We start from the raw sequence: 57,671 nt of genomic DNA, 5'->3' as shown, positions 1-57,671 counted from the left end.
ACCATGTAGGTTTCGTCGGTCATGTGGCAATTCACACACTGCGCGCCCTCAGAGTTTTCCGGGTGCTTGTGATGCTCCGCAACGTTGTAATTCGATGCTTTAAGGGTAGGAAATCGCTCGGGCGGAGCCGGATTGTGGCATTGCAGACACAAACCGTTGCCCTCAATTTTCAGGTTTGTGGTGTGTGGGTCGTGGCAATCCAGGCAGGTAACGCCCGCTTTCGCCATTTTGCTCTGCGTAAACGAGCCGTAAACATACACCTCGCCCTGAATTTGGCCATCAGCATGGTACATGTCTGGCATCAGCACCGCTGGCAAGGCTTTGTCCAAATAGCCCTCGTGTGCGTGCTGCCCGTCCTGAATGCTCTGGCGGCGGCTGTGGCAATAGGCACAGGTTTCGACAACCTTGCCGGGGGCCATCCCGCCAAAATCAACCAACAGGCCCATGCCTTCAGCAGGGCCGGCCTTTTCTACCTGATCTTGCCTCTGTTCTCTTGCCCAATCCACATGCTTTTCACCCGGGCCGTGGCAGCCCTGACAACCAACATTCTGCTCCTGCCAGGTTGTGGCAAAGCTGTCCGCTTTGGCATCGTAATTCATGGTGAGGTACGTGGAATGGCAGTCGGCGCACATGGCATTCCAGTTCTGGTTGCGGCCGGTCCAGTGCAGAGAATCACCTGGTTCGAAACTCATTCCCGGATACAGCGAAAACCAACGCTGCCCGCCTTCCTCAACGGGGCGACTGTCCCAAGCTATTGTCAGCGCTTGAAGCCTGCCTCGGGAGAGCTCAACCAGATATTGTTGCAAGGGATAAAAGCCAAAGGTGTAGGCAATGCGGAACTCTGCTTCTGTACCCTCCTCTCCTTCAATCTTTACCCAGTAGTCTTTACCCCGGCGAAAAAACTCTGCCTGGGAGGCTCCATCATTAAAGGCAGTATTTTCAAAGTCGCCCAAAACAGCGCCTTCACCCGCTGGCTTCATAGCCCAGGCATGATCAGAATGTGACCAGGCTTTGGCTTGCCCCTGATGGCACTCTGCACAAACACCTTCCTGCGCATAACCCATAGACTGCTTCGGCGCACCGGGCGAAGCGGCTGTCACGGCAAAAGCCGAGCTTGAAAGCATCATCCCGAAGGCAACTAGTGCAATAAATCCTTTTAAATTCAATCTGAGTTTCCTTTCACGCCATTCGGGGCTTATGGGGATTTGCGTCTGCAATATTAGAATAGTCAGTTCAGCAGATCCGTGCGATGGTTTTATATGATGGACTTCTCCCGGGTTTCCTCAGCCGACCTTTGACGCCATCCTGCTTAGCCAACACAACCATTTAACCCAGGTGTAACACTGGTTGCCCCCAACAAACCATCCAAGCCGGTTTCCTGATAGAATTGCCCTCTTTAAGTGGTCCCTCCGATTGAACCCTTCAGCCTGGAAGCCGACCTTCGAGTTGCGGCCAGAAACGGGCAGCGTTGAGTAAATAATGATCCATAACATCCCTTCAGAAAACACCTCAGGAACTCCTGAAAACCTCGGGCCAGAGCCATCCCGCCGCTTTTGTGTTGCGCCAATGATGGATTGGACCACGCCGCACTACCGGTACCTCGCTCGCCTGCTAAGCCAGCACACTCTGCTTTACACCGAGATGGTCACCACAGGCGCGTTGATTCATGGGGATACTGAACGGTTTTTGCGCCACGACCCTGCGGAATACCCTCTGGCACTCCAACTTGGCGGCAGCGATGCGGGGGAGCTGGCGCATTGTGCGCGGCTTGCTGAGCAGTTTGGCTTCAGCGAAGTAAATCTGAACGTTGGCTGCCCCAGCGACCGGGTTCAGAACAATATGATTGGCGCCTGCCTGATGGGGCATCCAGATAAGGTGGCAGAGGCCGTTCGGGCGATGATTGAAGCTACCCGCCTTCCGGTTACGGTAAAGCATCGCATTGGTATTAATGGCCGGGAATCCTGGGAAGACCTTTGTGAGTTTGTGGAGAAAGTGGCGGCCGCCGGCTGTCGCACGTTTATTGTTCATGCACGCATCGCGATTCTTGAAGGGCTCAGCCCAAAGGAAAACCGGGACGTGCCGCCGCTGAAATACGATTGGGCTTACCGGCTGAAGCAAAAGTACCCGCACCTTGAGATCATCATCAACGGCGGCATAAAAACCTTTGAAGAATGTAATGAACACCTGAAACATACCGATGGCGTAATGCTCGGCCGGGAGGCTTACCACAACCCCTGGATTCTGGCGGGCGTGGACTCGGAGTTCTTTGGCACCAAGCCCCCTGCTACGACGCGCCACGATGTACTTAGAGCTATGTACCCGTTTATTCAGAGCGAACTGGAGCGCGGCGTATTCCTTGGCCATATGTCCCGGCATTTTCTGGGGCTGTTCCATGGCATGCCTGGCGGCCGCCAGTTCCGTCGCTATATCAGCGAAAACGCTCACAAACCGGGTGCAGGCCTGGAGGTAATTCAGACGGCGCTGGGTAAGGTTCCTGAATCGTAACCGCAACCTTACCTTTTGCTGTCTTGTTCCTGTCTGTACAGCCCGTTATTGTAGAAGCATTACCCGCATCCGGGATTTGGATGTGCTGATAACAAAATCAATCGGGACGACGTTACGAATGACCAACAAGCTTGACCAACTGAAAACCATGACCACGGTAGTGGCAGATACTGGCGATATCGACGCAATCGCCCAATGGCGCCCCGAGGATGCCACCACAAACCCCTCGTTGTTGCTGAAGGCAGCAGCGTCTGATGCTTATCGGCCGATGCTTGAGCGAGCCGTAGCCATGGCCCGCAAACAGGGTGGCTCCGATGCTGAGCAGCTAACTCTGGCTACGGATATGCTCGCCGTTCTGGCAGGTCAGGAAATCCTCAGTTTGATACCGGGCGTGGTATCTACAGAAGTGGATGCACGCTTGTCATTTGATACCGAGGCTACGCTCAAGCGGGCCCGTCGCCTGATCGAGCTTTATGATCAGCAAGGCGTAGATACAAGCCGGGTTCTAATCAAGATAGCAGCCACCTGGGAAGGCATCCGCGCCGCGGAGATACTTGAGCAGGAAGGTATTCGCTGCAACCTTACTTTGCTGTTCTCATTTGTTCAGGCGGCTGCCTGTGCACAGGCCGGAGCCTTCCTGATTTCACCGTTTGTGGGCCGCATCCTGGACTGGCACCTTGCCAACAGTGGCCGTGATCACTTCCCCGCTGCCGAAGACCCCGGCGTACTCTCTGTCGCACGGATCTATAATTACTACAAAGCAAATGGTTACAGCACCGTGGTTATGGGCGCCAGTTTCCGCAATATCGGTGAGATCGAAATGCTCGCTGGCTGCGACCGGCTCACCATCAGCCCCGCGTTACTCCAGGAGCTAAAAGATGACAATGGCAGCCTGGAGCGCAAGCTTTCAGCCGCCGGCGCCTCTTCCACCGATGGTTTCGGGGTTCTGGATGAAAAGCGCTTCCGTTGGGAGTCTAACGAAGATGCCATGGCCACTGAAAAACTGGCCGACGGCATTCGTCGCTTTACCATTGACCAGATTGAATTGGAAAACCGGGTTCGCCAGCTGGCCTCTAAAGCAGCCTGAACCCAATGCCGTTTCAACGCAATCCAACATACCCAAATACCCGGGTCAGACTATGATCGAAAGCCTTAAAAAGCTGTTTAGTGCACCGGAAACGGAGCATCGTAAACCCGATGAGCATCAGCTCGCGATTGCTGCAACTGCGTTAATGGTTCAGCTATCACAGGTCGATAACGAACAGGATGAGCGAGAACTCCAGGCGATTATCGATTGCGCCATAAAAGCGCATGATCTAACCCGGAAAGAAGCGGAAGATATTCTGCAATCCGCCCTGAGTCAGGCAGAGGATGCCACGTCCCTCTATGAGTTTACCGGGCAGATTAACGAGGCGCTGGATCAGGATGCCAAACAGTCACTGCTGGAGAACATCTGGCATGTTGCTCTTGCTGATGATCGCATCGACAAATACGAAGAACACCTTATTCGCCGTATTGCTGATTTGCTGCATCTTAACCACCGGGAATTCATGCAGGCGCGGCATAGGGCTGAGAGCGTACGTTCTTAGCTTGTAGACCACTCAGGAGACAGCATGCTAGCCATACTTCACCCCAACACGCCTCTGGATAGCGACGCCTATCGGCAGACAATGCACTACCTGGAACATCTGCCCGGCGTGACCGTACGGGTACACGAGATTCAGGGCGTTAGCCAACGACTGACCGAAATATACTTATTGGGCGACACCAAGCCGCTCGATAAAGAAGATATCGAAGCCCTGCCGGCTGTTGAACGCGTCATCCGCATTTCCGATGACTACCGGATTCTTGGGCGCCACCGGGACGACAACCGGCAAACAGGCTTTAGCTATAACGGTGTCGATTTCAACCAGTCCAACCTCAATATTTTTGCAGGGCTCTGTGCTGTCGATATACCAGAGCATGTTGAAATGATGCTGAAGGCCCTGGAGGAAAATGGCCAGGTGTGCACCCGTATGGGCGCCTACAAGCCCCGCACCAACCCCTATTCGTTCCAGGGGCACGGCAAGGGCTGCCTGCCTTGGGTATTTGAAAAAGCCGGTAAACACGGCATTAAAGTGGTGGCCATGGAAATCACCCATGAAAGCCACATAGAAGAGATTGATACCTGCCTCGAAAAACTTGGGCGGCCTACGGGCGTCATGCTTCAGGTCGGCACCCGGAACACACAGAACTTTGAATTGCTAAAAGCCATTGGCCGGCAGCGCACCTATCCGGTTCTGCTCAAGCGTGGGTTCGGCATCACCCTGAATGAATCATTGAATGCGGCGGAATATCTGGCCAGCGAAGGCAACGCAAACGTTATATTCTGTTTGCGCGGCATGAAAACCGAAGCTGGCCAGCCGCACCGCAACATGGTGGATTTTGCCCACGTACCTGCGGTTAAAAGGCTGACGCGTATGCCGGTTTGCGTCGACCCGTCCCATTCTGTGGGCACCCGGGAAAAATCCCCGGACGGCATCCTCGACGTAATGCACGCGACGGCACAAGGCGTGATTGCAGGGGCCAATATGGTGCTGGTGGACTTCCACCCGAAACCAGAGAAAGCCCTGGTAGACGGGCCTCAGGCCTTGCTTATGAACGAACTGCCAGCCTACCTTGAAGATATACATCTGTGCCACGACACCTGGAAAAAGCGCCAGGCCATTTACCAACGTTTAAAAGGTGAAGTACCGGAATGATCGTCTACGGACACAGGGGGGCTAAAGGTGAAGCCCCCGAGAACACGCTGCCCGGTTTCAGGCACGCCTACAGGCAGGGTGTAAGGCATTTTGAGCTGGATTTGGTGCTATCAAAAGATGGTAAACCTGTGCTGGTGCACGACTTAACCGTCGATCGTACAACCGATCAGAAAGGCGAGGTAGCTCGTTATACCGCTGCTGAACTTGCCTCAATGGACGCACGCAAAAACACAAGCCCATGGCCATCCCCAGCGGGAATTCCATCGTTGGAAGATTTGCTCGATCAGTTCCAGGACCTCGAGCATTTACAGCTTGAAGTGAAGTCAGACAGTCGCGCCAGGTTGAATATCCTTTGCAATCGACTAACAGAAATCATTCAACATCGGGATCTTTACCAAACGGCTGCGATTACCTCGGCAGACACCTGGTTTTTGAAGGAAATTCGCAGAAGGAACAAACGCATTCGCACCGGGCTGGTGGCAGAGCGGCGATTCCCCAGGCCCATTGGACTGGCTGCGAGGTTGGGCTGCAAGTACTTATGCATCAACTGGAAGCTGTGCTCACCGCAACTTGTGGAAAATGCGCGCCGTAAAGGGATGCACGTATCCTGCTGGACCGTGAACAGCATCCAGGACATGCTCCGGCTTGAAGCTATGGGCATAGACAGCGTTATTACAGACTACCCTACAAGCACGCGCATGTTCTTTGATAACCGCGCACGCGCTTCTCTGTCCCTGCCTGAACGCAATGAAAGCAAGCCGGCAGATAATATGGTTTTACCCGCCGGCTGACTTTGAACCTGAACCGGTCAGAAGATCCGGTTCAGACCATTCAACGCCGCTACCCGATAGGCTTCCGCCATGGTCGGGTAGTTAAACGTTGTGTTGATAAAATAGTTAAGTGAGTTTGCCTCACCCTCCTGATTCATGATGGCTTGACCGATGTGGACGATTTCAGCTGCCTGGTCACCAAAGCAGTGAATGCCCAGAATCTGCCGGGTTTCGCGGTGGAAGAGGATTTTCAGCATGCCCACGGCTTCACCGGTAATCTGAGCCCGAGCAAGATCCTTGAAGAATGCCTGACCAACTTCATAAGGCACCTTGGCTTCCGTTAACTCGCGCTCGGTCTTACCCACAGAGCTGATCTCAGGAATCGTATAAATGCCCGTTGGCACATCGGTCACATACCGGAAGTAATCGTCATTAACGATGTCTGACGATGCAGAACGCCCTTGGTCATAAGCTGCGCTTGCAAGGCTTGGCCATCCGATCACATCGCCTGCAGCATAGATGTTATCTACCTCGGTACGGTAGTGTTCATCTACTGGTAGCTGGCCGCGACTATTCGGCGTCAATCCCACATTCTCAAGCCCCAGACTATCAGTGTTACCACTTCGGCCGTTACACCAGAGGAAGGCATCTGCGCGGATCTTCTTACCTGATTTCAGTGAAAGAACCACACCGTGGTCGTCACCATCAACAGAGTCGTATTCCTCGTTATGGCGCACCAGAACACCGTTATTACGCAGGTGATAGCTCAGTGCATCTGAGATTTCGTCATCGAGGAACGATAGCAAACGGCTACCCGGGTTGATCAGATCCACCTTCACACCCAAGCCCGCAAAGATAGATGCGTATTCGGAGCCGATAACACCGGCGCCATAAATAATCAGCGTGCGCGGTGTATGGGAAAGATTGAGTATGGTGTCTGAGTTGTAGATCCGGTGATGGCGGAAGTCCAGATCAGGCGGCAAATACGGGCGTGAGCCAGTAGCAATAACAACCTGCTTGAAATGCAGGGTTTCAACTGACTTGTTACCACGAACTTCCAGCCGGTTATTGTCCAGAAACGACGCGCGCCCATTGATCAGATCGACCCGATTCCGGGAATAAAACTGGGTTCTGAGCTTTACCTGTTTGCCAATAACCTTCTGTGCACTTTGCAGTACCCGCGGGAATGAGAACCAGCGAGGCTCTCCAATGTCCCGGAACATCTGATTGGTGTTGAAGGTAATGATCTGCTTGACCGAGTGACGCAAAGCCTTGGAAGGAATCGTACCCCAGTGGGTGCAGTTGCCTCCCACGGTAGGCTTGTCTTCAACGATAGCAACACGCTTGCCATGCTTCGTCGCGTTCATTGCCGCACCTTCACCTGAAGGTCCGGCACCGATAACGACGACGTCGTAATGATGTTCTGCCATGCGCGCAGTGACTCCTTATCTACGTCGTGAAAAGTAGTTGTAGTTATTCGTTTCTGTCAGCAGTTACTGCTTCCGGCCAGCCTTGGAGGCATCGTAAGCCAGATCGTCGGCTGTTACGGCTTCGGTCGCCACACGCTGGTTTTCTTCCTCGCACTTCTGGGTGTTGCCACCACAAATGTCGCAGGAAGAACTGATGCCAAGCGCGCCAATACCGCCGCAAGTACCGCTAATTGGTTTACGCCCGAAAATGACACCAACGGACATTCCGGCAACCAGCAAAACCACTATCAAAAAAACCAAAAGAAAGGTACCCATGTTGCCCTCCCCTTACTGAGTAACGTAGGAAGAAAATGCCGGGGTCTGATGCGACTCGAACCCGTTTTCCGTCCGGATAATAAAATAGGCAGGAATATTCTCCCGTGTTGCGAGCGCACTTGCCCGCTCATACCCCATCACTGTAAAACCAGTGGCCAGTGCATCCGCTGTCATGCTGTCTTCAGCAATCACCGTGACAGAAGCCAGGTTATGCGAAATCGGCTGTCCAGTTTCAGGATCTATTGTATGGGATAAACGACGCCCTTCCGATTCGTAATAGTTACGATAGTCACCGGACGTGGCCATCGCCTTCGAAGGCAAAGTAACAATACGGTTTACGGTTTGCCCTTCACCCGAGACAGGTTGCTCGATGGCAAGCCGCCACACACTGCCGTCAGGCTTTTTACCCTGAGTGCGCACTTCCCCGCCGATCTCTACGAGATACGCCTTTATACCCTCACTATCAAGGTACCGAGCCACTACGTCTACCCCGTAGCCTTTGGCGATGGCTGACAGGTCGATATACTGCGGTGACGACGTCTTTAAAGCAGGCGGATCCGCCTGCAACGAGAGGTTTTCAAAACCCGTTGATGCCAGCGCGTAGGCTAACTCCTCGTCAGAGGGAACCTTTACAGGCCGGGCATCGGGTCCGAAGCCCCAGAGATTCACCACTGGCCCGATAGTGATATCGAAGGCCCCTTCAGTCAGGCGTGAAATCTCTGCCGACCGAGACAGCACTTCAAACAGTGGACGGGATACCGGGGTCCAATCCGATTGATCCTCAAGGCCGTTAAGCTTTGACAGCTCGGAATCGTCCCTCCAGGTCGACATGGAGGCATCCACTCCGTCGAGGGCCTCATCGATGCCTTCTGCCAATGCTTCAAGCCGCTGGTGATCTTCCGGCAAAACAACACTGATGTGGTAGCTGGTACCGAACACGGGCCCTGAGATTTCCCAGATTTCTTCATCCGGCTGAAACGAGCAACCCGCCAGGGCCACCAATACCAGCATCGTAAAGATGCTGGCAACGGCCGCCCGGGCGGGTTGAAAGATACTGGATGTCATGTGAAAGCTTTAACCTCCAAAGTCATCCAGCATAATGTTCTCTTCTTCAACACCCATATCTTTCAGCAGCTTGATTACAGATGCGTTCATCATTGGGGGTCCACACATATAGAACTCGCAATCTTCCGGAGCCGGATGGTCCTTCAGATAGTTCTCGTAGAGTACGTTATGGATAAAGCCCGTTGGGCCTTCCCAGTTGTCCTCCGGCTGTGCGTCAGAAAGAGCAACGTGCCACTCGAAGTTGTCATTCTCCTTGGCAAGCATGTCGAAGTCTTCTACGTAGAACATCTCGCGAACACTGCGAGCGCCGTACCAGAAGCTGATCTTGCGCTTGGAGTTCAAACGCTTTAACTGATCAAAAATATGGGAACGCATGGGGGCCATACCAGCACCACCACCCACGAACACCATTTCGGCTTCCGTCTTCTTGGCGAAGAACTCACCAAACGGCCCCATTACAGTGACCTTATCACCCGGCTTCAGGTTGAACACATAGCTGGACATGATGCCAGGCACGTGATCAGTCCCGGGAGGCGGAGTGGCAATACGGATATTGAACTTGAGGACACCCTTCTCTTCCGGGTAGTTCGCCATGGAATAGGCTCGAACAGTCTCTTCCTTGTTGATGGCCTTGTAGCGCCAGATATCATGCTTGTCCCAGTCACCGTGGAACTCCTTCTCGATATCAAACTCCTTGAAGTCGATTTCGTAAGGGGCGCATTCCAGCTGTACGTAACCACCGGCACGGAAGTCAACTTCCTCGCCTTCAGGCAATTTGAGTACCAGTTCCTTAATGAAGGTGGCAACGTTGTGGTTGGATACAACCTCACACTCCCACTTCTTGACGCCAAAGAACTCTTCCGGTACTTCAATCTTCATATCCTGTTTAACCGGAACCTGGCACGACAAACGCCAGCCTTCTTTCTCTTCCCGGTTGGTGAAGTGGGTCTTTTCCGTGGCCAGCATGGCGCCGCCACCTTCAAGAACCTTACACTTACACTGTGCACAGGTACCGCCGCCACCACAGGCAGACGACAGGAAAATCCCACTGCCCGCCAAGGTGCCCAGTAGTTTGTCACCGGCTTCCGTTTTCACGGTGTGTTCCGGGTCGTCATTGATTTCGATGGTCACTTCACCGGTGCTTACCAGTTTGGATCTTGCCGCGAGGATGATCGCGACAAGCGCCAGAACGATAACGGTGAACATGACCACGCCGAGTATTATTTCTGTATACATGGTCTCGCCTTTTCGTTAAACCGAATCACCGGGTGAATTACAGGGAAATCCCTGAGAAGGACATAAAGCCAAGAGACATCAAACCAACAGTAATGAAGGTGATGCCCAGACCACGGAGCCCGTCTGGAACGTCGCTGTACTTCAGCTTTTCACGGATACCTGCCAGAGCAACGATGGCCAAAGCCCAGCCCACGCCAGCACCAAAGCCATAGACCACACTCTCACCGAAGGTGTAATCACGCTCAACCATGAACAGTGCCGCACCCATGATGGCGCAGTTAACTGTAATCAACGGAAGAAACACGCCCAGTGCGGAGTAAAGTGCCGGAATGTATTTATCCAGTATCATTTCCATGATCTGAACAATGGCCGCGATAACACCGATGTAGGTGATCAACCCGAGAAAGCTCAGATCCACATCAGGCAAACCAGCCCAGGACAACGCGCCCTCACGAAGGATGTTGTTGTAGATCAGGTTGTTGACCGGCACTGTCAGCGTGAGAACCACCACAACGGCAATGCCAAGGCCTGTAGCTGCTTCAATCTTCTTGGAAATGGCAAGGAATGTGCACATACCCAGGAAGAACGCGAGCGCCATGTTCTCAATGAAAATTGCTTTGAGAAGCAGACTGATATAGTGCTCCATCAGAAGGCCTCCTTATGGGTGTGGCGGGACATTTTGAAGTCCTCTTCTTCTACTTGCTCAGGCATCCAGGCACGCAGTCCCCAGATAGCCAGGCCAATAATGAAGAAGGCGCTTGGTGGCAACAGAAGCAAGCCGTTGGTGATGTACCAGCCGCCTTCGTTAACCGGCGTCAGAAGGGTTACACCAAAGAGCGACCCTGCACCCAGCAATTCACGGAAAAACGCCACAAACAGCAGCATGATCGAATAGCCCATGCCGTTGCCGACACCGTCGAGGAAACTCAACCAGGGGCCATTTTTCATGGCGAAACCTTCGGCACGACCCATAACGATACAGTTGGTAATGATCAGACCAACGAATACCGACAGCTGCTTACTGATTTCGTAGGCATAGGCCTTCAGTATCTGATCAACCACGATAACCAGAGACGCAATAATGGTCATCTGTACGATGATCCGGATGCTGCCCGGTATCTGTGTACGTACCAGCGACACAGCCAGGTTGGAAAATGCAGTAACAGCAATAACCGACAGGCACATAACGATGGTTACGTTCATGCTGGTGGTTACGGCAAGTGCGGAACAGATACCAAGGATCTGCAGCCCGATGGGGTTGTTACTGAATATGGGTTCGAAAAGAACCTGTTTGGCGGTCATTTCAGACATGATCAGGCCTCCCCTTCACGAAGTTTCTTGAGGAACGGTGCGTAACCCCGGTCACCCATCCAGTAGTTGACCAAGTGCTCAACGCCGCGACTGGTCAGTGTTGCACCGGAAAGCGCATCCACCTTGTGCTCTTTATCGGCTGCGTTGGCGCTTACGCCACCCTTCATCAGGCGGATCTGAGGCTCGGTTTTATCCTCACCGTAAAGCTCTTTGCCAACCCACTGGGATTTCCAGCGGGGGTTATCCACTTCACCGCCCAAACCAGGTGTTTCTGCATGGGCGTAGAAGCCAAGGCCTTCGATAGTGTTCAGATCGCCTTCAAGCGACACAAACCCGTACAGTGTAGACCAGAGGCCATAGCCGTGAATCGGCAATACCACTCGCTTCATTTCCCCGTTTTCGCTCAAGGTGTATACCTTGGCAATGTTAGGGCGACGCTTGATACCAGCCTTGTCTTCAGACGACGGAATCTTGGTTGACATCTCCGGGTCTGAAGCGGCTTTGTACATGTCGTATTTCATTGGATCATTTACATCCACGAAAGACGGCTCTACATAGTCACCGGTATCCAGATCAACCAGGCGCACATCAAACTGGGAAAAAACGCTTTCGATTTCGTCAGCGCTTGCGCCATTCGACAGCATACCTGCGGCCGCCAGAATGTTGGTTTTGATGTCCAGATTCTGGTTCTTGATCTGGGCCGGGCGGAGCACTACCGCAGCGGTGGATACCACTACGGAGAACACGATACTTAATACCAGAGCGACAAACAGCGTTCTGGAGACAGTTTCTTTAGGCTTAGCCACGAGCGAGCCTCCGTTTAACGTTTGCCTGAACCACGTAGTGATCCATCAGCGGCGCGAAAAGGTTGGCGAACAGTATCGCCAGCATGATGCCTTCCGGGAACGCCGGGTTAACAACCCGAATCAGAATGGTCATCACACCTACCAGAATACCGAAGCACCAGCGGCCGGTGTTGGTCATGGCGGCTGATACAGGGTCGGTTGCCATAAACATCATGCCGAAGGCAAAGCCACCCATTACAAGGTGCCAGTGGGCCGGAACCGAGAACATGGGGTTGGTTTCGGAGCCGATAACGTTCATGAGAACAGCCGTGCCGATCATGCCAATCAGTACACCACCAACGATACGGTAGCTTGCGATACGCATGGCAACCAGCGCCAAACCGCCAATCATCACGGCGACGGTCGAGGTTTCACCCATTGACCCCTGAATATTGCCAATGAAGGCATTCATCCAACCAATGTTTGCTTCCAGAGCTTCCAGACCACCACTTGCAGCCCAGCTCAGCGCAGTCGCGCCACTGAAACCGTCAACAGCCGTCCACACGGTGTCGCCAGAGATCTGTGCCGGATAGGCAAAGTACAGGAAGGCACGGCCAGTCAGTGCCGGGTTCAGGAAGTTTTTACCTGTACCGCCAAACACTTCCTTACCGATCACTACACCGAAGGTAATACCCAAAGCCACCTGCCAAAGAGGAATGGATGGTGGGCAAATCAGTGCAAACAGGATGGAGGTTACAAAGAAGCCTTCGTTTACTTCGTGACGACGCACGGTAGCAAACAGCACTTCCCAGAAACCACCAACAATAAAGGTCACCGCGTAAACCGGAATGAAGTAGGCCATCCCATATACGAAGTTATCCCAAATGCCGGCACCCGCTCCGGTTACCGCAAGAGCCTGAATAAAGGCAGTGCGCATTCCGCCGTCAGCGATCAACGCCTCAGGATTGGCCGCCAGGAAATTGTTGGCCTGAAAGCCAATATTCCACATGCCGAAGAACATCGCGGGGAAGGCGCACAACCAAACGGTGATCATCATGCGTTTCAGGTCTACACCATCGCGCACGTGGGAGGTTGTGCCCGTTACCGAACTGGGCGTATAGAAAATAGTATCGGCTGCTTCGTACAGGGCATACCAGCGCTCGTACTTGCCACCCTGTTCAAAGTGATGCTCGATTCCATCGAGAAACTGTCTGATAGACATTGTGTTAGCCCTCGATTTCGATTCGGGTCAGATTCTCGCGGAGAATCGGACCGTATTCATATTTACCCGGGCACACAAAGGTGCACAGCGCCAGATCTTCTTCTTCCAACTCCAGAGCGCCGAGCTTCTGAGCCATTTCGGTATCTCCTACAATCAGCGCACGCAGCAGCTGAGTTGGCAGGACATCCAGGGGCATCACCCTCTCGTAGGAACCCACTGGAACCATGGCACGCTCACTACCGTTGGTAGTGGTTGTGAAGTCAAACTTCTTGCCACCCATAAACTTGGACAGATAGATATTAAGAACCGAAAACTTGTTTGCACCAGGAGTTAGCCAGCCCAGGAAAAGCCGCTTGCGGCCTTCTTCGAGCAGCGACACCTGGTTCGCGAAACGACCAAGATAAGCAACAGGGCCATCTCCACGACGCCCGCCGAACACAGAGCCGGAAATCGCACGCACTTCACAATCGGTGGGTATTTCACCATCGAGAAGCTCCGCAAGGCTCGCGCCAATGCGGGTACGAACCAAGCGCGGCTTCAGGGCCTTGGGGCCGCCGAGTGCAACAACGCGGTTAACATTCAGCTCACCGGTGGTGAACAAGATGCCGATATCAATCACATCCTGGTAGTTAACTGCCCAGACTGTCTTGGTGGCAGAAACCGGATCAAGGTGATGAATATGGGTACCAACGTTGCCGGCAGGGTGAACGCCATCAAATTGCTGGACATCAATTTGGTCTGATTTGGGAACCGACACATTGGAACCGGGCCGGCCAGTTACGAACACCTTGCCCGAAGTCAACCGACCCAGAATGGTCAGGCCGTTTTCGAAGGCCGCTGCATTTTCTGCGATCACCACGGTGGGATCCGCAGCCAATGGGTTGGTATCCATAACGGAAACAAAAATAGAATGGGGAGCAGTGTCGATCGCCGGCACTTTGCTGTATGGGCGCGTCTTCAGGGCAGCCCACAAACCGGACTCAACCAGGTTATCGACTACTTGCTGGCGCTCAAGGCCTGCAAGATCCGCAGCTTTGTAGCTGGCAAAGGTCTCAGCTTCATCGCCATCAATCTCGATAACAATTGACTGGAATACCCGTCGCTCACCGCGATTGAGTTCCTTCACCACGCCAGCTGCAGGTGATGTATAACGAACGCCTTCGGTCTTCTTGTCCGTGAACAGCAGCGTACCGCGCTTGACACGATCTCCTTCTTTAACAGCCATCGTCGGCTTCATGCCGATGTAGTCGAAACCAATTAACGCCACATGGCGAACTGGCTTACCGTCTGTGATGGTCTGTTCGGGAGCGCCGCTGATGGGAAGATCCAGGCCTTTTTTGATCTTAATCATTAGCCTCATCCAATCATCAGAAACTATTTTGTGGATTCGTATTGCCTGACACCAGCGGCCCAGAAAAAGTTGAGAAACAGGGAGCCAGACATACCCAAATTCGCGCCAATTATAGAGTTTAAGGCAAGCTATTTCCACCTGAAACGAGAACGGGTTTGTACAGGATTGTAAACCCACAGCAACCCGCCATCGCTAACAAAAAAACCCGGCGACTTTCGACGCCGGGCTTATGGAACTATCAACGCCAACTCAGGCGCATTCCGTCACTCGCGTGAGCGCTTCGGAAAGATGGGGTAGTCAATACCCGCCATCTGGTTAACCACACGAATCACCTGAGCACTGTAGCCAAATTCGTTGTCGTACCAAACGTACAGAATCAAGCGCTTACCCCCAGCTATCGTGGCTTGAGCATCAACTATGCCAGCATGTCGAGAGCCAACAAAGTCGGTTGAGACTACTTCCGGAGAGTTCACGAAATCGATCTGCTTCTGCAACTCTGAGTGCAAAGCCATCTCGCGCAGATAATCGTTCACAGTTTCCACATCGACCTCTTTCTTGAGATTGAGGTTCAAAATTGCCATGGAAACGTTCGGCGTAGGAACACGAATAGCATTACCTGTGAGCTTGCCTTTCAGCTCGGGAAGGGCTTTGGAAACTGCTTTTGCAGCGCCTGTCTCGGTAATTACCATGTTCAACGCAGCACTGCGACCACGACGACTGCCTTTGTGGTAGTTATCGATCAGGTTCTGGTCGTTGGTGTAAGAGTGGACAGTCTCAACGTGACCATCTTCAATGCCGTATTCGTCGTAAATTGCTTTCAGCACTGGCGTGATTGCGTTGGTGGTACAGGAGGCTGCCGACAGAATTTTGTCTTCGTCAGTGATCCAGTCGTTGTTGATGCCGTAAACGATATTCTTGATATCGCCTTTGCCCGGTGCGGTCAGAATAACGCGGCTAACGCCCTTGGACTTGAGGTGCAAGCCAAGTCCGTCTTCATCGCGCCAAATACCAGTGTTGTCCACCACGATGGCGTTATCGATGCCATACTGAGTGTAATCCACCTGATCGGGGCCATTTGAGTAGATCACCTTGATGAAGTTGCCGTTAGCAATCAGCGCAGACTGCTCTTCATCAACGCGAATGGTGCCATTGAAAGGACCATGTACAGAGTCACGACGCAGCAGGCTGGCACGCTTCTCAAGATCGTTCTCAGCGCCACCCTGGCGAACCACTATGGCACGCAAGCGAAGGTTGTTACCGCCGCCCGCTTTCTCAATCAGAATGCGAGCGAGCAAGCGTCCGATACGGCCAAAGCCATAAAGCACGACATCTTTGGTGCCGTTGCTGGCGTCTTCTTCAGACTGCACAGAATACTGGCCAGCGACTGATCCGATTTCATTTTTTACGAACTCGGTAAGATCACCGCCCTGCTCTTTGAACTTTACTGCCAGCTTGCCGATGTCAACGTGCGCACGCCCAAGCTCCATCTGATCCATAATCTGCAGGATTGGCAAAGTATCGTTTACAGACAGTTCGTTGTTCTCTACCTGACGCACATATCTGTGGGCGCGGATAATGTCGATTACCGACTGATTGATAATGGCACGGCCATATACCGAAGTAACAACGTTATTCTTACGGTAAAGGCGGCCGATCAGCGGAATCATGGCCTCCGCTTTGGATTCTCTGTCCATCCAGTTGGATAGGCACTGATTTGTCTGTTCGTGACTCACGGTAGGGACCCCTGTTTCGCACGTGGTAATAATTCAGGTCGGGCATTATCCAACTTAAACCAGCTAACGGCAAATACGAACTGGCACGGACCTCTTAGACTTACCGCCATGACACTGACATCCAGCGGCGTTAGAATAGCCGCCTCACCGGCTCCCCAACCCCCTTCAGCAGGAGAACACGACTGCCCATGAATCAAGGTGCCCCCACTTCCGCTTCGCCGCAAACATTGATTGCGCCGCCATTTCCTGAAAAGTCGGCCGATCACCGCATCTGGGGACAGTTGCATGGCAGCAGCAGTGCTCTGGCTATCTGTGAAAGCGCCAGAGCACACAAAGGGCTTACCTTGGTGATCACCCGCAGCACAGCCGAAGCCAATCGGTTGGAGCAGTCCATGCGTTTTTTTCTGGGCTTGCCGCCGGAAGAAGACGGAGCCACGATTACCGAGGACGGCCTGGAGTTACTGTCTCTGCCAGACTGGGAAACCCTTCCCTACGATCTGTTTTCACCGCATCAGGACATAACCTCACGGCGCATTCGCACCCTGCACCGCCTGCCGAGCACTCAGCATGGGCTTATCGTGGTGCCTGCCCGCACCCTGATGCACCGCCTGCCGCCGGTCAGCTACCTGCAGGGCAACACTCTGTTACTGGAAACCGGGCAATCGCTGGATCTGGACAACTGGCGTCTTCAGCTGGCTACTGCCGGCTACCGGCATACCGAAAACGTATACGAACATGGTGAGTATGCGGTGCGCGGCTCGATTCTCGATATATTTCCCATGGGGTCCAACCTGCCCTATCGGATCGACCTGTTCGACAACGAAGTTGAAACCCTCCGCACGTTTGATCCGGAAACCCAGCGCTCGATCGACCGGATTGAAAGCATCGAACTTTTGCCCGCCTATGAATTCCCGTGGCACAAGGAAGCCCGCTCAGCCTTTCGCGGACGCTGGTTTGAACAGTTTCCAAATGCAGACAAAGACTCCCCTATTTATCAAGACGTGAGCCACGGCATTACACCGCCGGGGATCGAATACTATTTGCCGCTGTTTTTCGACCAAACCGCCACACTGTTTGATTACCTGCCTGCCACCACACAGGTGTTCACCTCTGAAGGCCTGAACGAGGCGGTCAACCACTTTGATACAGAAACCCGAAATCGCTACGAAGATCGCCGCCATGACAGGCATCGCCCGATCCTGCCGCCTACCAATCTGTTCTTGCTGACCGATGAACTGTTTGGCCACCTCAAGGCCTTCCCGAGGGTCACCATGACCCCGGAAACAGCAGAGGGCGGCGGCGCGGTAAATTGCCTCAGCGAAGCGCTACCGGATATCGCCATGAGTGCGCGGGCCGCCGACCCTGCTGGCCGCTTGAAGCGCTTCATCACTAGCTTTGACGGGCGAGTGTTGATTTGCGCGGAATCGTCTGGTCGACGCGAAGCCTTGATCGACAACCTGAGCGAGCACCAGCTTCGGCTGCAAGCATTTGAAAACTGGCAGGACTTCCTGGCCGACACGAAATGCACTCTGGGCATCACCGTCGCTCCGATGGAGCAAGGATTGGTGCTGCCTGAGCACCATCTTGCACTGATCACCGAAACCGCCCTGTTCGGCGAACGTGTGTTACAGCGTCGCCGCCGGGATAAACCGACAGAAACGAATGATGACGGCTACCGCGATCTGTCTGAATTACGCACCGGCTCGCCTGTTGTTCACATCGATCACGGCGTGGGCCGTTACCTTGGGCTGGAAACCATTACAGTAGAAGGGGAAGCCAGCGAGTTTTTGATGCTCGAATACGCTGGGGGATCCAAGCTTTACGTACCGGTATCCAGTCTACACTTGATTTCCCGCTACGCTGGCGCAGATGCGGAGCATGCCCCCCTGCACAAACTGGGCACCGAGCGCTGGAGCACCGCCAAACAAAAAGCACTCGAAAAGATCCGTGATACCGCAGCTGAGCTTCTGGATGTTTACGCTCGTCGGGAAGCCCGTAAAGGCTTCGCCTTTGAAGATCCCAAGGAAGCTTACCGTGCATTTGCCGCAGGCTTCCCCTTTGAGGAGACACCCGATCAGCAGATGGCTATTGAAGCTGTTTTTGAGGATATGACCAACGAAAAGCCCATGGACAGGCTGGTCTGTGGAGATGTCGGCTTCGGAAAAACAGAAGTCGCCATGCGCGCCGCCTTTATGGCGACCTGGTCCGGAAAGCAGGTTGCCGTACTGGTGCCCACAACCCTGCTGGCGCAGCAGCACTATGATTCCTTCCGCGATCGTTTCTCAGACACCCCGGTCACTGTTGAACTTCTGAGCCGGTTTCGCAGTACAAGCCAAACCACCAAGGCCATGGAAGCCATTGAGACCGGGAAAGCCGATATTGTTATAGGCACTCATAAACTGCTTCAAGGCGACATCCGATTCAAAAATCTTGGGCTGGTAATTATTGATGAGGAACACCGGTTTGGCGTCGGCCAAAAAGAAAAGCTAAAAGCGCTTCGCGCAGAAGTAGACATGCTGAACCTTACGGCAACGCCCATTCCCAGAACGCTGAACATGGCCATGGGGCACTTGCGGGATCTGTCCATTATTGCCACCCCTCCAGCACGGCGCCTGTCAGTGAAAACCTTTGTGCGCCAGCGGGACGATGCAATGGTGAAGGAAGCCATCCTGCGTGAAGTTCTCCGTGGTGGCCAGGTGTACGTTCTGCACAACGACGTCTCCAGCATCGAAAAAACCGCCGAAGATCTGCGGCGCCTGGTGCCAGAAGCTCGAGTAGGTGTCGCTCATGGTCAGATGCGGGAACGGCAACTCGAAAACATCATGTCGGACTTCTATCACAAGCGCTTCAACGTGCTGGTGTGCACCACCATTATTGAGACCGGCATCGACATCCCCAGTGCCAACACCATTATTATCGAACGCGCAGACAAATTCGGCCTGGCACAGCTGCACCAGCTCCGTGGCCGGGTTGGCCGCTCCCACCACCAGGCCTACGCCTACCTGCTGACGCCACCACCTAAAGCCATAAGTGCGGACGCCAGAAAGCGGCTGGAAGCCATTTCCGAAGCCCAGGATCTTGGCGCCGGCTTTATGCTGGCGACCCATGATCTTGAGATTCGTGGTGCTGGCGAACTTCTGGGCGACGAACAGAGCGGGCAGATAGAAAGTATCGGCTTCACTTTGTACATGCAGCTGCTGGACGAAGCCGTAAAAGCGATTCGGGAAGGCCGCACACCCAATGCTGAACTGCCCTTAAGCCACGGCACGGAAATGAACCTGCGCATACCCGCGCTGATTCCGGAAGATTATTTGCCCGATGTTCACAACCGACTCATGCTCTACAAACGCATTGCCAGCGTGAGCGATCGCGAAGGATTAAAAGAACTTCAGGTTGAAATGATTGACCGCTTCGGATTATTACCGGAACCGGCAAAGAACCTGATGCGGCAAACCGAGCTAAGACTACAGGCAGAAGCGCTTGGAATAGTGAAAGTAGACGCTGGAAAGGAGTGGGCTCGCCTTGAGTTTGGCAACTCCACCCCGGTAGACCCTCTTGTGCTGATTAAAAAAATGCAATCCGCACCGGACGCCTATCGCCTTGAAGGTGCCAACAGCTTCCGTTTTCGGCTGAAGGACACCTCAACCAGTGGTAAACTCGACGGCATTTCCGCAATGCTGGGTGAACTTCTGCCCGCAAAAAGCGCGGCTACCGCCTGATTATTGCCTGAATAAACGGGCCTGAACAAAACTGGAGCATTCTCTTGCAGACTGATGGTAATCGCTTGTGCCGGCTATGGGCACACACTCTACTGACGGCCGTTCTGGCAGCAACTTCTCTGGCAAGCCATGCCCAGCAAACGCCCAACGACTATTACCGGGCAGAGTTCGTGATCCTGGAACGCATCATCGACCCGGGCGCAGTAAATGAGCGCATGGCCACTCGCAAAGTCGAAGCGCCGGTGGACACTGGCAAAACCCTTTACAGCGTGGCTGCAGGCGGCGCCAGCAGCTCATCCCTAAAACTCGCAAACCGCACCCAACTTCACCTGGGTAACGCGGCAAACCGACTTGAAAACAGTGGTCGCTATCGGGTACTCATGGCGGCGGGCTGGTACGAAGCTTTCCCGCCAGACTATAAAGGCCAACCTCTACGAGTTGAGATAGGAGAATGGCTGGAACAGGCCGGCCAGAGAGCAATCGAAGGGCACATTACCATCGACAGGCAGCGCTACCTCCACGTTGCGGTTCATTTGAACCATTGGCAGCAAGGGAAGATTGCCGTTCCTGCAACCGAAGCGGTCAGGGCGGACGAAACCAAAAGCGAAAACAATCTGCCCGAGGGTGCGGAAACGGGCGCCATACCGGTTGCGGCAGGCACAGGCTTGGAAGTTCAGCCAGAAATACCGTTGGAACTGCTTACCTGGATTCGTGAAACTCGCAGGATGCGAAGTGAAGAAATCCATTTCCTGGATTCCCCCACTATCGGCGTTCTTGTGTTTTTCAAGAAGATTGAGGCAACACCCTAAGCTTACCAAGGCCGGCCATCGACACTTCAAGAATGCGTCTGACACCCGACATTCCCTGTTCGATGGCCGCTTCGATCTCAGCCATGGTAATAATGTGGTCTGACTTCCCGGCCGCCCAGTTAACCACCAGGCCCAAACACACATAGCGCATACCCAGTTCAGCCGCCAAGGCCGCTTCAGGCATACCGGTCATTCCAACCAGATCACACCCATCCCGCTCCATGCGCCGTATTTCAGCGGCCGTTTCCAGCCTTGGGCCCTGAGTTGCACCATAAACACCAAACCCGGCAAATGGCACTCCCTGTGCTGATGCGGTTTGCATCATTATGTCCCGGGCTTCCCGGTCGTATGGCCAGGTAAAATCGATGTGCGTGACATGCTCCAGATCGCCCTCAAAAAAGGTCCCTGCCCTGCCCCAGGTGTAATCAATAATCTGGTCAGGGATAACCACGCAGGCCGGCCCCATATCCGGATGTATCCCGCCGACCGCATTCACTCCGATAACAGTGCGGACACCCACGTCGTATAGTGCTTTTATATTGGCCCGGTAGTTCACTTCATGGGGCGGAATCCTGTGAGGATTGCCGTGTCTGGACAAAAACACCACAGGCTGGCCATCAAGGAGTCCGTCAGTCAGCACAGATGACGGAGCTCCCCAAGGCGTCTCAAGAGATCGTGTCCCCGTGATCGTCAGGCCTGCAAGGGTTGTCAGGCCTGTGCCACCAATAATGCCTACTACTCCACTACCGTCAGACATCAGTCTCCATCTCCTGCATCCAGGGATTGCTCACCCTCATCACCGGCTTGGGTATCGTGACGGCGACTGCGATCGCGCTTGCTACGTGTGCGTGTGTTTTGCGAAGAGCTAGCGGCATTGCTGGTATCCTCAGGATTTTCGTCACCCGCCTCATCACTTTCACGTTTTCCGTCCTGGTCTTTGCCAGCCTGCGCAGGCAAACGGTCATCGCCAAAATGTATGGTTTGTGTCGGGAAGGCTACCTGGCCACCATGACCCTCGATAACATCACTGATTTTCAGGAGCACATCCTGTTTAACTTCGTGAAAACGAACCCACTGGGTGGTTTTCGTGAAGGCGTAAACCATAATATCCAGGGATGAATGACTAAACGCCAAAAAGTTGACAATCAACGTTTGCTTGCTGTCAATGTCTTCATGCTTTTCAAGCATTGAGCGGATATCTGAAACGATAGTAGCCATTTGGCTGACATCGGCATAACGGATACCGATAGTTTCGGAGATGCGCCGGTTGGTCATTCGCGAGGGATTTTCTACTGCGATGGTTGTGAACGTGGCATTGGGAACATACAGAGGCCGCTTATCGAACGTTCGGATGGTGGTTACCCTCCAACCTATGTGCTCGACCGTACCCTCGATTGTACGATCGGGAGAGCGTATCCAGTCTCCAACCTTGAAAGGCCTGTCGAGATGGACGATAAAGCCCCCGAAGAAGTTTGCCAACAGATCCTTCGCCGCAAAACCCACAGCAATACCGCCCACACCACCAAAGGCAAGCACACCTGAAAGGCTATAGCCCAAAGACTGCAAGCTGATCAGCACGGCTGTAATAATAACGACCGCCCGGGAAAGCTTGCTGATGGCGTTAACCGTGGTGTAATCCATCGGCTTTTTCATTTTTACCGGAGAGACAACTATGTTCTCCAACTCTTTGATCAATCTGAGCAAAACCCAGACGAAGATAAAAATGAAGCCGACCTGCAGCAGGATCCCGTTGGCCTTGAATATCTCTGCTGACGAATAGTGATGCGCCACCTCTGCAGCCCAGTAGATCCCCTGTAACCATACAAATGCGACTACCGGTGCACGAGCGGCATGCAACAGGGCGTCATCCCAGATATTGTTGGTTTTGGCGAACCTGTTTTCCAGAGCTCCGATGATATGGCTGGCAACATAGGCAATCGTGGCCGTACCAAACACTAACGCAAACACCACAATGCTCACGCGCCATGCCTCGGACAGGACACCAAAGTTCTCGATCCAGCCATTAAGCGTGGACATCATTTCTCCGATCATCGGAATCCTCTAATCAGTTTTGTTAATCCGGGTTCAACGGATAGTAACCGGCATACCCGCATGGGCACAGCCAAACAGCTCAACCACATCCGCACTGCGCATACGGATACAGCCATGAGACAACGCCAACCCCATGGGCTCGGTATCAGGGGTACCATGTATGTATATAAAGCGGCGAAAGGTATCAACACCAGCACCACGATTCTTGCCTGACTCCAAGCCACATAGCCAGAGAATACGTGTCAGGATCCAATCTCTGGCAGGGTTGGCAGCCGCCAACTCCGCGCTGTAGATTTCCCCAGTAGGACGGCGGGCACGGAAAACTGTATCAGGAGGCAATCCGGCACCAATCATGGCACGGATGTAGTGCTCCCCCCTCGGGGTGCAACCGCTACCATCTTGCTCGCCCGCACCATTAAGGGCGGTAGACACCGGGTAACGGGCAATGGCGGAGCCGTGCTCATCACGCAGCGTAAGGATCTGGTCGTCCAGGCAGATGTCAATCGAACAGGCATTGCGGTTGTGGTGGCTCACAACGGTGTTGGCTCCCTCTGTAATTCAGAGGGAAGCCTAACCGAGAGGGTGCAGCTCAGGCAACCGGGATCTTGCTTTCAGCAGGGGGAGTCAGCACGGCATCCTGGGCTTGCATGCCGGCGGCGAGGAAGGGTACCAGGCGCGCAGCAATCTCCTGAACCGTAGTGTCCACACCCAGCTTGTTGCGCAAAATGTCCTGTAACGCATCGCTACTGGACATGGTAAAGGCCGTTGCACCCAGCATAAACTGAATGCGCCAGTATCGATCTACGGCAGAAAGTTGGGGAGTTGCTTCTTTCAGAAGCCGCATGAAACGGCTGAAAGGCTCACTGTATTCCTGCTCCAGGAATTTACGCAAATGCCCTTGCGACTGAGTGTACGCAAGCCCGAGCAGGCGCATAAAGATTGAAATGCCCTTTTCATTGCGCTGAGGCATGCGCACGGCGCTCTCTGTGAGAACCCACAGGGTTTGATTCAGGGTAGGTGGCTTGCCGTCGCACCGCACCTCAAGCTCATCAAATGCTTTTTCAAGCGTTGCGGAGAATGGGGTGAGAAAGCGGCCAAAAACAGCGTGTATCAGTGCATTTTTGGAGCCAAAATGGTAATTAACAGCTGCAAGGTTTACTTTTGCCTTGCTGGTTATCATGCGCAGAGACGTCTCTGAAAAACCACGCTCAGCGAACAGCTCTTCTGCAGCATCCAGAATTCGGTCAACAGTATCTGACTGGGCCATTTTGTTTTCAGTGCCTCTAGCAAACGTCTGTTTGAAACATACGTTTGAAGCACATTTATGTCAAGTTCTGTCCTCGGGCTGTGCCACGGCTGCCTGCCAGCCTTCGTCTATTGCTTTCTGGTTGCCCTCCAAAAATGCGGCCTGAACCCGACTATACGCCTTCTCCGCTTCAAGCAGATAAATCAGGTAGAGCCTCACATGCTCACGCCGGGACAGCGCCCGAGGTAGCGCTTTCTGTTCTGACAGACGCAAAAGGTTGCTGAACCGTGTGTTTTTCAGAGCGGGGTTATAGTCTGCCATGCGGGCACACTGCCAGATCAACCCCTCGTTGCCTTCAAGGTGTTCTGCGTGCTTTCGCGCATCACGCATCAGGCGCTGACGCTTGAGCAGCAAATCCAGGTATGAAGGTGCCGGTGTATACACGCGACGAACCACCGGAATTCCCAGCAGCACAATAATAACAAAGGCGCCAAACCCGCCGCCCGCAACCCACGCAGGCACAAAGCCTGTCAGCCCACTGAGGAACACAACTGCCGCCACCAGCGCACTGAACACCCACAAATCCCGGCTCCGACGCGCCGTCGCAACACTGAAATTATCAGGCCAATCACTCATCGCCAGCAACTCAAAATCCATCAGCAATACACGATCACACTGGCGCAGCATTAGCCTTAGCTTTCGCTGGCGTGATTCCGCCAGCACAGGCTCAGTTGCATCAGAGGCTTCAGTACTATTGCCCTGTTCTTCGTCTGGTTGCTCCCTACTTTCACGGAGGTTTTCATTACTACCGTCCCCGACGGTGCCATGGCTAAGGTTTTGAGCCGCGGCAGCAACATTTTTCGGGTTATTCTGGCTTGCAGCCAACGCCACTTTCTCCGGTACAGGGTCAGCCGCACGCCCCGGTCTCAATACAGCTCCCTGAGCTGTTCCGGTTTGCGCCTCTGTCACGGTCTGATTCTGAGCCATCACAATTTATCCAATGCGTTAAAGAGCCTCCCTCAAGCGGCAGGTCTTATTAGGGCCGTTCTTATTAGAGGGTATCGACAGTGCTCGGTATATCTTGAGTTACGTGTTTTGCACACACCTATTCAGGCAGCAGCATTTCGTCAAAAGCCCTCAAGCTTGGCAATAGCAACCTCGGTCGTTATCCTTCCCCTCCTATGCCGCACTCCGCTCGCCAATGAGGTCTGCTATGTTCACAGGTATTGTTCAAGGTATTGCTGTTGTGGAAGAGGTTACCGCAGCAACCGGGCTAAGCACCTTCGCTATCCGCTTGCCAGATAACAGCGCAGAGGGCGTCACCATTGGGGCCTCCGTGGCAATCAACGGGACTTGCCTCACGGTTACCAAGCAATCTGGCAACACGCTGTTTTTTGATGCCATGCAGGAAACTCTCAGGCTGACAACGCTCGGCAACCTGGTGTCTGGGCAATTGGTCAACTTTGAACGAGCCGCGCGTATCGGGGATGAGATCGGTGGGCACCTGCTCTCAGGGCACATACACACAACGGCAAACGTCGTCGAGATTCTACGGCCTGAAAACAATGTAACCCTGTGGTTTGAAGTTCCGGATCAATGGGCAGGTTACATTTTCCCGAAAGGCTATATCGCCATCAACGGTGCAAGCCTGACCATCGGTGAGGTCGACGGCAACCGGTTCAACGTGCACCTGATACCTGAAACCCTGCGGGCCACCACCTTTGGTGAAATAGAAGAAGGCATGACGGTAAATATCGAGATCGACAGTCAAACACAAACCATCGTGGATACGCTTGCGCGTCTGGGGTATGACCGGCCGGCCTCACCAAGGTAAAAACCCGTCGCTCAGCCGCGGCAGGCTTCGAAGACAACAAATTTGGGGTTAGCGTCGAGCTGACGCACTTGGGGAAAGTATCGGCGCAGGCTTTTGTGATATCCCAAGTGCCGATTTCCTACGATGACCAAACGGCCAGTATCAGACAGGTTCTGCGCCGCCTGCTCAAACAACCTCAAGGCGATATGGTCTCCCACCACACCGCCTTCATGAAAGGGCGGATTCAGCAGAATGCGATCAAATGAACCCCGATCGCCGGCAACGCCATCTGCGTGCAGGAATGTCGTCTTGGCATCCGGAAAGGCAGTGCTTACGTTACAGCGAGCACTCATGACAGCTTGGCTGGATACGTCACTGAAGGTCATTTCAATATCTGCCCGGCCCGCCAACACACTCAGCCCAAGAATGCCATTCCCGCACGCAAGATCCAGTACACGGGCACCCGGCGGGCAGGATTCAAGAGCGGGCTTCAGATGGGGCAGCATCAGCCGAGTGCCTATATCCAGCTTCTCCCGAGCAAATACCGCTGGCATGGCATCGACGCGAACACTCTGCGCTTCCAGCTCATAGCCTTTCCAGGTGCCATGCCAATTATCCAGCCTGACCTCGCCTTCGCTACAGGTAATCAGCCGAGCTTTCTTTACCGCCCTGCCTACCTTCTCAACATTCACCGTTCTGGCAAAAACATCCACACTGCGATCAGGAAGATGCTTGATCATTCCTGCCGCCAGTATGACCCCGTGTTGCTTAAGCGCACCATTGGCCCAACGCAGCAGCCAATCCAGATAGTCGGCTTCACGGGGAATCTTCAGCAGAATCAGATCATAGGTATCAACGGGTGGCTGCATCCAGCTGAACACCTGCTCTGGAACAGTACAATCGGGGTTCAGGGCTGCATTCAACGCCAATGCAGAGCGAAGTTGAGCGCTATCAGCTACCGAATCCGGAGAGAATGGAGACAAACCTAACGTCAAGGCACCGTATTGATCATCAATAACCAACACCCGCGAATCAGGCGCAATGGCCAAACGCCCAAACGCCTCCTGTAGCAGCAATTCGTCAGCAGAGCTCCAGGCTCGCAGGCTCGGATCATCCGTGCCAGGGCGGCTGAGGGTCAGGCTACCACCAGGAAAGTCCAGCACTGCGGTTGTCATATCAGGCATCCAGAGGGGATTCGTGTAAAACACGCCATTTTAGGCTGATTACTCTAGAAAATAACCCTATTGTTTATTTTGTTCACTTTTAAGAAGACCCTCAGCACGAGGGTTTGTCTTAAACACATTCTCGGTTAGCTCCATTTTTTGGGAAGCGAACCCTTTGCCCCTCACCCCAGGGGCTTTTTTCGTTATTGCCCCCGGAAAGCACGGTAAACAGTGAAGCGCCCATCTTCACGCAGGCGCTCAACTCGACCTATGTGCCGCTTGATCAACGCTTCGTAGGGCAGAAAACTGTTGGCCACCAACCGCAATTCACCACCCGGCTGCAAATGCCGCTTCACATCCTGAAGAAACTGCTCTGTCATGGAGGTGTCGGTTTTTACACCGGTATGGAAGGGAGGGTTACTGATTACCCCGGGCCAGAGGCCGTCAATCCCGGCCAGGCCATCAGAGGCGAAAATGGTGCCATCGGAGCGGTTGCGCTGGTAGGTTTCCCTTGCACAGATAACTGCCTGCGATTGGACATCCACGCCATCGATACTGGCAACCGGAACTTGCCTCGCGGCCTGCCAGGCTTGAATCCAGGCACCAATAACACCTGCACCACAGGCAAAATCGAGCAGCCTGTCTGCCCGCACTGGCTGTTCTGCCAGAGTTTCCAGCAGCATGCGGGTTCCGTTGTCGAGGCCATCCTGACTGAATATCCCGGGTAATCCGGCCACCTCAATGGAGATTCCTGAACATTCAACGGTGCTCCAGCTCAACCAGTCCTGAGCGCGAAATTCGGGAACCGGCTCAACCGATTCTGCACACCAGACCTGACAATGGCGTGCGCTGTCTGCCTTTGATGCCTGGGGCGCAACCGCTTTGAGCTGTTTGATGGCACCCGCTATGCCTTCTTTTTTCTCGCCGACCAGTATCAATCGTGCATTGCCTGCCGCCAGAGAACGGGCCAACGCCAGGCGCATTTCCAACTCGGCACGGGCTTTTGGCAAAAACACCACTATGCTGTCATAGCTGTTGTCAGCCAGCACCGGATCGTCATAACCAAAGGCAGCTTGCCAGCCATCATGGCGCTCCAGCGCGCTAAAAACGCCCGCGTGCTCGCTCATGGCAAGGCCATTAAAAGGGAGCGCTGGCAGCAAGTGTGCTGATGAAACGCCCAGCAGGGCCAGCCGGCCGGACAACAGGTGCTGGTTTTTGAGCAGCGCCTGATGGGAATTAGGTAAGCCGGAGCCGGTTATACTTTGCATGGAGTGGATGATGCCGTTTTGCGGTGAATACTAGACTTGTTTCTGTCGGCCAGAGCGCACAGGGCGCAAGACCAACTCGTCCAGACTGTTCTGCTTGATCTGCTCCCAGTCTTTAGCACCGGAAACAGATAAACCCATATCCCGGAGTATGCCGTCTGCCAGATCATATACGAAGCCGTGAACGTTCAGCCGCTGACCGCGCTTCCAGGCTTCCTGAACAATGCTGTTCTGACACACATGTCCTACCTGCTCAATCACATTCAGCTCACACAGCCGATCAGCCCGGTCATTCTCGTTGCTACAGGCATTGAGTACAGACTGATGACGATCCCGAACATCCTGCACATGCCTCAACCAGTTACTGATGAGACCAAAACCCTCATTGCGTAGAGCTGTTTTGATGCCGCCGCAGCCGTAATGGCCGACCACAAGCACGTGCTTGACCTTCAACACCTCGACGGCGAACTGCAACACTGACAGACAGTTGAAATCGGTATGAACGACGACGTTAGCAACATTCCGATGCACAAAAAGCTCGCCCGGTGGCATGTCCACTATCTGGTTGGCAGGCACTCGACTATCGGCGCAACCAATCCAGAGATACTCAGGGGCCTGCTGATTCGACAAGCGATGAAAAAACTGCGGATCATCGGCTCTGATAGCGTCAGCCCAAGCCCGGTTTTTTTCAAGAAGATGGTCAAGTTGACCCATTAACAGACTCCGTTTCGTGATTCCCGATGGTGATTGAACGGGAATCACGGCTTCAACGCAACACTCAGTTTATTTGAGTCATGTTTAACAGCCTTTCGAGCTAGCTCTCGCCTTGTGATTGGTGCAGCGTACTCTGCGCCAGATCCAGCAATTCCCGCAGTGCTACAGAAAACATCGCGTACTCGGGCTCCCTTACGCCCTTGAGCTCCTGAAGCATGCTTTTCCAGCGCTCAATCAACGTCTCATGCCGCTGCAGCCACGCGTCTACAGAAGCAGACACATCCTCCGGCGTTCCAGCCAGACGAAGGACTCCGATGGTCAATGCCCGCTGCTGCCAATCCAGATCTTCCCGGAAGCTTTCCCTCGCCAGAGCCTGCCAATGAGAGCCAGGCTTGAGGCCTGCAATGGCCGTGGCAAACCAGTTCAGGTCGAGCCTGTCGCCCAACTCGTAGTAGAGGTTGGCGACGGTTTTAAGCGGCATGCCAGTGGTTTCCTGAGCCTCGATAATGCCAAGGGATGAGTACAGGTAACTGGTGCCAGACAACACAGATGCCAGTTCCGCCGGCACCCCTTCACCTACGAGCGCTTCGTTACGTTTTGCCCACTCGCTGCTGGCATACTCGCCCAGATACTCCGGCAAGCCGGACGTGATCGCCCAAACACTGTCGGCAAAGCGCTCCATGTGGCTTTGAATGCTCAATTCCGCGCGACGATTACGCAACAACCAGCGCACAGAGCGGCGCATAAGGCGCATCAGATCCTGCATCAGTTTCATCTGCAGCTGAGCCGGAATGTGGAAATCGAGCGCTTCAATCTTGTCCCACCAGTTGTCAATCCGGAAAACATCCCGGGTGATCAGCCATGCCAACGCAATGGACGCAGCATCTGCTCCGGTAGACTGGTTCAACCGTTCCACAAACGTGATGCCCATGTGGTTGACCATATCGTTGGCAATCTGTGTCGCAATAATCTCCCGACGCAGCTGGTGTTCACCCAGTTCCTTGGAGAACTTCTGGTTCATATCCCTGGGGAACACTTTGTACATTTCACGGGCAAGCAACGGGTTATCTGGCAAGTTGCTGTCGATCAACGTCTGCTTCAGATCGCCTTTCACATAGGAAATAAGAACCGACAGCTCTGGCCGGGTCAGCCCTTTATTGTTCAGTTTGCGCTCAGTCAGGGTGTCGTCATCAGGCAGGAACTCCAGGCTCCGGTTCAGCTTGCCTTCGCTTTCAAAGGTGTTCATCAGCCTGCGGTATTCCTCAAGGCGCGTGGCTGCGTCCTCGTTGGCAATACTGATGGCCTGGGTTTGCCGGTAGTTGTTCTTGAGAACCAGCGCTGTTACATCGTCTGTCATCTCTTCCAGCATGACGTTGCGCTGTTTGAAGGTAAGATCTCCCATTGCTACCGCACGGTTGAGCAGGATCTTCATGTTAACTTCGTGGTCCGAGCAATCTACTCCACCCGAGTTATCGATAAAGTCTGTATTCAACCGCCCGCCACTCAACGCATATTCGATGCGCCCAAGCTGGGTCATACCCAGGTTGCCGCCCTCACCTATAATCTTGCAGCGCACATCGTCTCCATTGATGCGCACGCCATCGTTGCCCTTGTCTCCCACATCGCTGTTGGACTCGACACTGCCCTTAACATAGGTGCCAATCCCTCCAACCCAGAGTAAATCGACCCGAGCCTTGAGGATGTGCGAAATCAGCATGTTCGGAGGTACACGGTCGGAACTGATGTCCAGCAGCTTCTTGATTTCCGGGCCAATCGCTATGGATTTCGCATTGCGATTAAATACCCCACCGCCTTTCGAGATCAGCTTTGTATCGTAATCCGTCCAGGCTGAGCGGGGCTTCTCGAACAGGCGCTTACGCTCTTTGTAGCTCTTGGCCGCATCGGGTGTCGGGTCCACGAAAATGTGGATGTGGTTAAACGCTGCCACCAGACGGGTTTTCTCAGAGTTCAACATGCCATTACCAAATACGTCTCCGGCCATGTCGCCAATGCCAATGGCGGTAAACTCATCCTCCGCCGGGTTAATGCCCAGCTCACGGAAGTGACGCTCCACAGACACCCAGGCTCCCCGCGCCGTGATGCCCATTTTCTTGTGGTCGTAGCCATTGCTGCCGCCCGAGGCAAATGCATCGGCCATCCAGAAGTTGTATTCCGCTGCCAGGCCGTTCGCAATATCAGAGAACGTGGCAGTGCCTTTGTCAGCGGCAACAACCAGATAATGATCGTCCGAATCGTGTCTGACCACCCGCTCCGGTGGCTGGATCCTGGCATCGATCAGATTGTCGGTAATATCGAGCAAGCCACGGATAAACGTTTTATAGGCTGCAACGCCTTCGGCTTGGAACGCTTCACGATCCGATGAATCGGGCAGGCGCTTGGCAACAAAGCCACCTTTGGCACCCACTGGCACAATCACTGCGTTCTTTACCTGCTGAGCCTTCACCAGACCAAGCACTTCCGTGCGGTAATCTTCAAAACGATCTGACCAACGCAATCCGCCCCGGGCAACCTTGCCACCACGCAGGTGAACGCCCTCAACACGCGGCGAGTACACAAATATCTCGTACACAGGCACCGGCAGTGGCATGTCTGAAATTCCGGAGGGATCAAATTTCACACTGATATAGGGCTTGGGCTGGCCAGCTTCGTCCACTTGGTAGTAGTTGGTGCGCAACGTAGCCTGCATCAATTCGAGATAAAGACGGAGCACACGGTCTTCACTGAGGTTAGCCACCTCATCGAGCCCGGCATTGAATTCGATTTCCAGCTTCTGCTGAGCCGCCTGGCACTTCACCTCACTCTGGAAGCGATCCGGGTTGAAGCGCACCTCAAAGTACTCCAGCAGAATCCGTGTGAGCTCAACATGATTCACCAAAGTATTGGAAATAAAGGTCTGACTATTAGAAAAGCGGATCTGCCGCATATAACGCGCATAGGTGCGCAACAGGGCAATTTCCCGCCAGCTCATGTAAGACGTGATGAGCATACGGTTGAAGGCATCGCTCTCCGCTTCGCCGTACCACACCCGATGGAACAACTCCTCGAAGATGGGCCGTATCCGGTGGATATCCACCGCCTTGCCACCGTGGGCATATAGGGTGAAATCGTGAATCCACACGGTTTTATTGTTCCGATCGGTCACTTCGAACGGATGCTCACCCAGAACACGGAAACCCAGGTTGTCAAAAATGGGCATTACGTCGGATAAAGGCAGGGGCTGGTCAGGATAAAACAGCTTGAAGTGCAAGGTGCTTTCGTCCTCTTCCAGTGCCCGGTAAAAACTCATTGTAAGGCCATTACCGGTAGAAGCTGCCGCTATATGTTCAAGGTCAATGGCGGCGCGACGCGGCGAGAACATCTCGGTGTAGCTTGCCGGAAAGCCATTCGCCCACAGGCGATGCAGCTCATTACCTTGCTCTTCCCCAAAGGTTTCACTGAGCGCACCAGACAAACCATCTCGCCAGGACTGAGCCAATTCAATGACCTTCTCCCGGATTTCAGCCAGCGGCAATTTACGATTTTCAACCTGGGGAACACGGATGGTGAACTGCACTCGAGCCAGCACAGATTCGGAAAAATGCGTCACAAACTCGATATCTTCAGCCCCAAGCTGGTCAAGCAGTACCTGCTCCACCTTCAAACGAAGCTCGGTGTTGTAAATATCCCGAGGGAAAAATGCAAGGCAGGTAACGAACTGTCCGTAAACATCTTCACGCATAAATAGCTCAATGCGATGGCGCTCCTGTATATACAGGATATTCTTCGCCACTATCAGCAGTTCATCTTCAGCAATCTGGAACAGCTCGTCCCGGGGATAAAGGGTAAGAATCTGCTCAAGCTCTTTACCTGCGTAATCTGCCTTCAAGAACCCGGAGCGTGTCATCACACTCTGAAATTTGCGTTTGAGCAGCGGAATCTCATCTGGCCGTTCGTTATAAGCACGAGACGTATACAGGCCCAGGAAGCGGCGCTCGCCAACCACCTCCCCCTTTTTATTGAATTTCTTTACGGCGATATAGTCCGGATAGGCGGGGCGGTGAACACGTGAGCGCTGAGCAGATTTTGCGAAAATGAAAATATCGTCAGCCCGCGTCATCTCGTGGCGCGTGCGCTGGGGCAGTTCGTTAAGACGAACCTGTTCCGGTCGCTCGTTATTTACACGGAGGATTCCCAGCTCGGAATTTTCAATCCTGCGAACCACCATGCCTGACTTTTCCTTGGCAAAGTCATACTCGTCGTAGCCAAGAAAAGTAAAGTGATCGCTTACCAGCCATTTCAGGAACGCTTGCGCTTCTTCCTTCTGCTCATTGCTAATGATTGCTGTAGTGCTATCAAGCTCTTTAATTATCTGCTTGACCTTATCGGTAACCACCGGGAAATCCGAGACGGCGATACTCACTTCGTGGAGAACCGCCCGAAGAACCTGCTCCAGATCTTTAAGATCCTCGGGATTGTTGTGCCGGGCAATTTCCAGAACGATGAATGCCTCATAGGCAGAGCCCAAATCGGATTTCTTGGTCGCCAGCAAGTTTTCGAGGTTTCCTGACTTATCCCGCTCCAGATTAAGAATGGAGTGCTGAATAGAGTGAGTCGCAATTTCCCGCTGGTTAATCGCGATACGCAGGGAATCAATCAGAAACGGAATATTGGGGTGCAAAATAAACACAACGGTATGAGTTGACTGCCAGCCGTCGCTTTCCAGATCCGGGTTGAATACTGCCACTGGCGCTTCTTCGGCCCCACGCTTCTGCATAAACTGCCAGGCCGCCATTGCTGCCCCGTAGGTATCTGAGAGACGCCGTTCAAGAAGTTCGTCCAGAGGAATATGGGCGTAATGTTGCTTTACAAATTCGCTGATTTTCTTGGCTTCGGCTTTGGCAAGCTTCTTGGAAAACTCCTCAGCCAAAAGTTCGAAAAACTGATCTTTGCTTGCCACTGTCAGCGCATTCATGGGCGACCTCAGATAGTGTGAAATAAACGTAATAGGGATATCGTGAGATAAGCATAGTCAAACCCTTGATTTTTGCCGCACAGACACCAAAACTGCGGCAACTACTTACGCACGAGAGCAATCACTTCCTATGTCGTTACAGCATACGTTCGGTGAACTACGGGCACAGTTAGCCAAAAGGATCATAGGTCAGGAAAAGCTGGTTGACCGTCTTCTTATTGCATTGCTTGCGGATGGACACCTTCTGGTAGAAGGCGCTCCGGGGCTGGCGAAAACCACTGCAATAAAAGCCCTTGCAGACCATCTCACGGGGGATTTTCACCGCATACAGTTCACCCCGGACTTATTGCCGTCTGACGTGACCGGCAGCGAGATTTACCGGGCAGAAACCGGGTTGTTCGAATTCCAGCGCGGGCCGATTTTCCACAACCTGGTACTGGCCGATGAAATCAACCGGGCACCGGCAAAGGTTCAGTCTGCTCTGCTTGAGGCCATGGGCGAGCGCCAGGTCAGTGTGGGCATGCGCACCTTCCCCCTTGATCGCCTGTTCATGGTGATGGCAACCCAGAACCCCATCGAGCAGGAAGGCACTTACCCGCTGCCCGAAGCCCAGCTTGATCGGTTCCTTATGCACGTGGTGATCGGATACCCATCAGCTCAGGCCGAGCAAGCCATTCTTCATCTGGCCAGAAACGACTACCGTCAGGGCCAAGCTGCCGCTGAAGTTCGACTGACCGCAGACCAGGTTTTCGAAGCCCGGGCTGAGGTTGCCGACATCTATATGGCGGAATCGGTTGAGCAGTACCTTCTTGCCCTGGTGCTGGCCACCAGAGATTCCGGTGTCCTGGACCCGGAACTTGGCCGCTGGACGGCGTTTGGCGCCAGCCCCCGAGGCACCATTGCGCTCGACCGTTGCTCCCGTGCCATCGCGTGGCTCAACGGCAGGGATTATGTAACTCCGGACGATATTCGGGCGGTTGCCTTCGATGTGCTCAGACACCGAATCCTGCTGACCTTTGAAGCCGAGGCGGAAGGCGTAACGGCAGACACAGTGATACAGCGCCTGATTGACCGCGTGCCCGTGAGCTCCTGAGGCTGGCCATGGATGTACGCGCCAGTGATGCAACGACCCGCGTAAGCTTGCAGGCACTTATTCGCCTGCAAGCAGATGCCCGGGCTTTGAAGCTGCCTTCAGCGCGCCCAGCAAGAGCGCGCCAGGCCGGGCTCCAGCGCTCGGCGCAGCGTGGTCGTGGAATGGCCTTTTCGGAGGTGCGGCTTTACCAGCCGGGCGATGATATCCGCAGTATTGACTGGCGTGTAACCGCCCGTCGCCAGGCACCTCACACCAAGCTGTACGAGGAAGAGCGGGAGCGGCCAGTGCTACTGATATGCGACCTGGGCCCTACTCTGTTCTTCGCCAGCACTGGAGCCTTCAAGCAGGTGCGCTGCGCTCAGCTTGCGGCCATTCTTGCCTGGCTGGCACTTATGGCGGGTGATCAGGTAGGCGGCATTGTATTCAATGGCAGCACCTTGAACGTTCAACGCCCGGCCCGGCGAAAAAAATCCGTATTAGGATTGCTGGACACCCTCGCCAGCCAACAGCACACATCCATAGAAAACGCCGCATCAGAAACCTCCCTCGATACCGCGCTCGCGGAAGCCCGGCGTGTTGCCCATACCGGTAGCCGGATCTTCGTGATCAGCGATTTCCTTGGCATCTCGGACAGCACCCCGGCACTGCTCGGCGCCCTGGTTCGCCATAATAGCGTCAGCGCCTTGCGAGTTGTGGACCCCCTGGATCTGGAACTGCCCCAAAGCGGGCGTTTTGCAGTTGCCGGTGCGGAAGGCCCGGTCTGGTTTGATGCATCCAATAGCAGCTTTCAGCAGGCCTGGCGTAAAAAGATCACTCACCACGAGGCCAGGCTTGAAGAGTGCTTTCGGCTATCTGGCGTATGGGCATCCAAGGTTTCCACCCATGAATCACCTGCAGTGAGCCTTAAATCCATACTCGGGCCGGGAGGGAGAATCGGATGACGCCCGAGGATCCCCTGAGCCAACTGCGAGATATTCACCTGCCAATAACCGGCGGCTTCTGGCCACCGGCGCCGGGTTGGTGGATTCTTGGCGTTCTCCTGCTTCTTGCTGTGGCAGCTTTGATCTGGGCAGCCATCCGCCGCCACCGCCGAAACCGCTGGCTGAGGCTTGCAAAGGCCGAACTGGCTATTCTGGAGCGCTCGGCCGTTAAAGAGCCACAGTGGTTCACGGAACTCAATGCGCTGCTCAAGCGTGTGGCGCGGGCGCGCTATCCGGACGAAAACCCTGAAGCCCAGACTGGCGAGCAATGGGCGGAATGCCTGATCCGCCATCTCCCTGAAGGCCGAATAGCCCATCGCCCTGTTGTCGATGCTTTGATAAACAGCACCTGGCAACCGGAGCCGACAACCGAACCCGCACAGGCTCTGGCATTCGCCCGTATTTGGCTGGAGGCGCAAAAATGCTGAGCCTCACCTACCCCTGGGTACTGCTACTGATTCTGGTGCCCCTGCTGTTGCAATGGAAGAAGCCCGCCACCCACACAGTGGACGCCCCGGTTTTCCCGGTCGGGCACTGGCTCTCGGAGTTGCCGGGGGTTACTCGACAGGGCAATGGCGTGCCCCGCTGGCAAACCTTGGTGCTGTTTCTGGCCTGGGCGCTACTGGTGTTGGCACTGGCACGGCCGCAGCATGTCGGTGAGCAGGTGCAAATGCCCGTGTCCGGGCGCGACCTTATGCTGGTGGTGGACATTTCGCCCAGTATGGAAGAGCAGGACATGATCATTCAGGGCCGCAGCATTAATCGCTTGCAGGCCGTTAAAGGAGTGCTGAACGACTTTATTGCCCGCCGTGAAGGAGACAGGCTGGGCCTGATACTGTTTGGCACGGAGCCCTATGTTCAGGCGCCTTTGACCTTTGACCTGGAAACCCTCGAGATACTTTTGCAGGAATCGGGCATCGGTATGGCCGGGCGCGCAACCGCTATTGGGGATGCCGTCGGCCTGGCTACGAAACGCCTTAGAGAGCGCCCCCAGCAGCAACGAGTGGTTGTGCTGCTTACAGATGGCGCCAACACAGCCGGCCAAATCACACCCGACAAAGCAACAGAAATTGCAGCGGCTGCAGGCGTTCGCCTCTATACAATCGGCATTGGTGCCGAGTCGATGATCCGACGCGGCTTGCTTGGCTCCCGCCGGGTAAACCCTTCAAGAGATCTGGACGAAAATCTGCTAACGCGCATGGCACAGCAGACCGGTGGCGAATACTTTCGTGCCCGTAGCCTGCCCGAACTGGAGTTGATTTACGAAACCATCAACCAGCTTGAGCCCATTGAGCTGGACGGCAAAACCTACCGTCCGGTTACCGATCTCTTTTTCTGGCCTGCGGGCATGGCGGTCGCCCTCTGGCTTGGCCTCTTTATGTTCAGGCGCGTTACGAGTTGGCGGGGCCGGGCTCGGCAGACTACGGAAGGAGGTGTGACCCATGGCTGACTTCCACTTTATCCGCCCTCTCTGGCTTCTGCTGCTGCTCCTTGTGCCGTTGCTGTACATCGCTTTGACGCGCCGAGGCTCGGGTGACAGTGGCTGGTCAGGCCTGATTCCGGAGCAGCTTTTGGCTCCGGTGATCCGACGTTATGGCGGCCCGGAAGGCAAGGGGAAATCAAAACTCCTAGCTGCAATTAGCGCACTGGTTATCCTCGCCATTGCCCTCGCGGGGCCAGCCTGGCGAGAAGCGCCTACGCCCCTGAAAAAGCCAGGAGACAGCTTGGTGATCGCGCTCGATTTGTCGCTGTCCATGTTGGCCACCGATCTGGAACCAGACCGCCTAACCCGGGCAAAACGCAAAATTCGTGACATTCTCGCCGTTCGGGAAGGCAGTCTCACCGGGCTGATTGTGTACTCCGGCGATGCTCACGTCGTCACGCCTCTCACCGACGACATCAACACTGTCACTGGCATGCTCAACGTACTCGATCCCGTGATCATGCCGGTTCAGGGCAACCGATCGGATCTTGCGATTGCCAAAGCCCGCGCGCTTTTGGAGCAAGGTGCTCCGGGCATGGGTCGCATTCTGTTGATTACCGACGAGGTGCCAGACCGCTACCGCGAGCCTATTCGCACTGCGCTGAAGAGCACCAACTACACATTAAGCACTCTGGCAGTCGGCACCCGCGAAGGCGGCCCCATTCCACTTGCCCGGCGGGGCTTTATTCGCGATAACGGAAACATTGTCATAACACGCACCGACCCGGACATGCTCGCGGAACTCGCTCGAAACAACGGGGGGAGCAGCCATGAACTGACACTGGATGACAGCGACATAGCGGCCCTGCATCTCAGCCCCGTTGAAACCGACGAGTGGCAGGATTCCAGCACCGGGCTCACGGTAAACCGTTGGCAGGACGACGGCTACTGGCTGTTGTGGCTGGCTTTGCCGTTGCTATTACTAGGCTGGCGCCGTGGTGCCTTTACCGCCATGGCACTGATTCTTCTACCCGCTCTGCCACAACCAGCCCAAGCGATGGATTGGGGTAGCCTGTGGCAGCGGGAGGATCAACGCGCAGCAGAGTTGATCCGGGAAGATCCAACTGAAGCGGCCAGCATGCTCAAATCTCCGGAATGGCGTGGCTCTGCTCTTTACAGGGCGGAGCGCTTTGAGGAAGCAGCCAAAGCATTCGCCGGGGTAGACAGCACCCTCGGGGATTACAACCGTGGTAACGCTCTCGCCCGGGCCGGTAAGCTAAAAGAGGCTATTGAGGCATACGACAGCGCATTGGCGCGCAAACCAGACATGGAAGATGCGCAGGTAAACCGCCAGATTGTAGAGGATCTGCTCGAACAGCAAGAGAAGCAATCCAGTCAGGACCAGGGTAAGGACGATCAGAACTCGTCGGATTCCAGCCAGAACGACGGTCAGCAACAGGGGAACCCTTCCGGTTCATCCGGTGACAGCGAAAATCAGGATCAGCCGCAGAACTCGGGCCGGGAACCTGAATCGTCTGAAAGCGGAAGCGAAGAACAAGAGCAGAACGGAAATCAGGAGGAATCTCGCAAGCAACAACCGGGCGACGCATCAGAAAACCAGAGCTCAAGCGATCAGGCTACGGAGACAGAGCCCGGCGATCAGGAAGTCGAAACACCCGCCCCTACTTCTGAAACACCCCTGACCCAAAGCCAGGAGCAATCCCTGCGGCGGGTCCCAGACAACCCGGGCGGGCTTTTACAACGAAAATTCCTGCAACAGTATCAGGAGCGTCAGACACCATCTGATGAGGGCGACACACCATGGTAAAACGGATGATTCTCCCGGCAATCTGGCTGGCAGTGCTTATGGTATTCGGGCATGGAGCACACGCCGGCGAACTGAGCGTCGAGCCAGACCGAACCCGGCTTTACGAAGGCGAAGTGCTGACGCTTACCGTAAAGGGCAGCACAGAGATTGATATCAGCCTGAGCAACCTGTTCGATTTTGATCTATCGAACCTACCCTCTCCGGATATCGAAAAGGTGGAAGGTGATTTTGAAATATTGGCCCGCAACCAGCGCTACAGCATTCGCACCGTAAACAGCGACATGGTGGGAGAAATAACCTGGACCTACCAACTTGCACCCAGATCAACCGGAAAACTCACCATCCCCCCGCTGAGTTTCAAGGATTCCAAATCGAAGCCGGTGACGATCGAGGTTGTTGACGGCACGCCTCCAGATCAGGCCGGCCCAAACCGGGGCAGTTTCATTGAGCTGACGGCTGATAAAGCCGAAGTCTATGTACAGGAGCAACTGATCCTGACGGTGAGGCTGTTCTTCCGGGGCAATCTTATTCGTGGTGAACTATCCGATCCACAGCATCCCAATGCGATCATCGAAAGTCTGGGCAAACAACGGGAATATTCCAGTGACCGCGACGGCGTACGCTATCGGGTTGTGGAGCGGCGCTATGCCCTGTTTCCACAAAAGCCCGGCGTAATGAACCTACCCCCCATTCGTTTTGAAGGCCAGGCCAGAGATGCCGACGGCTCTCTCCGGTTCCTCCGGGACAGTGCCTCATTGTTTGAAGTGCCCGTAAAAGATGTTCCAGCAGAATTCAGCGGCTCAACCTGGTTACCGGCCGCCAGCCTCACTCTGAGAGAGGCAGGCATGCCACCCACACTGAACCTGAAGACCGGTGACAATCTCACCCGCACACTAAGCCTGCAAGCCACAGGGCTGCCGTCAGAAGCGCTACCACCCTTACCCGACTCTATGCCAGATGGGCTTCGTCGATATCCGGAAGAGCCTCAACGAAACACCAGCGTGGGGCCTGATGGAATTGTTTCGACTCTGACCCAAACCAGCGCGCTGGTTCCCGTGGAATCGGGCAAACTGACCCTCCCGGCGGTGCGCATTCCCTGGTGGGATACAGAATCAGACAGCGAGAGAGTGGCTGTTATCCCCGCGCAAACCCTTAACGTTACCGCCTCTGAAGCCGCAACGGCTGTTGCTGGAACTCCTGCCGGAGGCCAAGGTTCACCACCCGCCACTGGTGGTGAAGATCGACATGGCAGCACCGGTGCAGCAACGAATAACACATTCTGGCAGTGGGTCAGTCTTGCGCTTGCGGGTATATGGATTCTGACGATGTTGGCCTGGTGGCGGACCCGCAGAATGACTGCCGATACGCCTGCCAATACCGATTCTGAGGAAAGTGGAAATGAACGCGATGCGTTTGAGCAGATGCTCAATTCGGCAAAGGATGGCCGGGCATCTACTCCCGGGCTGTTTGTACACTGGTCAAATTTACACTGGCCAGGACACGACTTTCGCTCTGCCGGTGACGTTTTCCGGGTAGTTTCAGCACCGGATCTGGACAAGGAGTTGAACGCACTGCAGGCACACCTGTTCAGCCGTGATCGTTCCGGTGATGGTAACAACAGTGAACAGTGGGATGGGGAGCAGCTGGTTACAGCCCTCAGGCACGCAAGGCAACAGAGAAACAGATCAAACCAGGAATCCGGCTTGCCACCACTCTACCCAAACAGCCTTTCAGTGTAAGGGCCAGCGTAGCGACTACTCCAAACAGTCTGAATACTCGCTGGGCCGACACCTGCCGGCTCAGCTGAGTTGTGTTCCGATCAGCTTCCGGTCAATTGCTTATTGATCACTATGGCTACCGGTGAGCCCTGCTCTTTGGTAACCGTGATAGGTGTATCGGTACTTCCCTGCCAGTCACCCGCTTGCGCGCTGATGCTACCAGAACGTGTCAGCCGCGCCGTTACAGCCACCTCTTCAACACCGGAAATCACCGCCTCCGGGGTCATCGCATACCGGTCATCCAACCGGATATCAATGGGCAGAGCGCTTGCCGTCAATCTGACAACAGCCAAGGGTGGACCGCTCTGGACATTGGCTGCACGGGCAAAGATAAACAATGTAGTGTCGTCAGGAATATCCTGCTTTAACGCCTCATCAAGGCTCACACTCACAGTTACGCCCACGCCCTGAGCGCTATCATCCGCTGCAGCAAGAGCCGGTTCCTGTGCTGGTGGCTGCTCCCCAAGGCGAGTATAAGCTTCTTTGATGCCGCCCTGAATGGCGCCCAACTGTGGGTGATCTGGTGCGACTGTCTGAATACGCTCCCAGTACTGGATAGCCTCGCGATAGGCGCCCTGACTGAAGGAATGAATGCCCAACAAACCAAGAGAATTTACTTCGTCAGGGTTCAATGATCTGGCTTCTTCAATCGTGGCAGTTACTTTATCGGTCATGGCACCTTGGTTAAGGAAAAATAGCGCCTGCGCAGATAGCCCCAGAGCGACCGCCTGGGACCCATCATCAGATTTCACACTATCAGCCAACTGCCGGAATGCCCATGCTGCATCTTCATAGCGCTCCAGGCGCATATAGGTTTGGCCCAACATCGCCCATCCGTCAGGGTTATCGGGACTGGCTTCCAGCCGCTCGCGCAACTGTTCTGTGAGCGTGTCCATCTGCGCTGCACGGGCTTCATCCGAACCACCCAACTCCTGCATGGCGATATAAGCTTCCACACTATCCAGGGCACCCCACTCTTCATAAAGCACAACCGTGGCTGCGGGAATCAGGAGTATTGAGACCAAACCCACCGCCATCGCGGCCTTGCGACCGGGAATGCTTTTTGCCCGAACCTCATTATCGGGCATATCATCCAACATGGCTCCGGCAAGTTCGTCGCGCAATTGCTGGTAAGTTTCCTCGTCAATAATTCCCGCTTGATGCTCTTTTTCCAACTCAACCATACGGCTGCGATACGCCATCAGGTTCTGGTTTCTGAGATCTGTCTGCTGCCGGTCGGCCCGGCGGTGGAACATCACTGGGTAGATTACAAATGCCAGGGCAAGAATGATCAGTACCGTTGCGGCAATCCAGAAAGTTTGGGTCATGGAAATATTATCACAGGTTCAAAATGAATAAGGCGGTGCGTATAGCTACGAATCCGGGCGTTTGCCATAGGTGTTGGTCAGGCTTTGCCGTTACGATCTTTTTCCGCAAGCATTTTTTTAATACGGGCCTGCTCGTCAGCACTGAGTGCCGGCGCCGCTGTACCCGAGCGACGAGAGCGAACAACCACCCCGACCACTACGAGTAACCCACCCAGAACGGCAATCGCAGGCGTTGCCCAGAGAACGAAAGTTCGGCTATCCAGATCGGGTTTGTACTTTACAAACTCTCCAAAGCGGCCCACCAGAGACTCCACAATTTCATCGTTGCTGGCCCCCTCTTGCATCATTTGATAAACCGCATTTCTCATGTCCTTGGAAATCGGTGAGTTTGAATCCGCAATGTTCTGGTTCTGGCATTTGGGACAGCGCAATTCTGCGATCAGATTCTGATAGCGTTGCTCTTCGCTGCGGGTGTCGAAACCATACACAGCAGAAACATCGGCCGAGGTAACGCTGGATGTAAGAATAGCCAACAGGAACCACATAATACGGAGCATTAGCCGTTCTCCCGTGCTTCTTCAATCACTGGCAACAGGATCTGTTCCCACACTTCGACGTTGACCACCCCTACATGGCGATAACGCACAACGCCGGACGCATCAATCACAAAGGTTTCAGGCGCGCCATAAACACCCAAATCAAAACCGAGGGTGCCCTTTGGATCGTAGATAACCGTGCGGTAGGGGTCGCCCAACCTGTCCAGCCAGACTAGCGCTTCATCTCTGCTGTCCTTGTAATTCAGACCGATAATTGGCACCTTCTTTTCCTGCGCCAACCACATGAGATCAGCATGCTCGTCCCGACAGGCAGGGCACCAGGTACCCCACACGTTCAGCAGGGTAACCTCACCCTGGAACAGGCTCTCATCAAGGGTCGCCTCAGGTTGTTTCAGGCTTTTGAGGCCGAATACCGGAACCGGCTTTCCTACCAGAGCGGAATCCAGCTTGGTGGGGTCTTTACCGATACCCGCAAACAGAAATGCACCCACTACGATGGCCACCAGCAGCGGCAGGAACAGTAAAAACCGCTTCATGAAACTGCTCCAGCTGTTTCCTGGGAGCCTGGTTGTGATGGTGCCGGGGATGTCGAACGTTCCGTCGAGCGTTCACGTATCCGGTAACGGCGATCCGATATGGCCAGGAATCCACCGGCGGCCATAAACAGAGCCCCAAGCCAGAGCCAGCGGATCAGCGGCTTGTATTGCAGGCGAATAGCCCAGGCGTTGTCAGAAATACGTTCACCGACAGCCACAAAGATATCCCGGAACAGACCGCCATCAATATCCGCTTCTGTCATAACACTCATGCCCACCGCGTATTGGCGTTTTTCGGGGTGCAGTTCCGCAACCAGTTTGCCATCCCGCATGATCTCGAACGTGCCGTACTGGGCAGTAAAGTTACGACCGCGGCGCTCACCAATATCCACAAACAGGAACTGGTAATCCCCAACCTCTGCCACATCACCTGGCACCATGCGCACATCCCGCTCAATGCCATAGTTCGACACCACCGTTGCGCCGGCCATGGTGAGAGCCAATCCGAGATGACCAAGCACCATGCCGTAGTAACTGCGGGACTGGCGCTTAAGGCCATGCACTCGCCCCTTTTTGGAAGAAGACTTGTCCCACAGATCCCAACAGGTTGCAGTAGTTACCCATAGGGCTGTAAATACGCCAATAAAGGCCCAAGGCTTGAATCCGCCATACACAACCATGACCGCGGTACTGAGCAGCATACTGATCGCCAGCGGCCACAAGAGTTTGCGCGCAAGCCAACCGGCATCGGTTTTCTTCCAGCGCGAGAAGGTGCCAACGCCAAGTAAAAGCCCTGTCGCCACAGCCAGCGGGCTGAACGTGAGATTGAAGAACGGCTCACCGATGGATATCTTGCCCAGCTCGAAGAAATCCAGAACCAGTGGATAAAGCGTGCCCACTGCGACCAGCAGCGTTGCAGAAACCAGCAGTACGTTATTCAGCAGCAGGAAAATTTCCCGCGATAGAGAGCCATAGCGGGAGCGCACATGAACCACAGGCGCCCGAAACGCATAGAGCATCAGACTGGCCAGGATGGTTAATGCAAGCAACGCCAGCAAAAAGGTGCCCCGCTCCGGATCAGACGCAAAGGCATGCACCGAGGTAAGCACGCCAGATCGAACCAGGAAGGTTCCCAGCAAACTCAGGGAAAAGGTGACAATGGCTAACAGTACCGTCCAGCTTTTGAACACACCGCGTTTTTCGGTCACCGCCAGCGAGTGCATCAGCGCAGTACCCGACAACCAGGGCAGCAGCGAGGCGTTTTCTACGGGGTCCCAGAACCACCAACCACCCCAGCCAAGCTCGTAGTACGCCCACCAGCTTCCAAGAGCAATACCAATAGACAGAAATGCCCAGGCAACCGTTGTCCAGGGCCGTGACCATCTCGCCCACGCGGCATCCAGACGACCGTTAATCAGTGCCGCAATGGCGAATGCAAACGCTACGGCAAAGCCAACGTAACCCATATACAACATGGGCGGGTGCACAATAAGGCCGAAGTCCTGCAACAACGGGTTCAAATCCGCACCATCAGCCGGTACGTTTGGTAGCAGACGGTCAAATGGGTTTGAAGTCACCACAATAAAGAGCATAAAGCCAACACTGACCATGCCGAGAACAGATAACACCTGGGAGATCATCACCGCAGGCAACCGGCGACTGAAAATGGCAACGGCCATGGTCCACCCGGTCAGCATCAATATCCACAGGAGCAGTGAGCCTTCATGGCCACCCCACACCGCGCTAAACTTGTAATACCAGGGCAGCATGCTGTTGCTGTTGTTCGCCACGTAGGCGACTGAAAAGTCGTCTGTTAAAAAGGCATGGGTCAACACCGCAAACGCCAGCCCGACAAACACAAACATGCCGGTAGTCAACGGCCTCGCAAACGCCTGCAGGCTGTCTCGGCCGGTGAGTGAGCCAACCAGGGGTACAACCGACAGAAGCACTGCCAGAACCAGCGCGAGTATCAGTGCAAGCTGTCCGAGTTCGGGATACATCAAAGCTCTCCAGGAATCAGGCTATTGGTTGTAATGTGTTTAGTAGGTTGCGGATTTGGTGCTTTCAGTCGCCGACTTGGCTCCCGCCTCCGATGCCTTTTCCAGGGCACTGGCCACTTCTGGCGGCATGTAATTTTCATCGTGCTTGGCCAGAACCTGATCCGCTACAAAACGCCCCTCATTGTTGAGTCGACCCATGGCGACAATGCCCTGTCCCTCAGCAAACAGGTCAGGCAGGATTCCAACGTACTCTACAGGCACAGAAGCGCTGTAATCAGTTACCAGGAACTCCACCTTCAGGCTTTCCGGGTCCCGCACAACCGAGCCTTCTTCAACCATGCCGCCTGCGCGGATACGGACATCAATTGGGGCCTCTCCAGCAGAAATCTGGCTCGGGTCGTAGAACAAGTTAATGTTCTGGCGCAGCGCATAGGTTGTCAGCGCCACTGCTACGGATAGCCCTGCCAGCAGAAACAGTACAATAGTCAGCCGCTTTTTACGGATCGGGTGCATTTACATACCTGTCAGTCAGTCTTGGGAAACGTTTACGCGCGCGAAAGACGCAGAAGATGCTGGAGCCGAGGCCACTTTACTCTTGTCGGCCTGAAACTCATAACCACGACGGCAGGACTCAACCATCGCTTTCCTGCTCCGCAATGATCCCGCCATTAGCACAGCCATCAGCACAAAAAACACAGCGTAACAGGCCCACACATAAGGGCCGTGGCCCTCCATCGCGATAAAGGCAGAAAAAGAATCAAATGCCATGGCTCAAACCCGTCCTTTCAATACGAATTCTTTCACCCACCGGGTGCGTTGCTCCCGGGACAAAATTTCTGTCTGCATACGAACGCAGGCGAGCCATCCGAAAATCAGGTACAGGCCCAGCACTGACAGCAGCAGTGGCACCCACATTTCCGCCGGCATGGACGGCTTTTCTGTGAGCTTGAACGTCGCGGGCTGGTGCAGTGTATTCCACCAGTCTACGGAGTATTTGATAATGGGGATATTCACTACCCCTACCACCACCAGAACAGCAACAGCGCGGGCTGCCGATTTTTCGTCATTGATAGCGCGATCCAGTGCGATAACGCCGCCATACAGGAACAGCAGAATCAACATGGAGGTAAGCCGGGCATCCCAAATCCACCAGGTGCCCCAAGTCGGCTTGCCCCAAACCGACCCGGTAAAGAGCGCCAGAAATGTCAGAACCAGCCCCACCGGCGCAACCGCCTTGACGAACACATCGGCAAGCTTCATACGCCACACCAGCGTTACAAGGGCCGCAGACGCCATCATTATGTACACCGACTGCGCCATAAACGCAGTAGGCACATGAATAAAAATGATCCGGTAACTATTGCCCTGAAGATAATCCTTGGGCGCAAACGCCAAGCCCCAGACTACGCCAGCCATAAGCAGCAATACACCGCCTGCCAGCAGCCAGGGCATGAACCGGGTGGATATCCCGAAAAACCACTTTGGGGAACCCAGTTTGTGAAAAATTTGCCACATCAGATGGTCACCGTCCTACCGTTTACCTTGTTTTATCCGTTCGACAAGCTGATTTTCAGCGCTGCAGCTGCTGCAAACGGCGCAAGTGTCAGCGCCAGCACAAGGAAAGCGCCCATCAAAGCCAGGTATGCTCCCACAGATGCGCCCTCTGCCGCTGCCGCAACTGTGCCCGTGCCGAATATCAGCACCGGAATGTACAGGGGAATGATCAACAGGGACAAGAGCACACCTGCCGATCGCAACCCAAGCGTTAACGCAGCACCAATAGCGCCAATCAAACTCAGTACCGGCGTACCAATCAACAGCGTTAGACACAAAACAGCAATAGAGTTCCCGTCGAGATGCACCATTACACCAAGAACAGGGGCTAAAATAACCAAGGGCAAGCCTGTCAGCATCCAGTGCGCCGTAGTTTTAGCCAAAATCAGAAGAAACAGCGGCTGCGGCTGAAGCACAAGCTGTTCCAGTGTGCCATCGTCAAAATCATGGCGAAACAGATGATCCAGCGACAGCAGAACAGAAAGCAGCGCTGCCACCCACAGTATACCGGCACCCGCTTGGCTGAGGAATGAAACCTCCGGGCTGACACCAAGGGGAAACAGCGTAACGACCATAATAAAAAACAGCAGCGGGTTAAGCAGATCCTGGCGTTGCCGAAATGCCACCTTCATATCCCGTGCAAACACACCTTTCATGGCAGCCAGAGCGCCAACACGGCTACTGGCCAGCTGAGCTGCCAGACGGGTTTCAGCGTTCATCGGCCACGCCTCCCTTGCCAAGCACCAACCTGTGCATGCCCGGAAGCGCCAAATCATGGTGAGTGGTCACCAGCACAGCACCGCCTTCAGCAGCTCGCTGTTGCAAAAGAGCTTCGATAGCTGCCACACCGTTTGCATCAATGGCGGTAAACACTTCATCGAGCAGCCAAAGGGGCTCGTCAGCTATTAACAGCCGCGCCAATGCAACTCTGCGTTGTTGACCGGCAGACAAATTGCGACAGGGTACGTTTTCATAGCCAGCGAGGCCGGTACCTTGCAGAGCCTGACTTAATGCTGCGTCAGACACTGGCCTGCGACCCGCCATTAAGGCCCGGAGGTTTTCCAGCGGAGTAAGCAAGGGTTTGATACCCGGACGGTGCCCGAGATACAGCATGTTGCGGAGAAACTCTTCCCGGTGGTTTGCCACCGGCGCCCCGCACCACTTCAATTCACCGGTCCAGGCATCATTCAGGCCAGCCAGTATTCTCAGCAGGGTTGTTTTACCGGAGCCATTTGGCCCCTCGACACGAGTTACTGTACCGGGCAGTATGGAAAAGGATAACTCACGGAAAAGTATCCGCTTGTCCCGCTCACACTGCAGGTTAACAGCCTGTAGTAATGGTTCGGGAATCAAGGGTAACGGCTCGGACATCAGGGCCCCGTAATCAGGACGATGCACAATTGCATCGGGTGTATTCACGACAATAGTTGCCGGCGCGGCGTATTATAACGAAAGCGTCTACAGATTACTCTTGTCTGGTATCAAGTCAGCAGCGATGAAACTACCCAGCGGCCAACAGTCCCCTACCCCTCCGGCACCGGTAACTCCCGGGCCGACGCAGACCAATGAAGCCTCGCAGCCAGGCCGAGAAACAGCGGCGCTGTCGGCCCGACAGCAACTGGACCAGGTACAGCTCGCAAACCGTGAGACCATACTGGCCCGGGTAGCAGACGTCATCAACCGTCAAGGCAGTGGCAACGCAGAAGTGTTGCTGGATGTGCGAGGAAAGCCGCTACAGGTTAATGCAGCAATTGGTGCCACGGAGCTGACGCCGGGGGATTGGGTAAAAGTAATGCGGGCCGGTAACGAACTGCAACTGATGGGCAAGCTGGTAGCGACACCAGAAGCCGCGATTGCACGGGCTCTGGCGCAACGCATGCCCTGGCAGCAAAGCCTGGACAGTGGCCTGGCAAAACTGATGACAGCACTGAACCGGGGCCTGGTTCCTGAACTGACGCCCGGGCAACTGCCCACCAGCCGCAGCCTGCAACCTTTGCCGGAAGCGGCGCGCCAGGCTCTTGAGACTCTGATTGCAAGGCTGCCTGCCAGCAACACCCTTGCGCCCGGTGCCGGCACTCAGAACAACAGCGTACAGCAAATCCGGCAATGGGTAGCCGAGAGTGGACTGTTTGCAGAATCCCGCCTGACCCAGACACCTTCGCCCGCACTGCCCGACCTCAAACTTGCCATAGGGCGAATGATCACCAGCTTGCTTGCAGAGCAAGGCGGTAACACCGCAACCTCCTTCAATCGTCTTATGCCCTTGGCAAGCCCCAGCCTGGTTCAGGCGCCGCTGCAATTCCCACAGGCAATAGTACCCGCCACGAGTTCCGAGCCCACATCCGTGGGCCAGACCTTGCGCATGTTGGCGGGCATGCTGAACCGGATTACGGTTAACCAATTACACAGCCAAATCCTGACGGCAAGAGGCGGCGGTGACACGCCTGCACCCACCTCCACCCTGCTTATGGACTTACCTTGGGTAACGCCCCAAAACGAGCCCAAGCTGGCACAGCTGCGTTTGGAGCAATACAAAGACGAGTCTTCAGCCAAGGGCCGTAACGAAAAACGTGCTGCTATCAGCGAATGGCGCCTGAATCTTGCCATTGATCTGGAACTGGCCGGCGCTCTGAACTTTGAGGTTTCCCTGCGCCAGCATGAAGTCAGTGCTCGGGTGTGGGCAGAAAAACAGGAAACGTTAAAGCAGGTGAACGAAGAACTGCCGCTTCTGAGGCGAAGCCTTGTGGAGTTAGGGCTGGAAGTGACAGATCTGGAATGCCGGCGGGGCAGCCCCTCGTACCCGACGACCAAGCTGGAGCACAGACTGGTGGACACCCGAGCATGAAAGAGAAAAACCAGGGCCAATCATCCAGTGCCGCAGTTGCACTGAAATACGACGGCGAAAATGCCCCGACCATCACGGCCACAGGCACTTACGAACTGGCTGATGAAATTATCCGGATTGCCAGAGAAAACAACGTGCCACTGTATGAAAATGCCGAGTTAGCTGGGATTCTCGCACGCTTGTCACTCAATGACGAAATACCCGAAAACCTCTACCGGGTTATTGCAGAAATTCTTGCGTTTGCCTTTCATATACGCGGCCGCACGCCTGAAGACGCCGGCAGTAGCTCAGATAATCCCTGAAAGCCACTGGCCTGCTTAAGCCGCCTGACGTTTCTTCAGCGCCGATACCAGCTCGGCCTCGGGACGGGAAATTCCGCATGTATTCATCAGATCGTCAATATCTGCGCCAAGGTCAACAAGCCGTGAAGCTTCATCGTAAGATATACGCAGAGGATCGTTCTGGCGCATCTCGTCCATGGTTGTTCTCAGCTCATGCAACTGCCGCTCACAAGCCACAAGGCGTTGGCCCACCCCCATGCTGCCACTGGCAGTAGCATGCAATTCCCTACCGAGGATATCGCACCGCTCTTTGAGTGTGGATTTCAGTTCTCTGTTCTGGCGGCCAAGCATAACGCCCTGCACAAAAACCAGCGTAATCGCTACGGCAGTCAACGCCCATGGAAGATAGGAAGGAATTTCAGTAAACATGATGGATGTCTCCGGTTATTAGCCACTTGAGGCATCCATCATCAGGTCTGGCCGGTATGGCGCCGGTTTACAGTCCTGCGATCTCTGCCCATTCGTGGTCTGACAGCATTTTATCGAACTCAACCAATATGATCAGTTCGCCATCCTTATTACACACACCCTGGATAAATCTGGCACTTTCATCATTACCCACGTTCGGTGCAGTCTCAATTTCACTGGCTTTCAGGTACACAACTTCGGCTACTGAATCCACCAGAATACCCATCACCTGGTCAGCAGATTCCATCACTACAATTCGGGTGGCGTCTGTCATTTCTGCATCTGCCAACCCGAAACGGCGACGGGTGTCTATTACCGTCACCACATTGCCCCGCAGGTTGATGATACCGAGTACATAGTCCGGAGCACCCGGCACCGGCGCAATCTCCGTGTATCTCAGCACTTCCTGAATCTGCATAACATCCAGACCATAGGTCTCGTTATCCAGCCGGAAGGTCACATACTGCAGTACCTGATCGTCTTTGGCCTGTTTTTGCGGTCCGCTCGGGGATGCCATAACCAGTCTCTCCTGTACGGCTTACCCGGGCGGGCAGCCTGATCGTCAAAAAAACATCATCAGTGCCCAATACTATAATTAAGGGCACAAACCGTGCCAGTACGACAAGGTTTCATTAGGTAACCGGGTTTCTCCGGTCAACTCAGGTCAAGATGCTGCTCTTGTTCTGCGCGCACCAACAAATCTGCCATGGTACGGACATCAACCAGAGCACACATTTGCTCAATGACTGTGCCAGCCAGCCAGGGCCGCTTGCTGCGGGCCGTGCGCCAGCGCACATCATCCGGGCTCAGAGTGAATGACTGGGCCACATTATCGCATGCAAGGCCCCACTCACTGTTGTCCAGGCGAATAACAAAGCGATAATTATCACGGGCATTCGCCGGCACTCGCCCGGCCATAATCCACTCAGCCGTGTCTACAACCCTCAAGTTCTGATGGGCTCCCATGCGAATACCCATGTACCAGCGAGGGCTACCGGGAATAGGCCGAATACTCTCTTCAATCTGATATATAGCACCCAACAGCACCAAAGGTACCGCAAGCTGCAGCCCAGCCACCGTGAAAATCAGGCACTCGAACGGGCGCTCTGACCACTCGGGGCGCGCCGCAGGAACTTCATACCCTGGCGTAGGCGCTGGCGTGGTGGCCACCACCTGCCTCTTTATTGGGGGCGCTTCAGGTTCAGGCTCTGCCTTTACGGCAAATTCTGGCGCAGCCAACGCTTCATGCTGCGCTGTTGTCGTTGCTGTGTGCAGCAACTCATCCAGATAACTGGCAATCGCGCTGGCTGGATCGGCCAATTTTGTCAATTTCTCGTCAGCCATGCTGACGTTCCTTCTGTGCGCCTGTTCTTGCCAGCAAATCATCCAGCAAGTGCCTGTAAGCCCGAACGCCATGTGTCTGGGCTTCCAGCTTTGACGGTACTATACCTGCCTGACTGGCGTCGCGGAACTTGGTATCTACCGGCACTGCAAACCTCCAAAGGTTGTCCTGATAAGTTTTACGCAGCAGATTAAGGCTTTGCATCGACGCCTGAGTGCGCCGGTCAAACAGGGTGGGCACGATGGTGTAAGGCAGCTGATTTTTTTGTGAGCGCATGATCATCTGCAGAGTGTGCAACATGCGCTCAAGGCCTTTGATGGCAAGGAACTCGGTTTGCACGGGAATAATCAGGTGTTGTGCCGCTGCCAATGCATTGACCATGAGCACACCCAGCGAGGGCGTGTTATCAAGAAGGACGAAATCATAATCATCCCACAGCTGGGTAAGCGCCCGGGAAACAATGAGCCCCATGCCTTCCGCGCCCACCATTCGGCGCTCCAGTGTCGCCAACGCTGTACTGGCAGGCAAAAGATCCAATCCGGGGCAACTGGTTTCTGTAATAAGCTGGGCCGGAAGCCCATCAGGCACCTTGCCCTGGTGCTGAAACAGATCAAAAAGGCTGTGCGCGATGGTATCCGGATCGTATCCGAACCAGCTGGTCAGTGAACCGTGAGGGTCAAGATCAACCACCAGAACACGCTTGCCACGCTCCGCCAGCAGGCCGCCTAACGCGACCACCGAGGTGGTTTTACCCACGCCACCCTTCTGATTGGCTATAGCCCAGATTCGCACGTTTATACTCCGAAACTACTGTGTTGCGACCCGCTAAAAACAGGAACGTATCCCGTTTATCGGCCGTTTCTTATGTAACTTAAGCAGGTGTAGTACCAGCAGGTTAAGTACCGGCAGTCGGTTGCCGCCTGACGAAATACGGGGTGAGTTATACAGAAACCGTGCCAGCAAGGACTCTCGCAGAAATCCCCTAGCGCATGACTCCCCGGATACTGGCATCACGGGAAATAAGCAGCACTACCCGCCGATTGCGACGGCGACCTTCCTCAGTGTCGTTACGGGCCAGGGGCTGATGCTCCCCATAACCAATCGCAGCCAGCCGTTCCGGCTCAATACCCTCCATGCTCAACATACGGACTACCGCCGCTGCCCGTGCTGTGGAAAGTTCCCAGTTGGAAGGGAAGCGCGACGTGCGAATGGGCTGGTTATCGGTAAAACCTTCAACCTTTACCGCGTTATCCCGGTTCCTGAGAACCCGCGCCACCTTATCCATCACATCAAACGCATCATAGTGAGGCTCCGCATCGCCACTGCCAAAAAGCAGGCTATCCGGCAGGTTGAGTGAAAGCCAGCGGTCATTGACTTCAAGGGTAACCACCCCACGATCGATCAGTTCGTCAAACTCTATCGCCAACTGATCTGCCATGGTGCGCAAGGCTTCTGTGCGGGCCTGTGTATCCTGTTCTGAATTTCTGGGTGCCTCTGTTACCGCCGGGGGTATCACATCCTCTGAAGGTTGGGTTTCCGGTCGTGGAGTCTGGTCACCAATTTCAATAGGCTGAAAGGAGCGCTGCGGTGCGTTGAAGACGCCTGTAAGTGTCTCAGACAGTACCTTGTACTTACCCTCATTCACCGATGAGACCGAGTACATCACTACAAAAAAAGCAAACAACAGCGTTATGAAATCCGCATAGGAAATCAGCCAACGCTCTTTGTTGTGCAAATCATCCTGAGGTTGCCTGCGACGCCGCATATTAGGAACCGGTTTTGCTTACTGCAGGAAGCCCCGCAGCCGCAATTCAATGGATTTGGGGTTCTCACCCTCTGCAATGGCAATGAGACCGTCGATCATCATATCTTCGTACCGTGAACGTTCCTTGACCAGCCCGCGCAGCTTATTGGCAACCGGGAAAAACAGGAGGTTGGCCAGTGCCACGCCATAGATGGTTGCTACAAAGGCAGTGGCAATTCCGCTGCCCAGGGACGCCGGGTCTTCGAGGTTCGTCATCACCTGTATCAACCCCATGACAGCGCCAATAATACCGATGGTCGGTGAATAACCACCCATGGCCTCAAACACTCGAGCAGATTCAAGATTTCGCTGCTCGCGGCAATCGAGATCTATCTCCATGATGCTGCGGATTGTTTCGGTTTCAGCACCATCTACCAACAACTGAAGGCCTTTGCGAGCAAAGGTTTCCGGCTCATTTTCCGCCAAACCTTCAAGCCCTAAAAGTCCTTGTTTTCTGGCCTTCACGCTCCAATCGATTACCTTGCCAATTCCGTCTTCAATGCTGATAAATGGGGGAACAAACACCCAGCGTGCTTGGGCAGCAGCCCGTTTCAGAACCGGCCAGGAGGTCTGGAGAATGGTCGCGGCCAAGGTGCCACCAATCACAATAATGGCAGCTGGGCCATTAAACAGTGAGCTCAGTGCTCCGCCTTCAAGCAGGTTGCCGCCAAGAATAGCAGCAAAAGCCAGAACGACACCGAGCAGGCTGAGTATATCCATCAGCAAACGCCCTCAAGCAATCTGGGCCCTATTTCCTCCAACGATAAAACCTCATCACTCAAGCCTGCTTTAGCAACCGCCATGGGCATACCATAAATGACAGACGATCTTTCATCCTGAGACCAGATGGGTGAGCCGCTTTGCTTCATCATTCGGCACCCCTCTTTCCCGTCAGACCCCATTCCCGTAAGGATAACGCCTAGCGTTTTCCCGGGAAATGCGCGGGCAAGGGACCCAAAGGTAACGTCCACACAGGGCCGGTAGTTCAGGCGCTCGTCGCCCGGCAGAATACGAACCCGGGGCTGACCACCCCGGTTTTCAATCATCATCTGTTTGCCGCCGGGGGCAAGCAGTGCCAATCCAGGGTGAAGGATATCGCCGTCTTCTGCCTGCCGGACTTCAATCTTGCACAGCTTGTTGAGGCGCTCAGCAAAGGCCGGCGTAAAGCTTGCAGGCATGTGCTGCACCAGAACAATTGGCGACGGGAAACCGGCCGGCAAAGCCGAAAGCACACGCTGCAGCGCCACTGGCCCGCCGGTTGAGGTACCAATACCCACAACAGCGAATTGTCGTGCCGGGCTCTTTCGCGCAGTGCGCTTGAGCGTGTCATCTTGCGTTGGCTGAACAGCCTGGCGCCTGGGCACCACAGGGCGCCCTGACGTTGCAGGCCTGGCAGGTGCGGCAGGTGCAGATTGTTGAGGTGCCCTGGGAGAAGGCGAAGCTGGCTGTGCCCTGCTGGCTGGTCGACTGCGCGCAACATCAAGTACGCGATCGATCAGAATCTTTTGCAGTTGGCTGCCATCCCGCGCGATTTCCTCGAAGTTTTTGGGCAAGAAATCCACCGCACCGGCTTCCAGGGCGTCCAGTGTAATTCTGGCGCCTTCGTAGGTGAGTGAAGAAAACATGAGCACCGGTATCGGGTGCTTTTGCATGATTTCCCGCACCGCCGAAATACCGTCCATAATCGGCATTTCGTAATCCATGGTAATAACATCCGGGCGCAGCGATCCCGCCAACTCAACACCTTCCCGGCCGTTGGCTGCCACGCCCACCACACGGATCTGGCCCGACGAGGTGAGTATCTCTGTTAGTCGCTTGCGAAAAAAACCTGAATCATCAACGACCAGGACAGAAACTGTCATCCGTTTCTCCTACCAAAATGCTTTGATCCATAAAGCTTTGCGCTGCCTGTAAACAACTCAGCTGTAGTGCTGCAGCAAGCTAGGAACATCGATAATCAGCGCAATACGGCCATCACCGGTAATTGTGGCTCCTGCCATACCCGGTGTGCCCTGTAACCCTCGCCCGAGAGGCTTGATAACCACCTCTTCCTGACCGACGAGCTGGTCAACAACAAAACCAACCTTGTTGGTGCCCATGGCAACGATTACCACGTGCCCGCTTTCAGGGCCCGTTACGCCAGTAGACCCTTTCACCAACCAGCGCTTTATATGGAAAAGCGGAAACACCTTGTCCCGTACAACAACACACTCACGACCATCTACAACATTGGTGCGAGTCAGATTCAAATGGAATATCTCCACCACATTCACCAGCGGCAGAGCAAAAGACTGATCACCAAGTTTGATCATCAGGGTTGGCATAATCGCCAGAGTCAGGGGCACTTTAATGATAATGCGAGAACCCTTGCCTAAAGCTGAAACAATGCTGAGCTGACCATTGAGCTGATTTATTTTGGTTTTCACCACATCCATGCCCACGCCGCGCCCGGACACGTCAGAAATCTGCTCCTTGGTGGAAAACCCGGCGGCAAAAATCAGGTTAAAACACTCTGTATCCGTGAGGCGATCGGCAGCGTCCTGATCGTAAATCCCTTTTTCCACCGCTTTGCGGCGCAATACTTCCGGGTCCATACCTGCACCATCATCATCGATAGACAGGAGGATATGGTCGCCTTCCTGTTCAGCAGAGAGGGTGACCGTGCCTTGCCGCGGCTTACCCGCCTTTTCACGAACATCCGGCGTTTCAATACCATGGTCAACAGAATTTCGTACCAGGTGAACGAGCGGGTCCGACAGGGCTTCAACAAGGTTTTTGTCGAGATCGGTCTCTTCGCCAATCATCACCAGATTCACTTCTTTTTTCATGCCCCGGGCCAGGTCACGAACAACCCGCGGGAAGCGACCGAAAACTTTTTTGATTGGCTGCATGCGAGTCTGCATCACTGCAGCCTGAAGATCTGTGGTCACCACATCAAGGCTGGATACCGCCTTGTGCATGTGCTCGTCTTCACTGTCGGAGCCCAGCCTCTGAAGTCGATTTCGCACCAGCACCAATTCGCCCACCATGTTCATGATGTCGTCGAGACGCTTGGTGTCGACACGCACAGTGGTTTCGGCCACTGGTGCTGAATCTCTGGGAGGGGCCGCTTTACCGGCAGGTGCTGGAGCAGCTGGCTTCGTCTCAGGCACCTGTTCAGGTAGCACTTTTGCTGGCTCAGCTTTCGGCTGTGATGTCTTTTCGGCGGGGCCGCCAGTGGTAGGGCTTCCGCCCTTGCCATGCAACTCGTCGAGCAGTTTTTCAAATTCGTCGTCAGTGATCAGTTCGCCATCATTGCCCACGGCCGGGCTGGCAGCACCTGACGCTGCCTGAGTATCGTCAGCTGCGGCTGCTTTTGCGGCAAATTTACCCTTACCATGCAGCTCATCCAGCAGGGCTTCAAACTCATCATCTGTAATTTCGTCCCCTGAGCCGCTGCTTCCGGCGGGCTGATCAGGCGCGGAGCTATCGGCTGCACCAGACACCGGTGCATCGCCATGCAACGCATCCAGCAATTGCTCGAACTCTTCATCAGTAATATCGCCACCGTCCTGATCGCTCTCAGGGGCGGCAGGAACGTCTGCTCGCTCGGTGCTCACCACTTCGCCAGTAACTTGAGGCAGTGCCAAGGCATCCA

At 54.5% G+C, this 57,671-nt stretch carries 53 protein-coding genes (2 of these 53 running past the window's edge); 16 read left to right on the top strand and 37 right to left on the bottom strand.

What is annotated here, in order from left to right:
- On the bottom strand, positions 1-1,166 hold the 5' portion of the coding sequence (locus RG807_RS00545) for a tetratricopeptide repeat protein (protein WP_309043105.1). Its footprint begins 1,141 nt before the window's first position; the window shows 1,166 of its 2,307 coding nt (coding positions 1-1,166); the start codon lies at positions 1,164-1,166; its stop codon lies beyond the left edge, outside the window.
- A 313-nt stretch (positions 1,167-1,479) separates the two neighbouring features.
- Between RG807_RS00545 and dusA the strand changes: the two genes are divergently transcribed.
- From dusA to RG807_RS00520, 5 genes are all read left to right on the top strand, one after another.
- Positions 1,480-2,505, top strand: coding sequence for a tRNA dihydrouridine(20/20a) synthase DusA (gene dusA / locus RG807_RS00540; protein WP_309043104.1), 1,026 nt, complete (start codon positions 1,480-1,482; stop codon positions 2,503-2,505).
- Between the two features lie 118 nt (positions 2,506-2,623).
- Positions 2,624-3,592 carry a transaldolase gene (tal, locus tag RG807_RS00535; RefSeq protein WP_309043103.1) on the top strand — a complete coding sequence of 323 codons (969 nt, stop codon included), beginning with the start codon at positions 2,624-2,626 and terminating at the stop codon, positions 3,590-3,592.
- Positions 3,593-3,644: 52 nt separating this feature from the next.
- Positions 3,645-4,094 carry a tellurite resistance TerB family protein gene (locus RG807_RS00530; RefSeq protein ID WP_309043102.1) on the top strand — a complete coding sequence of 150 codons (450 nt, stop codon included), beginning with the start codon at positions 3,645-3,647 and terminating at the stop codon, positions 4,092-4,094.
- A 24-nt stretch (positions 4,095-4,118) separates the two neighbouring features.
- Positions 4,119-5,246, top strand: a complete 1,128-nt coding sequence (locus tag RG807_RS00525; protein WP_298447926.1) for a 3-deoxy-7-phosphoheptulonate synthase — start codon at positions 4,119-4,121, stop codon at positions 5,244-5,246.
- A complete protein-coding gene (locus tag RG807_RS00520) occupies positions 5,243-6,037 on the top strand; it encodes a glycerophosphodiester phosphodiesterase (RefSeq protein WP_309043101.1) in 795 nt (264 codons plus the stop codon). The genes RG807_RS00525 and RG807_RS00520 overlap by 4 nt, the downstream gene beginning before the upstream one ends.
- A gap of 17 nt (positions 6,038-6,054) precedes the next feature.
- Here RG807_RS00520 and sthA read toward each other — a convergent pair whose 3' ends face one another.
- The 10 genes from sthA to RG807_RS00470 form a co-directional block, all read right to left on the bottom strand.
- Entirely contained in the window at positions 6,055-7,446 is a 1,392-nt protein-coding gene (sthA, locus tag RG807_RS00515; RefSeq protein ID WP_298447930.1) for a Si-specific NAD(P)(+) transhydrogenase, read from the bottom strand.
- 63 nt (positions 7,447-7,509) lie between these two features.
- Positions 7,510-7,761, bottom strand: a complete 252-nt coding sequence (gene nqrM / locus RG807_RS00510) for a (Na+)-NQR maturation NqrM (protein WP_309043100.1) — start codon at positions 7,759-7,761, stop codon at positions 7,510-7,512.
- 12 nt (positions 7,762-7,773) lie between these two features.
- Complete coding sequence (locus tag RG807_RS00505; protein ID WP_309043099.1) at positions 7,774-8,826, bottom strand: FAD:protein FMN transferase; 1,053 nt, start codon at positions 8,824-8,826, stop codon at positions 7,774-7,776.
- A gap of 9 nt (positions 8,827-8,835) precedes the next feature.
- Positions 8,836-10,062: an NADH:ubiquinone reductase (Na(+)-transporting) subunit F gene (gene nqrF, locus RG807_RS00500; protein ID WP_298447936.1), complete on the bottom strand. Its 1,227-nt coding sequence runs from the start codon at positions 10,060-10,062 to the stop codon at positions 8,836-8,838.
- A gap of 37 nt (positions 10,063-10,099) precedes the next feature.
- Positions 10,100-10,708, bottom strand: coding sequence for an NADH:ubiquinone reductase (Na(+)-transporting) subunit E (gene nqrE / locus RG807_RS00495; RefSeq protein ID WP_200201103.1), 609 nt, complete (start codon positions 10,706-10,708; stop codon positions 10,100-10,102).
- Positions 10,708-11,373 (bottom strand): NADH:ubiquinone reductase (Na(+)-transporting) subunit D, encoded by a 666-nt coding sequence (locus RG807_RS00490; RefSeq protein ID WP_298447939.1) that lies wholly within the window; start codon positions 11,371-11,373, stop codon positions 10,708-10,710. The genes nqrE and RG807_RS00490 overlap by 1 nt, the downstream gene beginning before the upstream one ends.
- A gap of 2 nt (positions 11,374-11,375) precedes the next feature.
- Complete coding sequence (locus RG807_RS00485) at positions 11,376-12,179, bottom strand: Na(+)-translocating NADH-quinone reductase subunit C (protein ID WP_309043098.1); 804 nt, start codon at positions 12,177-12,179, stop codon at positions 11,376-11,378.
- Positions 12,172-13,380, bottom strand: a complete 1,209-nt coding sequence (locus RG807_RS00480; RefSeq protein WP_298447942.1) for an NADH:ubiquinone reductase (Na(+)-transporting) subunit B — start codon at positions 13,378-13,380, stop codon at positions 12,172-12,174. Before RG807_RS00480 ends, RG807_RS00485 begins: the two co-directional genes overlap by 8 nt.
- Positions 13,381-13,384: 4 nt before the next feature.
- Positions 13,385-14,731, bottom strand: a complete 1,347-nt coding sequence (locus tag RG807_RS00475; protein ID WP_309043097.1) for a Na(+)-translocating NADH-quinone reductase subunit A — start codon at positions 14,729-14,731, stop codon at positions 13,385-13,387.
- A 263-nt stretch (positions 14,732-14,994) separates the two neighbouring features.
- Positions 14,995-16,425 carry a glyceraldehyde-3-phosphate dehydrogenase gene (locus RG807_RS00470; protein WP_309043474.1) on the bottom strand — a complete coding sequence of 477 codons (1,431 nt, stop codon included), beginning with the start codon at positions 16,423-16,425 and terminating at the stop codon, positions 14,995-14,997.
- 227 nt (positions 16,426-16,652) lie between these two features.
- On the opposite strand from RG807_RS00470, the gene mfd reads away from it, so the two are divergent.
- Positions 16,653-20,183, top strand: a complete 3,531-nt coding sequence (mfd, locus tag RG807_RS00465; RefSeq protein ID WP_309043096.1) for a transcription-repair coupling factor — start codon at positions 16,653-16,655, stop codon at positions 20,181-20,183.
- A gap of 44 nt (positions 20,184-20,227) precedes the next feature.
- Positions 20,228-20,992, top strand: coding sequence for a CsiV family protein (locus RG807_RS00460; RefSeq protein WP_309043095.1), 765 nt, complete (start codon positions 20,228-20,230; stop codon positions 20,990-20,992).
- On the opposite strand, the gene RG807_RS00455 is transcribed toward RG807_RS00460, so the two are convergent.
- The 5 genes from RG807_RS00455 to RG807_RS00435 form a co-directional block, all read right to left on the bottom strand.
- Entirely contained in the window at positions 20,967-21,749 is a 783-nt protein-coding gene (locus RG807_RS00455) for an S-methyl-5'-thioinosine phosphorylase (RefSeq protein ID WP_309043094.1), read from the bottom strand. The genes RG807_RS00460 and RG807_RS00455 overlap by 26 nt on opposite strands.
- The gene (locus tag RG807_RS00450) at positions 21,749-23,044 is read right to left on the bottom strand and encodes a mechanosensitive ion channel family protein (RefSeq protein ID WP_309043093.1); all 1,296 of its coding nucleotides are present in this window, start codon (positions 23,042-23,044) and stop codon (positions 21,749-21,751) included. Before RG807_RS00450 ends, RG807_RS00455 begins: the two co-directional genes overlap by 1 nt.
- Before the next feature lie 33 nt (positions 23,045-23,077).
- Positions 23,078-23,542, bottom strand: coding sequence for a L,D-transpeptidase family protein (locus RG807_RS00445; protein WP_309043473.1), 465 nt, complete (start codon positions 23,540-23,542; stop codon positions 23,078-23,080).
- 91 nt (positions 23,543-23,633) lie between these two features.
- A complete protein-coding gene (locus RG807_RS00440) occupies positions 23,634-24,311 on the bottom strand; it encodes a TetR/AcrR family transcriptional regulator (RefSeq protein WP_309043092.1) in 678 nt (225 codons plus the stop codon).
- Positions 24,312-24,371: 60 nt separating this feature from the next.
- Positions 24,372-25,277, bottom strand: a complete 906-nt coding sequence (locus RG807_RS00435; protein WP_309043090.1) for a hypothetical protein — start codon at positions 25,275-25,277, stop codon at positions 24,372-24,374.
- A gap of 226 nt (positions 25,278-25,503) precedes the next feature.
- Here RG807_RS00435 and RG807_RS00430 point away from each other — a divergent pair, with 226 nt between their 5' ends.
- Complete coding sequence (locus tag RG807_RS00430) at positions 25,504-26,124, top strand: riboflavin synthase subunit alpha (RefSeq protein ID WP_309043089.1); 621 nt, start codon at positions 25,504-25,506, stop codon at positions 26,122-26,124.
- 11 nt (positions 26,125-26,135) lie between these two features.
- Here RG807_RS00430 and RG807_RS00425 read toward each other — a convergent pair whose 3' ends face one another.
- From RG807_RS00425 to RG807_RS00410, 4 genes are all read right to left on the bottom strand, one after another.
- Positions 26,136-27,278 (bottom strand): class I SAM-dependent methyltransferase, encoded by a 1,143-nt coding sequence (locus RG807_RS00425; protein WP_309043088.1) that lies wholly within the window; start codon positions 27,276-27,278, stop codon positions 26,136-26,138.
- 191 nt (positions 27,279-27,469) lie between these two features.
- A complete protein-coding gene (locus RG807_RS00420; RefSeq protein ID WP_309043087.1) occupies positions 27,470-28,534 on the bottom strand; it encodes a class I SAM-dependent methyltransferase in 1,065 nt (354 codons plus the stop codon).
- Between the two features lie 30 nt (positions 28,535-28,564).
- Complete coding sequence (gene can, locus RG807_RS00415; RefSeq protein ID WP_309043085.1) at positions 28,565-29,245, bottom strand: carbonate dehydratase; 681 nt, start codon at positions 29,243-29,245, stop codon at positions 28,565-28,567.
- Between the two features lie 100 nt (positions 29,246-29,345).
- Positions 29,346-34,217, bottom strand: a complete 4,872-nt coding sequence (locus tag RG807_RS00410) for an NAD-glutamate dehydrogenase (protein WP_309043084.1) — start codon at positions 34,215-34,217, stop codon at positions 29,346-29,348.
- Positions 34,218-34,347: 130 nt separating this feature from the next.
- On the opposite strand from RG807_RS00410, the gene RG807_RS00405 reads away from it, so the two are divergent.
- The 6 genes from RG807_RS00405 to RG807_RS00380 are packed head-to-tail and all read left to right on the top strand — an operon-like array spanning position 34,348 to position 41,280.
- On the top strand, positions 34,348-35,310 hold the full coding sequence (locus RG807_RS00405; protein ID WP_309043083.1) for an AAA family ATPase: 963 nt from the start codon (positions 34,348-34,350) through the stop codon (positions 35,308-35,310).
- An 8-nt stretch (positions 35,311-35,318) separates the two neighbouring features.
- The gene (locus RG807_RS00400; protein WP_309043082.1) at positions 35,319-36,251 is read left to right on the top strand and encodes a DUF58 domain-containing protein; all 933 of its coding nucleotides are present in this window, start codon (positions 35,319-35,321) and stop codon (positions 36,249-36,251) included.
- The gene (locus tag RG807_RS00395; RefSeq protein ID WP_309043081.1) at positions 36,248-36,718 is read left to right on the top strand and encodes a DUF4381 domain-containing protein; all 471 of its coding nucleotides are present in this window, start codon (positions 36,248-36,250) and stop codon (positions 36,716-36,718) included. The genes RG807_RS00400 and RG807_RS00395 overlap by 4 nt, the downstream gene beginning before the upstream one ends.
- Positions 36,712-37,740, top strand: a complete 1,029-nt coding sequence (locus RG807_RS00390) for a vWA domain-containing protein (protein ID WP_309043080.1) — start codon at positions 36,712-36,714, stop codon at positions 37,738-37,740. The genes RG807_RS00395 and RG807_RS00390 overlap by 7 nt, the downstream gene beginning before the upstream one ends.
- Complete coding sequence (locus RG807_RS00385) at positions 37,733-39,541, top strand: vWA domain-containing protein (protein WP_309043079.1); 1,809 nt, start codon at positions 37,733-37,735, stop codon at positions 39,539-39,541. Before RG807_RS00390 ends, RG807_RS00385 begins: the two co-directional genes overlap by 8 nt.
- Positions 39,535-41,280: a BatD family protein gene (locus tag RG807_RS00380; RefSeq protein ID WP_309043078.1), complete on the top strand. Its 1,746-nt coding sequence runs from the start codon at positions 39,535-39,537 to the stop codon at positions 41,278-41,280. Before RG807_RS00385 ends, RG807_RS00380 begins: the two co-directional genes overlap by 7 nt.
- An 80-nt stretch (positions 41,281-41,360) precedes the next feature.
- Here RG807_RS00380 and ccmI read toward each other — a convergent pair whose 3' ends face one another.
- From ccmI to ccmA, 9 genes are all read right to left on the bottom strand, one after another.
- The gene (gene ccmI / locus RG807_RS00375) at positions 41,361-42,647 is read right to left on the bottom strand and encodes a c-type cytochrome biogenesis protein CcmI (protein WP_309043077.1); all 1,287 of its coding nucleotides are present in this window, start codon (positions 42,645-42,647) and stop codon (positions 41,361-41,363) included.
- Between the two features lie 77 nt (positions 42,648-42,724).
- Positions 42,725-43,204 carry a cytochrome c-type biogenesis protein gene (locus tag RG807_RS00370; protein WP_309043076.1) on the bottom strand — a complete coding sequence of 160 codons (480 nt, stop codon included), beginning with the start codon at positions 43,202-43,204 and terminating at the stop codon, positions 42,725-42,727.
- A complete protein-coding gene (locus tag RG807_RS00365) occupies positions 43,204-43,740 on the bottom strand; it encodes a DsbE family thiol:disulfide interchange protein (RefSeq protein WP_309043075.1) in 537 nt (178 codons plus the stop codon). Before RG807_RS00365 ends, RG807_RS00370 begins: the two co-directional genes overlap by 1 nt.
- Complete coding sequence (locus tag RG807_RS00360; protein WP_309043074.1) at positions 43,737-45,740, bottom strand: heme lyase CcmF/NrfE family subunit; 2,004 nt, start codon at positions 45,738-45,740, stop codon at positions 43,737-43,739. Before RG807_RS00360 ends, RG807_RS00365 begins: the two co-directional genes overlap by 4 nt.
- A 39-nt stretch (positions 45,741-45,779) precedes the next feature.
- Positions 45,780-46,253, bottom strand: coding sequence for a cytochrome c maturation protein CcmE (gene ccmE / locus RG807_RS00355; protein WP_309043073.1), 474 nt, complete (start codon positions 46,251-46,253; stop codon positions 45,780-45,782).
- Positions 46,254-46,268: 15 nt separating this feature from the next.
- On the bottom strand, positions 46,269-46,508 hold the full coding sequence (gene ccmD, locus RG807_RS00350) for a heme exporter protein CcmD (RefSeq protein WP_309043072.1): 240 nt from the start codon (positions 46,506-46,508) through the stop codon (positions 46,269-46,271).
- A 3-nt stretch (positions 46,509-46,511) separates the two neighbouring features.
- A complete protein-coding gene (ccmC, locus tag RG807_RS00345) occupies positions 46,512-47,255 on the bottom strand; it encodes a heme ABC transporter permease CcmC (RefSeq protein WP_309043071.1) in 744 nt (247 codons plus the stop codon).
- Positions 47,256-47,287: 32 nt separating this feature from the next.
- Positions 47,288-48,013: a heme exporter protein CcmB gene (gene ccmB, locus RG807_RS00340; protein WP_309043070.1), complete on the bottom strand. Its 726-nt coding sequence runs from the start codon at positions 48,011-48,013 to the stop codon at positions 47,288-47,290.
- On the bottom strand, positions 48,003-48,644 hold the full coding sequence (ccmA, locus tag RG807_RS00335) for a cytochrome c biogenesis heme-transporting ATPase CcmA (RefSeq protein ID WP_309043472.1): 642 nt from the start codon (positions 48,642-48,644) through the stop codon (positions 48,003-48,005). The genes ccmB and ccmA overlap by 11 nt, the downstream gene beginning before the upstream one ends.
- 145 nt (positions 48,645-48,789) lie before the next feature.
- On the opposite strand from ccmA, the gene fliK reads away from it, so the two are divergent.
- Together fliK and RG807_RS00325 are read left to right on the top strand one after the other, a co-directional pair.
- Positions 48,790-50,139: a flagellar hook-length control protein FliK gene (gene fliK / locus RG807_RS00330; protein WP_309043069.1), complete on the top strand. Its 1,350-nt coding sequence runs from the start codon at positions 48,790-48,792 to the stop codon at positions 50,137-50,139.
- Positions 50,136-50,441 (top strand): EscU/YscU/HrcU family type III secretion system export apparatus switch protein, encoded by a 306-nt coding sequence (locus tag RG807_RS00325; protein ID WP_309043068.1) that lies wholly within the window; start codon positions 50,136-50,138, stop codon positions 50,439-50,441. The genes fliK and RG807_RS00325 overlap by 4 nt, the downstream gene beginning before the upstream one ends.
- Positions 50,442-50,456: 15 nt before the next feature.
- Here RG807_RS00325 and RG807_RS00320 read toward each other — a convergent pair whose 3' ends face one another.
- From RG807_RS00320 to RG807_RS00285, 8 genes are all read right to left on the bottom strand, one after another.
- Positions 50,457-50,849, bottom strand: coding sequence for a DUF2802 domain-containing protein (locus RG807_RS00320; protein WP_309043067.1), 393 nt, complete (start codon positions 50,847-50,849; stop codon positions 50,457-50,459).
- A gap of 67 nt (positions 50,850-50,916) precedes the next feature.
- Positions 50,917-51,405 carry a chemotaxis protein CheW gene (locus RG807_RS00315; protein WP_309043066.1) on the bottom strand — a complete coding sequence of 163 codons (489 nt, stop codon included), beginning with the start codon at positions 51,403-51,405 and terminating at the stop codon, positions 50,917-50,919.
- Positions 51,406-51,542: 137 nt separating this feature from the next.
- On the bottom strand, positions 51,543-52,232 hold the full coding sequence (locus RG807_RS00310) for a chemotaxis protein CheW (RefSeq protein WP_309043065.1): 690 nt from the start codon (positions 52,230-52,232) through the stop codon (positions 51,543-51,545).
- Complete coding sequence (locus tag RG807_RS00305) at positions 52,225-53,022, bottom strand: ParA family protein (protein ID WP_309043064.1); 798 nt, start codon at positions 53,020-53,022, stop codon at positions 52,225-52,227. The genes RG807_RS00310 and RG807_RS00305 overlap by 8 nt, the downstream gene beginning before the upstream one ends.
- Positions 53,023-53,212: 190 nt before the next feature.
- Entirely contained in the window at positions 53,213-53,995 is a 783-nt protein-coding gene (gene motD, locus RG807_RS00300) for a flagellar motor protein MotD (protein WP_309043063.1), read from the bottom strand.
- Positions 53,996-54,013: 18 nt separating this feature from the next.
- Positions 54,014-54,754 carry a flagellar motor protein gene (locus tag RG807_RS00295; RefSeq protein WP_200369206.1) on the bottom strand — a complete coding sequence of 247 codons (741 nt, stop codon included), beginning with the start codon at positions 54,752-54,754 and terminating at the stop codon, positions 54,014-54,016.
- The gene (locus RG807_RS00290) at positions 54,754-55,896 is read right to left on the bottom strand and encodes a protein-glutamate methylesterase/protein-glutamine glutaminase (RefSeq protein ID WP_309043062.1); all 1,143 of its coding nucleotides are present in this window, start codon (positions 55,894-55,896) and stop codon (positions 54,754-54,756) included. Before RG807_RS00290 ends, RG807_RS00295 begins: the two co-directional genes overlap by 1 nt.
- A gap of 57 nt (positions 55,897-55,953) precedes the next feature.
- Positions 55,954-57,671, bottom strand: the 3' portion of a protein-coding gene (locus RG807_RS00285; protein WP_309043061.1) for a chemotaxis protein CheA. Its footprint extends 367 nt past the window's final position; 1,718 of the gene's 2,085 nt are visible here — the last part of the coding sequence; the start codon falls outside the window, past its right edge; the stop codon is at positions 55,954-55,956.

The sequence above is a fragment of the Marinobacter sediminicola genome (assembly GCF_031157525.1).
Taxonomy (GTDB): domain Bacteria; phylum Pseudomonadota; class Gammaproteobacteria; order Pseudomonadales; family Oleiphilaceae; genus Marinobacter; species Marinobacter sediminicola.
The sequence above is the reverse complement of the archived record's forward strand: the minus strand, read 5'-3'. Positions and strand labels throughout refer to the sequence as shown.

What these genes read in the sequence shown, in the direction of transcription:
- ccmB (WP_309043070.1), bottom strand. Translation starts at nt 48,013, where the DNA reads ATGAACGCTGAAACCCGTCTGGCAGCTCAGCTGGCCAGTAGCCGTGTT.
- nqrM (WP_309043100.1), bottom strand. Translation starts at nt 7,761, where the DNA reads ATGGGTACCTTTCTTTTGGTTTTTTTGATAGTGGTTTTGCTGGTTGCC.
- tal (WP_309043103.1), top strand. Translation starts at nt 2,624, where the DNA reads ATGACCAACAAGCTTGACCAACTGAAAACCATGACCACGGTAGTGGCA.
- RG807_RS00380 (WP_309043078.1), top strand. Translation starts at nt 39,535, where the DNA reads ATGGTAAAACGGATGATTCTCCCGGCAATCTGGCTGGCAGTGCTTATG.
- RG807_RS00450 (WP_309043093.1), bottom strand. Translation starts at nt 23,044, where the DNA reads ATGATCGGAGAAATGATGTCCACGCTTAATGGCTGGATCGAGAACTTT.
- RG807_RS00410 (WP_309043084.1), bottom strand. Translation starts at nt 34,217, where the DNA reads ATGAATGCGCTGACAGTGGCAAGCAAAGATCAGTTTTTCGAACTTTTG.
- RG807_RS00315 (WP_309043066.1), bottom strand. Translation starts at nt 51,405, where the DNA reads ATGGCATCCCCGAGCGGACCGCAAAAACAGGCCAAAGACGATCAGGTA.
- RG807_RS00405 (WP_309043083.1), top strand. Translation starts at nt 34,348, where the DNA reads ATGTCGTTACAGCATACGTTCGGTGAACTACGGGCACAGTTAGCCAAA.
- RG807_RS00420 (WP_309043087.1), bottom strand. Translation starts at nt 28,534, where the DNA reads ATGCAAAGTATAACCGGCTCCGGCTTACCTAATTCCCATCAGGCGCTG.
- ccmC (WP_309043071.1), bottom strand. Translation starts at nt 47,255, where the DNA reads ATGTGGCAAATTTTTCACAAACTGGGTTCCCCAAAGTGGTTTTTCGGG.
- RG807_RS00310 (WP_309043065.1), bottom strand. Translation starts at nt 52,232, where the DNA reads ATGGCTGACGAGAAATTGACAAAATTGGCCGATCCAGCCAGCGCGATT.
- ccmI (WP_309043077.1), bottom strand. Translation starts at nt 42,647, where the DNA reads ATGACCCAAACTTTCTGGATTGCCGCAACGGTACTGATCATTCTTGCC.
- RG807_RS00470 (WP_309043474.1), bottom strand. Translation starts at nt 16,425, where the DNA reads ATGGACAGAGAATCCAAAGCGGAGGCCATGATTCCGCTGATCGGCCGC.
- RG807_RS00390 (WP_309043080.1), top strand. Translation starts at nt 36,712, where the DNA reads ATGCTGAGCCTCACCTACCCCTGGGTACTGCTACTGATTCTGGTGCCC.
- RG807_RS00425 (WP_309043088.1), bottom strand. Translation starts at nt 27,278, where the DNA reads ATGACAACCGCAGTGCTGGACTTTCCTGGTGGTAGCCTGACCCTCAGC.
- RG807_RS00525 (WP_298447926.1), top strand. Translation starts at nt 4,119, where the DNA reads ATGCTAGCCATACTTCACCCCAACACGCCTCTGGATAGCGACGCCTAT.
- sthA (WP_298447930.1), bottom strand. Translation starts at nt 7,446, where the DNA reads ATGGCAGAACATCATTACGACGTCGTCGTTATCGGTGCCGGACCTTCA.
- RG807_RS00480 (WP_298447942.1), bottom strand. Translation starts at nt 13,380, where the DNA reads ATGTCTATCAGACAGTTTCTCGATGGAATCGAGCATCACTTTGAACAG.
- motD (WP_309043063.1), bottom strand. Translation starts at nt 53,995, where the DNA reads ATGCGGCGTCGCAGGCAACCTCAGGATGATTTGCACAACAAAGAGCGT.
- RG807_RS00455 (WP_309043094.1), bottom strand. Translation starts at nt 21,749, where the DNA reads ATGTCTGACGGTAGTGGAGTAGTAGGCATTATTGGTGGCACAGGCCTG.
- RG807_RS00505 (WP_309043099.1), bottom strand. Translation starts at nt 8,826, where the DNA reads ATGACATCCAGTATCTTTCAACCCGCCCGGGCGGCCGTTGCCAGCATC.
- RG807_RS00430 (WP_309043089.1), top strand. Translation starts at nt 25,504, where the DNA reads ATGTTCACAGGTATTGTTCAAGGTATTGCTGTTGTGGAAGAGGTTACC.
- RG807_RS00520 (WP_309043101.1), top strand. Translation starts at nt 5,243, where the DNA reads ATGATCGTCTACGGACACAGGGGGGCTAAAGGTGAAGCCCCCGAGAAC.
- ccmE (WP_309043073.1), bottom strand. Translation starts at nt 46,253, where the DNA reads ATGCACCCGATCCGTAAAAAGCGGCTGACTATTGTACTGTTTCTGCTG.
- RG807_RS00490 (WP_298447939.1), bottom strand. Translation starts at nt 11,373, where the DNA reads ATGTCTGAAATGACCGCCAAACAGGTTCTTTTCGAACCCATATTCAGT.
- RG807_RS00475 (WP_309043097.1), bottom strand. Translation starts at nt 14,731, where the DNA reads ATGATTAAGATCAAAAAAGGCCTGGATCTTCCCATCAGCGGCGCTCCC.
- dusA (WP_309043104.1), top strand. Translation starts at nt 1,480, where the DNA reads ATGATCCATAACATCCCTTCAGAAAACACCTCAGGAACTCCTGAAAAC.
- RG807_RS00370 (WP_309043076.1), bottom strand. Translation starts at nt 43,204, where the DNA reads ATGCTCCGTATTATGTGGTTCCTGTTGGCTATTCTTACATCCAGCGTT.
- RG807_RS00295 (WP_200369206.1), bottom strand. Translation starts at nt 54,754, where the DNA reads ATGGATATACTCAGCCTGCTCGGTGTCGTTCTGGCTTTTGCTGCTATT.
- fliK (WP_309043069.1), top strand. Translation starts at nt 48,790, where the DNA reads ATGAAACTACCCAGCGGCCAACAGTCCCCTACCCCTCCGGCACCGGTA.
- ccmD (WP_309043072.1), bottom strand. Translation starts at nt 46,508, where the DNA reads ATGGCATTTGATTCTTTTTCTGCCTTTATCGCGATGGAGGGCCACGGC.
- mfd (WP_309043096.1), top strand. Translation starts at nt 16,653, where the DNA reads ATGAATCAAGGTGCCCCCACTTCCGCTTCGCCGCAAACATTGATTGCG.
- RG807_RS00440 (WP_309043092.1), bottom strand. Translation starts at nt 24,311, where the DNA reads ATGGCCCAGTCAGATACTGTTGACCGAATTCTGGATGCTGCAGAAGAG.
- RG807_RS00530 (WP_309043102.1), top strand. Translation starts at nt 3,645, where the DNA reads ATGATCGAAAGCCTTAAAAAGCTGTTTAGTGCACCGGAAACGGAGCAT.
- can (WP_309043085.1), bottom strand. Translation starts at nt 29,245, where the DNA reads ATGGGTCAACTTGACCATCTTCTTGAAAAAAACCGGGCTTGGGCTGAC.
- nqrF (WP_298447936.1), bottom strand. Translation starts at nt 10,062, where the DNA reads ATGTATACAGAAATAATACTCGGCGTGGTCATGTTCACCGTTATCGTT.
- RG807_RS00385 (WP_309043079.1), top strand. Translation starts at nt 37,733, where the DNA reads ATGGCTGACTTCCACTTTATCCGCCCTCTCTGGCTTCTGCTGCTGCTC.
- RG807_RS00435 (WP_309043090.1), bottom strand. Translation starts at nt 25,277, where the DNA reads ATGGCTCAGAATCAGACCGTGACAGAGGCGCAAACCGGAACAGCTCAG.
- RG807_RS00365 (WP_309043075.1), bottom strand. Translation starts at nt 43,740, where the DNA reads ATGAAGCGGTTTTTACTGTTCCTGCCGCTGCTGGTGGCCATCGTAGTG.
- RG807_RS00290 (WP_309043062.1), bottom strand. Translation starts at nt 55,896, where the DNA reads ATGACAGTTTCTGTCCTGGTCGTTGATGATTCAGGTTTTTTTCGCAAG.
- RG807_RS00400 (WP_309043082.1), top strand. Translation starts at nt 35,319, where the DNA reads ATGGATGTACGCGCCAGTGATGCAACGACCCGCGTAAGCTTGCAGGCA.
- RG807_RS00325 (WP_309043068.1), top strand. Translation starts at nt 50,136, where the DNA reads ATGAAAGAGAAAAACCAGGGCCAATCATCCAGTGCCGCAGTTGCACTG.
- RG807_RS00360 (WP_309043074.1), bottom strand. Translation starts at nt 45,740, where the DNA reads ATGTATCCCGAACTCGGACAGCTTGCACTGATACTCGCGCTGGTTCTG.
- RG807_RS00320 (WP_309043067.1), bottom strand. Translation starts at nt 50,849, where the DNA reads ATGTTTACTGAAATTCCTTCCTATCTTCCATGGGCGTTGACTGCCGTA.
- nqrE (WP_200201103.1), bottom strand. Translation starts at nt 10,708, where the DNA reads ATGGAGCACTATATCAGTCTGCTTCTCAAAGCAATTTTCATTGAGAAC.
- RG807_RS00395 (WP_309043081.1), top strand. Translation starts at nt 36,248, where the DNA reads ATGACGCCCGAGGATCCCCTGAGCCAACTGCGAGATATTCACCTGCCA.